The sequence below is a fragment of the Pseudomonas sp. AB39(2026) genome (assembly GCF_059831485.1).
On the sequence record NZ_CP195212.1, the window covers coordinates 3478127 to 3535797 of the forward strand.

A 57671-nucleotide genomic window follows, 5' to 3' on the forward strand; every position below is an offset into this window, starting at 1 on the left:
CCGCTCGGGGTCTGCCAGCAGCAGGCCTTTGCGTTCGGCCACAGCGCGGCCTTCGGCCAGGGCAGACAATGGCAAGCCGGTGCGTGCTGTGAACTGCGCGGCAGGCACGCCATCGGTCAGCCGCAAGGCATTCATCAGAAACTCGAACGGCAATTCGTCTGGCTCGAGTACCTTGTCGCCTGCCATGAAAGGTTTGGCCAGGTTCAGGTAGTCCTTGGGCAGGCGGGTTTTCCAGGTACGGCGTACGGTGCCGTCTGCTGCCGTAAGCTTGCCGTGGGCCCCAGCGCCGATGCCGATGAAATCCCCGAAGCTCCAGTAATTGAGGTTATGCCGTGCCGCACGGCCCGACCGGGCGTAGGCCGACACTTCGTACTGGGCAAAGCCTGCACTGGCCAGCAGGGCCTGCCCGGCCTCTTGGATATCCCAGAGAATGTCGTCTTCAGGCAACTGAGGCGGCTGGTTCCAGAACACCGTATTAGGTTCCAGGGTCAGTTGGTACCAGGACAGGTGCGTAGGGGCGAGCGCGATGGCTTGGCGCAGGTCGCCCAGTGCCTCGTCCTGGCTTTGGCCGGGCAAGCCGTGCATCAAGTCCAGGTTGAAGTTATCGAACCCCGCCCGCCGCGCCATTTCCGCAGCCCGCAGCGCTTCATCACCGCTGTGGATACGCCCCAGCGCTTTAAGCTTATCGGCCTGGAAGCTCTGCACGCCGATGGACAGCCGGTTGATGCCTAGCTGGCGGTAGGCTGTGAACTTGTTTTGCTCGAACGTGCCTGGGTTGGCCTCAAGGGTAATTTCCACGTCAGCGGCCATGGAAATGCGCGCGCGTAGCCCGTCCAGCAAACGGTCCAAGGCCGCTGCACTGAACAGGCTGGGCGTACCACCGCCAAAGAAGATGGACGTCAGCGGCCGGCCGAGTACGCCCGGCAGCTCTCGGTCGAAATCATCCAGCAACGCGCTTACATAGGCGTCTTCAGGAATGTCCGGCCCGGCTGCATGGGAGTTGAAGTCGCAATAAGGGCACTTTCGAACACACCACGGGATATGGATGTACAACGCCAATGGCGGCAAGTCAGGCATCGGCGTCACTCAACGCCCAGGCGCTGGCGCAACAGGGCCATCGCACGTGCCCGATGGCTGAGCTGGTTCTTTTCCACAGGGCTGAGTTCAGCACTGGAGCAGTTGCGCTCAGGTACCCAGAACAGTGGATCGTAGCCAAAGCCATTGGCACCGCTGGCCGCCTGCAGAATACGGCCCTGCCACAGGCCTTCACACAGGATGGGCAGCGGGTCGTCGGCGTGGCGTACCAGCGCCAGCACGCAGACGAACTGTGCGCCGCGCTCCGTTTCAGGCACGCCTTCAAGGGCGGCCAGCAGTTTGGCGTTGTTGGCTGCATCACCCTGCCCATCAGCGTACCGAGCAGAGTAGATGCCAGGCGCGCCGCCCAGATGGTCCACGGCCAGCCCTGAGTCATCTGCCAGTGCTGGCAGGCCCGACAGGCGTGAAGCATTGCGGGCCTTGAGAATGGCATTCTCGACAAAGGACAGGCCGGTTTCTTCCGGCTCAACCTGGCTGAACTCGCCCACCGAGCGCAGGTGCACCTGGTGGCCCAGCATGGCCTGGAGTTCTTTGAGCTTGCCGGCGTTATGGCTGGCGAGTACCAACTGAGTAAGCGTGATCATGGGGTAAAGGTTTCATCCGTATCGGCGGTAGCGCGCCGAAAAATAGCGGGCAGCATGCCCCTCGGCAGGCGCGGGGGCAAGCGCGGGGGCCAGACGGTCAAACGGCCATATGTTCAGGGCGTAGCTGGGGGCTGCTTAGCCGATAGATGCCAATCTCGCCCAGCAGGTTGGGCCAGGCCCGGCTGGCCCAACCATGGCGGTGCTGGTGATCGACCGCCAGGCGTTCCAGTACCTGTGCATTGCGCTCCCGGCACAGGGCTTCGAAATCTTCGAAGGTGCAGAAGTGGATGTTAGGCGTGTTGTACCAGGTGTAGGGCAGGAATTCTGACACCGGCATGCGCCCTTTGGTGGCCAGGTACCAGCGGCAGCGCCAGTGGCCGAAATTGGGGAAGGTGATGATGCATTGGCGGCCAACCCGTAGCATCTCCTCCAGAATACGGTCCGGGTACTCCATGGCCTGCAGGGCCTGAGTCATGACTACCACATCGAAACTGTTGCTGGCGAAATTGCCCAGCCCCTTGTCGACGTTTTGCTCAATCACGTTCACGCCTTTGCGCACGCATTCATTGATGTTGTCAGGGTCGATTTCCAGGCCGTAGCCGGTCACGCCTTTGTGGTCGCGCAACCACGCCAGGAGTTCGCCATTACCGCAGCCCAGGTCGAGTACCCGGCTACCGGCCGGTATCCATTCCTGGATGATTTCCAGATCGGCTCTCATGGGCACCTCAGATCGCAATACGGTTCATATAGCGGGCAAATGCCTGCAAATAGCGTGGAATGGGGATCAGGAAGGCATCGTGGCCCTGGGGCGCATCGATTTCCAGGTAGGACACACTTTTGCGTGCTGCCATCAGTGCATCGACGATTTCCCGTGACCGGGCCGGTGAGAAGCGCCAGTCGGTGGTAAAGGACATGATGCAGAAATCTGCCGTCACGCCGGAAAGCGTTTTGGCCAGGTCATCCCCATGGGCAGCCGCAGGGTCGAAATAGTCCAGCGCCTTGGTCATCAACAGGTAGGTGTTGGCGTCGAACCGCCCGGAAAACTCTTCACCCTGATACCGCAAGTAGCTTTCCACCTGGAACGCCACGCTGTGGAAGTCGTAGGCCAGTTGATCACTCTTGAGTTCGCGGCCGAATTTCTCGCCCATGGAGTCATCTGACAGGTACGTGATGTGGCCCACCATGCGTGCCAGCATCAGCCCGCGTTTGGGAATCACGCCTTCAGCCTGGAAGTCGCCGCCGTGGAATTCAGGGTCTGAGAGAATGGCTTGCCGCGCCACTTCGTTGAAGGCGATGTTCTGGGCCGACAGCTTGGGTGCCGAGGCGATGGCCACGCAATGGCGCAGCCGATCGGGGTAGCTGATCGCCCATTGCAGCGCTTGCATGCCGCCCAGGCTGCCGCCCACCACGGCCGCCCACTGTTTGATGCCCAGCCTGTCGGCCAAGCGGGCCTGGCTGTGCACCCAGTCTTCCACCGTAAGCACTGGAAAGGTTGCCCCAAACGGCTTGCCCGTGACAGGGTCGATACTCCCAGGCCCCGTGGAACCGTTGCACCCACCCAGGTTGTTCAGGGCAACCACAAAGAACCGGCGGGTATCGATGGGTTTGCCTGGGCCAATGGCACTGTCCCACCAGCCGGGCTTGCGATCGGCCTCGCTATGAAAGCCGGCTGCGTGGTGATGCCCTGAAAGCGCATGGCAGATCAGGACAGCGTTGCTGGCGGTGCTGTTGAGCTGGCCATAGGTCTCATAGACCAGTTCATAACTGGCCAGCGAGCGGCCACAGGCCAAGGGCAACGGTTCGCTGAACCGCGCCACCTGTGGCGTGACCAAACCAACCGAATCGTCGGGGAAGGCTGTAGGCATCGACCCTGCTCTCACTCAAATGAGGCGTAAGGATAAGGAGGGGGGGCGGAGGGGGCAAGGCTTTGCCCCTGTCAATCTTGCCCAGCATCACAAGCGTGGGCAAAGCCCGACGCCTGCGGAGGTTAGGCGTGCTCTGCCTACCGGTCAGATCAACGTGCGCAGGATCTGCGGCATGCCGGTCATGGCCGCCAGGTTGTTGATCACCAGCATGTCCAGCAGCTTGAGCACCATAAAGGCGAGAATCGGGGAGATATCCAGGCCGCCCAGGCTAGGCAGGAGGCGGCGGAAGGGCGCCAGTATGGGCTCGCAGATCTGGTTGACCAGTTCTGCGCCAGGGTTGTGGCTGGCCGGTGCGACCCACGACAGGATCACACTGATGATCATGGCGAAGAAGAAGATGTTCAGAAACAGCGCGGTGACACCGATGATCGACCAGATCAACAGCTGCACAGGGTTGCCTGTGGTGCCATAGGCCAGCAATAGCGTGAGCGCCATCACGATCAACTGAATGACGATGGCCAGCAGCAGCGAGGACATGTCCAGGCCGAACAGGCTGGGAATCACCCGGCGGATGGGGCGCAGCAGGGGTTGCGTGGCCCGCACCGCGAATTGGCTCAGGGGGTTGTAGAAGTCTGCCCTCACCAGTTGCAGCACAAAACGCAGCAGCACAATCAGCAGGTACAAGCTGCCGAGGGTTTGCAGCACGTAAATCAATGCGGTGTTAAGTCCAATCATCTAATGCTCCTTAGTTGGCCAGTTGTTCGGCCAGTTCTTTCGAACGGTGCGCCGCAGCGCCGAGGGCCTTTGCTACCAATGCTTCAAAACCATTCGCCTGGAAGGCCTTGATAGCGGCCTCCGTGGTACCGGCCGGTGAGGTCACCCGGCGGCGAAGCTCGGCGGCATCCACGTCACTGGTCGATGCCATCTGTGCGGCGCCCAGTGCGGTTTGCTCAGCCAATGCTTCAGCGGTGTCACGGGGCAGCCCCAGGTCCACACCGGCCTGGGTCATGGCTTCGATCATCAGGAAAAAGTAAGCCGGGCCGCTTCCGGAAACAGCAGTCACCGCGTGTAGCTGCGCTTCGGTGTCCAGCCACAAGGCAAGGCCTACAGCACCGAGCAACTGCTCGGTAACGGCCTTCTGTTCGTTTGTGACCTGTGCCGTAGCGTACAGCCCGCTGGCCCCCTGGCGAAGCAGTGACGGGGTATTAGGCATGCAACGTACCACCGGGCATTCGCCCAGCCAGGCTTGCAGGCTGGCGCACGTGATACCGGCGGCCACGGAGACGATCAACTGGCCAGGCTGCAAGGCGGGGCGCAAGGCCTCGCACACGCCCTTCATGACCTGCGGCTTGACGGACAGCACGATGACGTCCGCGCCTTTCACCGCTTCGGCATTGTCTGCAAAGGTGGCGATGTCGTAGGTGCTACCAATGCGCGCGCGGGTCTCCTCACTGCGGGCGCTGGCGGTTATATGGCTGCTGTCGATACCTTCAGCCCGTAGCCCTGCGATCAGGCTGGTAGCCATATTGCCGGCACCAATAAAGGCAATGCGTGGTGTGCTCATGGGAAATCCTTCGAATCGGTTCAAACGGGGGCGTTGGGCGTGCTGTAGTCGCGGGCGCCAAAGAGCGCAGTGCCTATTCGTACCCAGGTCGCGCCTTGGGCGATGGCGGCCTCCAGGTCGTCACTCATGCCCATGGACAGCGTGTCCAGGCCAAGGCTTAGCCCATCGCGCAGGGCAGTGACCCGAGCAAAGGTCGCGTTCTGCTCGGTAGCCTCCTTGCTGGGCTCAGGAATGGCCATCAAACCACGCAAGCGCAGGCGGGGCAGTGCCGCGACGGCACTGGCCAGGGCAGCCAGGTCTTGCGGCTCACAGCCGGCCTTGCTCGCCTCGCCGCTGATGTTCACCTGCAGGCAGATGTTCAGCGGTGGCAGGTGGGGTGGGCGTTGCTCGGACAGGCGCTGGGCAATTTTGAGCCGGTCAATCGAATGCACCCACGCGAAGTGCTCGGCGATGGCCTTGGTTTTATTGGACTGGATCGGGCCGATGAAATGCCAGGTCACGTCCAGGTCGGTAAGCTCGGCCTGTTTGGCCAAGGCTTCCTGCAGGTAGTTTTCACCGAAATGATGCTGGCCTGCAGTATGGGCTTCACGTATGGCCTGGGCCGGCTTGGTCTTGCTCACAGCCAGCAGGTTCACGCTGCTCGGCTCACGGCCTGCAGCCTGGGTTGCCGCGCCAATTCGCGCACTCACCGAAGAAAGGTTGTCTGCTATGGTGGACATTACTTGGCGCCAGCGGCTTTAGGGGTCTGCGGCATTCTACCTGCTTGTCTGTATTTGGGGAGTCTCATGGACATTACTGAGTTGTTGGCCTTCAGCGCGAAACAAGGCGCGTCGGACCTGCACCTTTCTGCCGGGTTGCCGCCCATGATCCGCGTAGACGGCGACGTACGCCGAATCAACCTGCCGCCACTGGACAACAAGGCGGTGCAGGGGCTGATCTACGACATCATGAATGACAAGCAGCGCCAGGACTTCGAAGAGTTCATGGAAACGGACTTTTCCTTTGAGGTGCCGGGCGTAGCGCGGTTCAGGGTCAACGCCTTCAATCAGAACCGGGGTGCGGGGGCCGTGTTCAGGACCATTCCCTCCAAGGTGCTGACCATGGACGACCTGGGCATGGGTGATGTGTTCAAGCGCATCACTGATGTTCCCCGCGGGCTGGTGCTGGTGACAGGGCCTACGGGGTCGGGCAAGTCCACCACCCTGGCGGCCATGATCGACTACCTCAACAGCAACAAGCACCACCATATCCTTACCATCGAAGACCCAATCGAGTTCGTTCACGAATCCAAGAAGTGCCTGGTGAACCAGCGCGAAGTGCACCGTGACACGCTGGGCTTCTCTCACGCCCTGCGCTCGGCCCTGCGAGAAGACCCGGATGTGATCCTGGTGGGGGAGCTGCGTGACCTGGAAACCATTCGCCTGGCCCTGACCGCTGCCGAGACGGGCCACTTGGTGTTTGGCACCTTGCACACCACTTCAGCGGCCAAGACCATCGACCGGGTGGTGGACGTGTTCCCGGCAGAGGAAAAAAGCATGGTGCGCTCGATGCTGAGCGAGTCACTGCAGGCGGTGATCTCGCAGACCCTATTGCGTAAGATCGGCGGGGGAAGGGTAGCAGCCCATGAAATCATGATTGGCACGCCGGCCATCCGCAATCTGATCCGGGAGGACAAAGTGGCACAGATGTATTCGGCGATTCAAACTGGAGGTTCGCTGGGTATGCAAACCCTGGATGCGTGCCTCAAGGAACTGCTGGCCAAAGGCATCATCGCGAAGGATGCAGCCCGGGAAAAGGCTAAAAGCCCGGACAGCCTGTAAACCTGACGCTTAACGTACGTCAGGTTCCCGGCCTCCGCCTTTGGCTGCGACCGGTCCCACAGCGCCAACACTGGCGCGGACTGTTTCCTGTGGGAGTTCGCGTAGCGGACGAACCTTGGTGGCCGTCACGGCATAGCGTTTTGAGATTCCCGGCCGCAGCCTTCGGCTGCAACCGGTCCCGCAGCGAGCCGCCACGCTGTGGTGACCTCAGCGTTGGGTGATGCGGAGGTTTGCCGTGGCTGGCTGCTTGGGCAATACCCGCTTGGCGACCACGTAATGCTGGTTCCAGTAAGGCTTGTTCAGGGTGTCGATGGACACAGCCTTGCCCCGACGAGGCGCATGAATGAACTTGCCTTCGCCCAGGTAGATGGCAACGTGGTTTACACGGCCACTCTTGATATTGAAGAAGATCAGGTCGCCAGGCTTGAGGTCGGCACGTGCAACCTTGACGCCGTGGCCGTCTGCCATGGCATTGGAGGTGCGAGGCAAGTTCACAGCCTTCACGTCGTTGAAGGCGTACTTGACCAGCCCGCTGCAATCAAAGCCTTTGCTAGGGCTGCTACCGCCCCATTTGTAAGGCGTTCCCAGCACATTGACTGCGCGGCTTAGCACCGCGTTGCTCTGGCTGTTCTGGCGAGCGGCCATTTGTGCAGCGGCGGCCTGGGCAGAATGAGGTACAGCCTTGCGTACCAAGTGGCGCGGCGCACGTGGCGCATGTTCGGCAGTACCTGCCTGGGCGGTGTAACCCGAGAAGCTGGGAGGAAGGGTTTGCTCACGGTTGGAGGCGTAAGCGGCCAGTGGACATAAAAGGCAAATGGTTAGCCATGTCTTGAATATTGGGTGCATTCGGCAGGGCTCAGTGTAGTGGCGCGAAACTTTATAACAGCTTTTTTGCCTGTTTTTGGGCCGCTGGTCGATCCAGAACCCGCCCATACCGAACCTCAGGCAGTGTTTTGTGTCTATGTAAACCAGCGAACCCCCGTAATAGCCCGGTTTGGGCACTCTCCCCAGGCAAAGACCGCTTGTCGGCTCGCCGTGCAAAAGTCACAATTCTTTCCAGAAATTTTAATTATCACCCCGCAAGGCATCCCCTATGAATACCTATCAGCCCGAACCGCGGCTGCACGATACCCATAGCCTGATCTTCGGTTATGCCCTCTGGATTTTCGGCTTTACCGGTGCTCACCGCTTTTATTACGGTAAGCCGGTCACGGGGACCCTATGGTTTCTCACTCTCGGACTGTTCGGCATTGGTTGGCTGATCGACCTGTTTCTGATCCCGGCAATGGATCGCCATGCAGACCTGCGGTTTCACAGTGGCCCACTGGACTACAACATCGCCTGGCTGCTGCTCACCTTTCTTGGCCTGTTTGGCATACACCGCTTGTACCAGCGCAAATGGATCACGGCGGTGATCTACTTCTTCACCGGCGGGTTATTTCTGGTAGGCGTGCTGTATGACTTCTGGACACTCAACGATCAAGTGTCCAAGGAAAACCGCGACGCGTATCGTGGCTGACAGGTGCCTTGGCTAGGCATTGTGCACGGCCCCAGGCGCATTGAGCGTGGGGCCATGCGCCTGCAGAGCGCACTAGTGCGGGTTGAGTGACTGTTCAGGCCTGATGGCTGACCTTGCCATCCACCAAGGTATAGCGCACAGCGCCGGGCAAGCAGTGGCTCATGAACGGGCTGTTCTGGCCGCGGGAATGCCAGTGCTCGCCGGCCAGGGTAGTGGCATTCAGGTCGAACAGCACCACGTCCGCTGGTGCCCCCACCCTCAGTTCACCTGCCGGCAACCGCAGGGCCTGCGCCGGGCCTGCCGTCAAGCGGGCCAACAGGGTGGGCAGGTCCACCACGCCTTCTTCCACCAAGGTCAAAGCCAATGGCAACAACAGCTCCACACTGCTGATCCCGGGTTCTGTCGCACCGAACGGTGCCTGCTTGGCATCACGCTCGTGGGGTTGGTGGTGGCTGGAAATGGCCTGAATGACGCCGGCCTTGACCGCAGCACGTAACCCATCGCGGTCCTTGGCAGTACGTAGCGGTGGCAGCACGTGATACAGGCTTGAGAAGCCGGTGAGTGCTTCGTCCGTGAGGATCAGCTGGTACAGCGCCACGTCTGCTGTCACTGGCAAGCCACGCGCCTGGGCCTGGGCGATCATTTCTGCGCCCCGGGCGGTGGTCAACTGGCTGAAGTGGGCACGAACACCGCTTTGCTCCACCAGCAGCAGGTCCCGGGCCAGCGCCACTGTTTCAGCGGTCTCAGGTACGCCCGCCAAGCCCAGGAAGCTGGCAATCGGGCCTTCGTGCGCCAGCCCACCGGCTGCCAGGTCGCGGTCCTGGGAATTGAACACCACGGTCAGGTCGAACGTGGCGGCATATTCCAGCGCCCTGCACAGGGTGCGCGTGTTATTGAAACTGTTCAGGCCATTGCCGAAAGCCACGCAGCCTACATCCCGTAAGGCTACCAGCTCAGCCAACTGCTCGCCTTCCAGCCCTTTGCTCAAGGCGCCAACAGGAAACACCTTGCAGTGGCCGGCTTCACGCGCACGGTCCAGGATCAGCTCGGCAACAGCCGAGGTGTCCAGGATAGGGCGCGTCAGCGGTGGGCAGCATAGCGACGTCACACCGCCGGCTGCGGCTGCGCGGGTTTCCGTGGCGATGGTGCCCTTGCGGCTGTAGCCTGGCTCGCGCAACGAAACGTTGAGGTCTACCAGGCCTGGGGCGGCGATGAGCCCTTGGGCGTCAATGTGCTGTGCAGCTGTGAAGCCGACTGGGGCAGCGCCAATGGCCAGTACCTTGCCGTTCTCCAGGTGCAGGTCGGTGAGCTGGTCCAGGCCCGAGGCAGGGTCGATCAGGCGGGCACCTATAATGCTTACAGTCACTGGAAACTCTCCTGCTCGATCTGCCGCTGTGCGGCCTGGCCGCTCATGGCCATGGACAGCACCGCCATGCGTACGGCAATGCCGTAGGTTACCTGGTTAAGAATTACCGATTGGGCGCCATCGGCCACGGCAGACTCGATCTCCACGCCACGGTTGATCGGCCCAGGGTGCATCACGATCGCATCAGGCTTGGCCAGGGCCAACCGTTGGGTAGTCAAGCCAAACAGCCGGTAGAACTCCCCCTCGCTGGGCAGCAAGCCGCCTTGCATGCGTTCACGCTGCAGGCGCAGCATGATCACCACGTCCACGTCCTTCAAACCCTTTGCCAGGTCGGTATACACCGTCACGCCATACTGCTCTACGCCAACGGGTAGCAAGGTCTTGGGGCCGATCACGCGAATGTCACGACAGCCCAGGGTCTTGAGCGCGATCATGTTGGAGCGCGCCACACGGGAGTGCAGAATATCCCCCACGATGGCCACGGACAGGTTTTCGAAGCCGCCCTTGTGCCGGCGGATGGTCAGCATGTCCAGCATGCCTTGGGTAGGGTGCGCGTGGCGGCCATCACCGCCATTGATCACGGCCACCTCTGGCGATACGTGCTCGGCAATGTAATGGGCAGCGCCAGAGTCGGCGTGGCGCACCACGAACATGTCAGCCGCCATGGCTTCCAGGTTGCGCAGCGTATCGAATAGCGTCTCGCCTTTGCTGGTGGAAGAGGTGGACACGTTGAGCGTGATCACGTCCGCCGACAGCCGTTGGGCGGCCAGCTCGAAGGTGGTACGGGTGCGCGTGGAGTTCTCGAAGAACACGTTGCAGACGGTTTTGCCGCGCAACAGAGGCACCTTCTTCACCGCCCGAGCACCTACTTCCAGAAATGAGTCAGCAGTGTCCAGAATTTCGGTAAGCAGCTCGCGAGGCAGCCCGTCCAAAGACAGGAAATGCCGCAACTGACCTTGGTCGTTCAGTTGCAGAGGGCGCTTTGGGTCAGTTGGCGTCATCGGGTGGACTCTTGAAGGCTGGCAGCAGCACCAATGGCCTGGCGCTCCAGGGTAAGCGGGGTAGGGCCGAGCAATTTTACCCGCTCGTCAGGCGCCAGGGACAACGTGGCGCCCACTACATCGGGGCGGATAGGCAGCTCGGCTGCGTCCAGGTCCAACAAGCTCACCAAGGTCACGCTGGCTGGTCGGCCGTAGTCGAACAGCTCGTTGAGTGCGGCGCGCACGGTGCGCCCACTCATTAGCACGTCATCAATAAGCACAAGGTGCTGGCCTTCGATCTCGAAGGGCAGGCTGGAGGGGCGTACCTGAGGGTGCAGGCCGTTCTGGCTGAAATCGTCACGGTAGAAGGACACATCCAGCGTGCCCAGCTCGGTGGCCTGCCCCAACTGCTCCAGCAGGGCCTGGGCAACCCACACACCGCCGGTACGTATGCCGATGAAGCGGGGGGTATCGATGCCTCGAGCCTGCAGCCTTGCCGTAAGGGCAGTTGCCATCTGGGCGATCAGGTCGGCGGGGTTGGGTAAGCTCATGCACACTCCAGAAAAGCGGCGCCCGGTGGCCGGGCAAGGTCAAGGTTCGGATAGGTTTGCGGCGTTGGCCTCCAGCCAGCCTTCAAGTACCAGCCGTGCGGCGATCGCGTCCACCGGGTTGTCCCGATAGCTGTGAGTCCGTTGCCCACGGGCCATGCGCTCGCCTTTGGCTTCAAAGGTGGTCAGGCGTTCGTCGTGGGTATGGACCGGCAGGTTGAAGCGCCCATTGAGCTGGCGGGCAAACTTTTCAGCGCGGGCGCTCATGTCGCTAGGCGTGCCGTCCATGTTCAAAGGCAGGCCTACTACCAGTGCATCGGGCTTCCACTCTTTAAGCAGGGCTTGGACTTTGAGCCAATCCGGCACGCCATTCTGGGCTTTGAGCACGCACAACTCGCGGGCTTGGCCGGTGATCACCTGGCCAACAGCCAGGCCAATCTGTTTGCTGCCGTAGTCAAAGCCGATTAGTAACCTAACTGCCATCAGGCGTGCCCCGCCTGGCTGGTGAGCAGGTTCAGGTTGATCCCGAGGCGCTTGGCGGCAGCCGTCAGCCGGGCTTCACTGGGTATATCGAACAGAATGGCAGGATCGAAAGAGCAGGTCAGCCAAGCGTTTTCGGCCATCTCGCTTTCCAGTTGCCCCGCTTCCCAACCGGCGTACCCCAAGGTGATCAAGCTTTGCTCGGGGCCGCTGCCGTCAGCGATGGCGAAGAGTACGTCCTGAGACGTGGACAGCGAAACGCCGCCCAGCTCGACCGTAGCATCGAACATCGGGCCACTGGTATGCAGCACGAAGCCGCGGTCCATTTGAACCGGCCCCCCGCCATACACTGGCACCAGTTGCGCCGACAACGGGGGCGTTACGTCTGGCCGGAGCTGTTCGAGAATGTCAGCCAAGTTCAGCTCCTGTGGCCGGTTCACTACCAGCCCCATGGCACCGCGCTCGGTGTGCTCGACGATATAGGTCAGCGTCTGGGCGAAATTGGGATCGGCCATGTGTGGCATGGCGATCAGGAACTGATGCTTGAGGTAGCTGGTTTCAAGGGTCTTCATAGGCGTAGTTTGGCGCTGCCTCTGGGGGCTTTCAAGCGGTGGGCGTTCAATGGCGCCCTAATTGCTGGACAACCGGTCACCTTTGGCAAACCGCCAGGTCCGAATGATTTCGAGCCGGTCGATGTCCGAAAGGTCCCCGGTAAACGGCGCAAAAGGCGCTGCAAGGCGCACGATGCGTTGGGCGGCTTCATCCAGCAAAGGCTGCCCGGAGGATTCGAGTACCAACACTTCGTACAGCGAACCATCCCGGTTGATCGACACCAGCATCCGCAAATTGCCGTAGATCTGCTGTTGGCGCGCCTGTTCGGGGTAGTTCAGGTTACCGATACGTTCCACCTTCTTGCGCCAGTCCTCCTTGTACCAGGCCCCCTTGTCGCGCATGGTCGAGGCCGCGCTCAAACGGTAGATGCGAGGACGCTTTGCGTACGCCTGCTGCTCGTTTGAAAGCTCGGCTTCAAGGCTGGCAATCTCGCTGGACAGCTGGGAACTGTCGAAGGCAGGTGTGGCCGGCTGAGGCTTCTCGTCCACAGGCTGTTTCTGCGGCCGGGCTTCGGTCTTGTGCACTTGGGTGGCAGTCGTGGCCACGGCCTTGGTTTTCTGCGGCGCGTCCTCGCGTACCGGGCGGGGCGCCGGTGGTGGGGTCACCTTGTTGATCTGCTCGCTCTGGAACGGCGCTACTTCCGTGGTTTTGGGCACGGCTTTATGTTCCAGCGTACCGCTGCCCTGTTGGTTGTCCTGGGCGAGAAAGTCGGCTTTCTCCGGCGCCTTGTCGCTTTTGAAAGTGGACAAGGTGATTTCAAGGGTTTTGCTGATTTGCGCAGGCGGCTCCAGGCTGAAGCTCACGCCAAGAATGACGGCCAGGTGCAACAGGGCAGCAACGAACAGCGCAAAACCCAAGCGGTCCGCAGGGCGGTCAGCCTTTGGCGCAAGCTTTGAAGAGAGCATGGTAAAACTGGTCATTAAGTACCCGGCCTGGCCCTGGGCGCGTAACAGCGAATGGCGGGGCATGATACTCCATATGCCCCGCTTCGCGTCGCCTGGGTGAGGTTAGCGTGCCTGAAGCTTGCGCTCGATGGCGTCCATCAGCAGGCCGCCAATGTCTGTGCCGTAGGCTGCATCGATTTCCCGGGCACATGTGGGGCTGGTGACGTTGATTTCGGTCAGGTACTCGCCAATCACGTCCAGGCCTACGAACAACAGCCCTTTCTCGCGCAGGCTGGGGCCTACCTGGGCCGCGATCCAGCGGTCACGGTCTGTCAGGGGGCGCGCCTCGCCACGGCCACCGGCTGCCAGGTTGCCACGGGTTTCACCTGCTGCCGGAATGCGTGCCAGGCAATAATCCACAGGTTCGCCGTCGATCATCAGAATGCGTTTGTCGCCTTCGGTAATAGCTGGGATGTATTTCTGCGCCATGGTCTGGTGGGTGCCGTGAACCGTCAGGGTTTCCAGAATGACAGACAGGTTGGGGTCACCTTGACGGTGGCGGAAAATCGATGCGCCACCCATTTCATCCAGCGGCTTGAGAATCACGTCGCCGTGTTCGGCCACGAAATCGCGAATGATGTCCTGGCGTCGGCTCACTAGCGTAGGTGGGTTGCACTGCGGAAACTGAGTGGCAAACAGTTTCTCGTTACAGTCGCGCAGGCTCTGCGGCTTGTTCACCACCAGTACACCCGCGCGCTCGGCTTGCTCCAGGAAGTAGGTGGCGTACACAAACTCGATGTTGAAGGGCGGGTCCTTGCGCATCAGGATCACATCCAGGTCCTGCAGCGCGATGTCCTGGGGTGCTTCCAGGGTGTACCACTGTTCCGGGTTGGCGAAAACTTTCAGCCCACAAGCTTTGGCGCGCGGTTGGCCATTGGCCTGGTACAGGTCCGGCAGCTCCATGTAGGTCAGTTCCCAACCGCGCGCCTGTGCGGCGAGCAACATCGCCAACGACGTGTCCTTCTTATAGTTGATGCGCGAAATAGGGTCCATGACGATGCCGACGCGGATGGGCATGGTGGTGTGTCTCCAGGCAGGATGAGCAGGTTTTGATGGCGCTCAGGGTGGCCCGCGCGAACCCGATGGTCAAGCGTATGCACAAAGGCACAACATAGAACCACGGCTGGGAGTGTGCTAAAAGGCTTCCAGCGTATGCCTATTGCTTGCCGGTGAGCAGGGCTGCAGGGTGCCATGGGCAGGCCCACATTCATCGGCCATTCACTCTCTTTCAATGAGCTCCTGATGGAACAGCATTCGCCAACCTTGAAAGTTTTGGTGGTGGACGACTCCAAAACCATTCGTCATACCGCAGAGACACTGTTGCAGCAGGTGGGGTGTGAGGTCATTGTTGCCGTGGACGGCTTCGAAGCACTGGGCCAACTGGTCGATCATCGGCCGGACGTAGTGTTCATTGACGTAATGATGCCCCGCCTAGACGGCTATCAAACCTGTCAGTTGATCAAACAGAACGCCCGTTTCGCAGGAACTTCAGTGATAATGCTGTCGTCGCGCGAAGGCTTGTTCGACCGGGCGCGGGCGCGGGCGGTTGGCGCAGATCAGTTTTTGACCAAGCCCTTCGACCGCGCTGCGCTGCTGGAGGCTATTCAGGCTCAGGTGCCTGGCTTCCAGCCGCTGCTACCCTGAAAGGTACAGCAGGTGCCGCGACGGCTTACTCTTAATCGAACGAGGAACAGCATGGCCCGAATCCTGATTATCGATGACTCGCCAACCGAGCTTCAAAAGCTGACCGGCATGCTCGAGCGCCTAGGCCATCAAGTACTCAAGGCGGCCAATGGGGGCGACGGCGTTGCGCTTGCCCGGCAGGAAAAACCCGATGCGGTGCTAATGGACATCGTGATGCCGGGAATGAACGGCTTCCAGGCCACGCGCCAGCTGACCAAGGACGAGTCCACGGCCACGATTCCCATCATCATCATTACCAGCAAGGACCAGGAAACCGACCGGGTGTGGGGTGCTCGCCAAGGCGCACGGGCCTACCTGACCAAACCGTTCGAAGAAAGCGCACTGGTAGCGGCGCTCCAGAACGTACTGGTGGGCTGACAGCACCGATGAACCCCTCGTATACCGCGTTCGAACTGTTGTTGGCCATTGACCAACGCTGCCGACTGCGCGCCGCCGGCCTTCCGCTGGAGCAGGAAGGCGAACCGCCCTGGAGTGGTATCAGCTTTCGCATGGGCAATGGCTGGTACGTGGCGCCCATGGCCGAAGTGGCCGAAGTGTTGCCCGAGCCACGCATGACCCGTATTCCTGGCGTGAAGCCCTGGATGCTGGGTGTGGCCAACGTGCGTGGTCGCCTGCTGCCAGTGATCAACCTGTCAGGCTACTTCGGTGCAGCGTTGTCCAGCCATCGACGGCAGCGCCGGGTACTGGTGATCGACCACGATGATGTGTTCACGGGGTTGCTGGTAGATGAAGCGCCCGGCCTTCAGCATTTTCCAGCGGCGGACCTGGCGCCGGTACGGCCAGAGAGCCTGGACGAAGCCCTGGCGCCTTTCGTGAAAGGCTATTTTCTCCATGAGCGTGAGTGGGCGGTGTTCAGCCCCTATGCGCTGGTGACGGCAACGGAGTTTCTGAATGTGGCGGCATGACACCTTGGCAAGGCGAGCGCGATGAGCAGTGCGGTCAAAGGCAACCCTTTGCAAGGCTCCAGAAGCACCGCCCAGATTGCAGGCCTGTTCGTGGCACTGGTGGTGCTCATCATGCTGTTGTTCGCCAACTTCGCTTACCTCAGCACCCAAGCCAACCACGACAAGCAGTACATCGGCCATGCGGGCGAGCTGCGCGTGGTGTCCCAGCGTATTGCCAAGAACGCCACCGAAGCGGCGGCAGGCAAGGCTGACGCCTTTCGCGAGTTGACCACGGCACGCAACGAGTTCGACCGTCGCTGGCACTACTTGACCGAAGGCGACACCCATACCGGCCTGCCCCCCGTGCCTCACACGGTGCATGAGCAAATGATCGCCGTGCAGCGCGATTGGGACCGGCTGCGCAAAAGTGCGGACACTATCCTGGCCAGCGAGCAGACAGTGCTCTCGTTGCATCAAGTGGCCGCTACACTCGCCGAAACCGTGCCTCAGCTGCAGCTCGAATCTGAGAAAGTGGTGGATAACCTGCTGCGCCGCGGTGCCCCTGCAGAGCAGGTGGCGGTCGCGCAACGGCAATCCCTGTTGGCCGAACGCATTCTGGGGTCGGTCAATATCGTATTGGCCGGTGATGAAAATGCGGCACGCGCTGCCGAGGCCTTTGGCCGCGATGCCAATCGTTTTGGCGTAGTGCTCAATGGGATGCTCAACGGCAGCAGTGCCCAAGGTATACGCCAGGTAGACGACCCCGTAGCCCGTGCGCGGCTGCAGGAGATTGCTGAACTGTTTGCGTTTGTATCCGGCTCGGTGGGCGAAATACTTGAGACCTCGCCCGAGCTATTCAGGGTCAGGGCGGCGTCAACCGAGATTTTCAACCTGTCCCAGACCCTGCTGGATGAAGCCTCACGCCTGGCCGAAGGGCTGGAGGACAGGGCCGGTGCACGCACACTGGACGTCGTGGGTGGCTACCTGCTGGGCCTGCTGGCCTTGGCCTGTATCATTCTGATGGCCACCATCATGGTGCGCGAGACCAATCGGCGCCTGCGTGAAACGGCTGAAAAGAACGAGCGCAGCCAGCACGCAATCATGCGGCTGCTGGATGAGATCGAAGGGTTGGCGGCGGGCGACCTGACAGTAGCCGCCTCGGTGACCGAAGACTTCACAGGCACCATTGCAGACTCTATCAACTACTCCATCGACCAGTTGCGGGACTTGGTAGCGACCATCAACCGTGCGGCCGAGCGTGTATCGGCTGCTGTGCAGGATACTCAGGGTACGGCGCGGCAGCTGGCGAAGGCGTCCGAGCATCAGGCCCAGCAGATCAGCGAAGCGTCAAGAGCCATCAGCGACATGGCGCAGTCCATCGACCATGTGAGCAGCAATGCCTACGAATCGGCCAAAGTGGCCGAGCGCTCGGTAAACATTGCCAACAAAGGTAGCGAAGTGGTGCACAACACCATTCAGGGCATGGACGTGATCCGTTTCCAGATCCAGGACACCTCCAAGCGCATCAAGCGGTTAGGTGAGTCGTCCCAGGAAATCGGCGACATTGTTGGCCTGATCGATGACATCGCAGAGCAAACTAATATTCTCGCGCTCAATGCGGCTATTCAGGCGTCCATGGCCGGTGAGGCCGGTCGTGGTTTTGCGGTAGTCGCTGATGAGGTCCAGCGCTTGGCAGAACGTTCCTCGGCCGCCACCCGGCAGATCGAGATGCTGGTGCGGGCCATCCAGGCCGATACCAATGAGGCAGTGATGTCCATGGAGCAGACGACCTACGAAGTGGTGCGCGGTGCGAGGCTGGCACAGGATGCAGGTGTGGCCTTGGAGGAAATCGAAAACGTTTCCCAAGACCTGGCCGCCCTTATCCAGCGCATTTCCAATGCGGCCCAGCAGCAAACCTCGTCGGCTGGGCAGATTTCCCACACCATGGGCGTGATTCAGGAAATCACGACGCAAACTTCTTCGGACTCCACCGCTGCGGCCGAAAGCATGAGCAACCTGGCCCAGATGGCGGGTGAAATGCGGCGTTCCGTATCCGGCTTTACCTTGCCAACGCCTACCAAGCGATGAGGAGAGGGCAATGAACCTGGACCGGGAAGGGCGTGCCGATGTGGTTGGCCTGCAGTGGCTCAGGCCGGAACTGGCGGCAACCTTGGCCGAGGCCCGGCAGGCCCTGGAAGTAACAGGGGGCGGGCAGGGCCTGGAAGCGTGTGCCAAAGCCCTGCACGGTGTGGTGGCTGCCTTGGGGTTCGTAAACTTTCCAGGAGCTACGCGGCTTGCCTATGACCTGGAGCGGCTGGCGAGCCTGCCGCACCCGTCGGCCGCCTCGATTGACGCCTTGCGCCACCTCATCGACCGCTTGCCAGGCTACCTGGACAGGGTGGCTACTGCGCGCCACGACCTGCCACTGTTGCTGCAGCCCTGGCTCAATGAAGTGCGCGGCACCTTGGGTGAGCCGCCACTGTCTAGCGACGACCTTACACGCCTTATGGGGTTGCCTGCGCCCCATGAGCCGGCTCGAAGCATGCCCACCGTTACTCCGGACCGCGCGGGGCTCGGGCCGCTGATCGCGGCATTGTGCGAGGAACTGTCAAGAAACAAGGCTCGGCTGGACCAGTACCTCCAGGGGTCGCCACGCGATGGCAGCGCACTTGCCGCCATCGCGCCGTCTTTGCGACGTATTGCCGATGCGTTGGCAGTGTTGGGATTCCAGCAGCCCCGCCGTGCGATCCTGGACCAGATGGGGACAATCCACAGCCTTGCGAACAGTGAACAGCCGGCCGACACGTCAGCCGTCATGGACGTTGGCGGGGCGCTGCTTTATGTAGAAAGTACCCTGGCCGGTATGGTGGGCCCTGAAGACCTGGTGCCTGGCGCGGCGCAAATCCCGCCCACAGAGCTTGAGCGTATTCATCACCTGGCTATTGAGGAAGCCCTGACGGCGCTGGAGCGTATCGAGCAGTCCATCAGCGAGTGCGTGGACAGTGGGTGGGCAGCAGAGCGGCTGGACGCTATTCCTTCGCAACTGCTGGAGCTGCGTGGCGCGCTGGCCATGGTACGCCCTGAAGCGCTGTTGACGCTGATCGGTGCGCTTGAAAGCTACGTGCACGAGCACCTGCTGCCTGCGGTTCAACCCCCGCCCCATGGCGTACTCGAAACACTGGCCGATGCGCTGTGCGCGATCGAGTGGATGCTGCGCCGCTGGATGGTAGATCCACGCGAGGCCGAAGAAGCGTTGCTGGCCAGTGCCCGCCATGCCCTGGACGGGCTTGCTGCCAATCAGCCCCTGCACATGGCCGATAGCGCCGCGCCTGGCACGGCGTTGCTCGAAGACGCGCCGCTGGATACACAGCTGCTGGACATCTTCTACCATGAGGCGCGCACCTACCTGGAGATTCTCCGGGGGTTTCTGCGCAAGGCCACCGCTCCGGCAGTGGTGACCGACGCCTTGCAGCGTGCACTGCATACGCTCAAGGGCAGCGCGTTCATGGCAGGCGTAGTGCGCATGGGCGAGATGGTGGCACCAGTGTACCGCCTGTGCAAAGAGTTTCACGCCCGGCGCCGTGCCTTCGGCCAGGCAGAGCTGGACGTGCTGCGCAGTGCGCTGGCCCTGCTGGAGCAAAGCCTTGAGCAGGTAGGCCGTCATACGCCTGAGTGCATTACGAAGACGTCCACATTGGCTGAGCAGGTCGATACGCTATTGTCACAGACGCCTGCAAACCTGCAGGTAGCCGACCTTGGCGCCGAGGCACAGGACCTACGCCGCCAACTGCTGATCGAAGGTATCGAGCATTTGGACGAGGCGCAGGCGCACTTGACGGCCTGGCGGCAAAAGCCAGGCCCCTACACCGGCCTTTCAGCATTGCTGGGCACACTTGATAGCCTGGCAGAACAGGTACACGGAGCAGCACTTCCGGCCATGGACAGGCTATGTGAGGCGTTGCTTGACCTTTATGGTGCTATCGAAGAGGCCAGCCTCGCCGCCTCGCCGGCAGTGCTCAGTGATGCCGAGCAGGCGCACCAGGCACTCTATGACATGTTCGACGAACTGGCCGCCGGCCAGGACGTGCACGCGCGGCCCGAGGCGGTGGCTTGCTTGCAGCACTGGCTGGAGCGTGCGCTCGATCCCTCGGCGCTGGGTGCTGTAGGCGCCTCGGCTGTGGACCCGCTCGTCGGGCAGGCTTTGCCTGCCCCAACAGCCGGCAAGGCTACCGAAGAGGCGCTTTACGCCTTTTTTCTTGAAGAAGCCGCCGACCTTCTCGAAAGCGCAGACGAAGCGCTGCGAGTGTGGTTGCAGGATCCTCAGCGGGAGAGCGCGCTTGTAGCCCTTGAGCGAGACTTGCGCACGCTGGCAGGCGGCGCTCGGCTGGCAGGCCTTTCTGCGCTAGCTGGCTATGCAGACGCTTTAGGGGCGTTCTACGGGGTGCTGCACGCCAATGGTGGTAAAGATGAAGAGGCACGTGCGCGCCAGGCACACCTGCGGCTGCACCAATGGTTGGCCCACTTGGCAGGCGAACGTCCTGAAGCAATGCCCTTGGACGCTTGGTTAAGCGAGCTGACCGCGCCTTTGCCCCTACCGAACGAGGACACGCTGACATCAGGCGAGGAAGCAGTACGCGCCAGCGAGCGTGAGCTGCTGGAGGTGTTTCTAGACGAGGGCGCTGACTTGATCGAAAGCGCGGGCGCCGCCCTGGTTCGCTGGCAAGCGGAGCCTGGCAACGCCCTGGAAGTGGAAAACCTGCTGCGTGACCTGCATACGCTCAAGGGGGGCGCGCGCATGGCCGAGGTGGGGCCTGTCGGCGATTTGGCCCACGAGCTGGAAACCCTTTACGAGCGAGTATCGGCGGGTGAGCTGCAACCTGCGCCCGCACTGTTCAAATTGTTGCACAAGGGGCACGACCGCCTTGCGCTGATGCTTGATACCGTGCGCTCCGGCGAACCTGCACCGGTAGACTTCACCCTGCTTGATGCCGTGCAAGGCTATGGCAGCCGGATTCTGCCACCGCTGCGTGAACCATCGCGCCCTGCTGTAGCCGACCTGACAGCGCTGTCGGAGCGGGGTGGCACTGACCAGATAAAAGTGGCAGCTCAAACCTTGGAAGACTTGGCTAACCTGGCCGGGGAGGCGTCCATTACCCGGGGCCGTGTGGAGCAGCAGGTAAACGATGGTCAGGCCGCCATGCTGGAGATGGAGACCACCCTCACCCGTATGCGTGACCAGTTGATCCGGCTGGACAGCGAAACGCTGCAACCGCCTGCCGGGCGCCAGGCCTTGTCGGGTGCTGAGGATGCCTTCGATCCTCTGGCGCTTGAACGCCAGACCCACCTGCGCGAGCTCAGCCGAGCGCTGCTCGAAGCGGTATCGGACCTGTCCGACCTGAAGGAAACCCTCGCCGCGCGCAACCACGAAGCCCAGGCGCTACTGGCCCAGCAGGCGCGTATTTGCTCAGGGCTGCAAGAAGGGCTGATGCGTACACGCATGGTGCCCTTCTCTCGCGTGCTTCCGCGCTTGCAGCGCATTGTGCGCCAAGTGGCCGAGGAGCTGGGTAAGGACGTGCAGTTCGAATCTACCGACACCGAAGTGGAAATGGACCGTACCGTATTGGAGCGGATGATTGCGCCTTTGGAGCACATGCTGCGCAACGCCATCGACCACGGCCTTGAAAGTGAGCAAAGGCGGCTTGCCGCCGGCAAGCCAGCGCGGGGGCTGATTGCCTTGCGCGTCGCCCATGAAGGCGGCGAGATTGTGATCGAGATGAGCGATGACGGTGCCGGTATTCCACTGGAGGCCGTCCGTGAAAAAGCCATCAAGCGGGGTTTGCTCAACCCGGACAGCGACCTGCGCGACCATGACGTGCTTCAGTTCATTCTCCAGCCAGGGTTTTCCACCGCGCAGAAGATCACGCAGATTTCAGGCCGTGGCCTGGGTATGGACGTGGTGCATGAAGAGGTAAAGCAGTTGGGTGGAAGCATGAGCATCGATAGCCAAGCCGGCAGCGGTGCACGCTTTGTGATTCATCTGCCGTTCAGTGTGTCCATCAACCGCGCGCTGATGGTGCAATGTGGCGAGCAACTGTTCGCGGTTCCCCTCAACAGCATCGAAGGCATTGTGCGGGTAGCCACGGAGGAGCTGGAAGCGGCTTATCACAGGGCTCAGCCGCGCTACCGCTATGCACAGCTGTCGTATGACCTGCGCTACCTCGGCGACGTGCTAGGCCTTACGCCCCGTCCTTCGCCACTGGAAGGGGGTATTCCACAGCCTCTGCTGCTGGTGCGTGCGCCGGATCACCAAGTCGCTTTGCACGTGGATGCCTTGGTGGGGTCCCGGGAAATTGTAGTGAAAAGTTTGGGCCCGCAGTTCGCAGCAGTGCCAGGGCTCACGGGTGCCACCATTCTGGGCGACGGGCGCGTGGTGCTGATTCTGGACCCACTCGCGCAGATTCGAGCGTCGCACCTGCGCCCCTGCGCTGCCGCCGCCCCGGCAAGCCGGTACGTTTCGCCCCCCACAAAACCCTTGTTGGCCATGGTGGTGGACGATTCTGTGACGGTGCGCAAAGTTACCAGCCGCTTGCTTGAGCGCCATGGCATGCGTGTCATCACTGCACGCGACGGCGTGGAAGCCTTGCAGGTGCTAGTTGACCACTTGCCCGATGTGCTGCTGGTGGACATTGAAATGCCGCGCATGGACGGTTTTGAGTTGGTCAGCAAGCTGCGTGCCGATTCACGGCTGGCCAGTGTCCCCGTCATCATGATCACCTCACGCACAGGCGAGAGGCACCGCCAGCGCGCCATGGCCCTGGGGGTAAGCGAGTTTCTCGGCAAGCCCTACCAGGAGTCACAGTTGCTGCACCTGATTCGCTTCTGGAGCAGCAAGCATGCCTGAACGCGCGTTTTCCCGTCGTGACGCCTTGAGCACGCTGCTGTTGCCCCTGGCCGATCGGCAGTTGATTGTGCCCGATGTGGCGGTCGCTGAACTGATCGGCTATCGCCCGGGTGTGCCTGCCGGTGCAGTAGCCCCTTGGGACCTGGGCGATGTACCTTGGCGCGGGCGTGAATTGCCTTTGGTGAGTTTCGAAGCTGCATGTGGACAAACCCTGCCCTGGGGGGAGCGGGTGCGCATCGCTGTCATGCACGGCGTAGGTGACACCTTGCCTTTCTATGCACTGCTGATGCAGGGCATACCCCGTACGCTGCGCGTGGACAGCCAGCTGAGCTACATCGACGTACCGCTAGCGTCGCTGGAGCTGGCCGCCGTGGTGGCTGGCAATGAGGTTGCCCGCGTGCCAGACCTGGATGCCCTGGCCGACATCATCCTGCGCGGGCGCTTCAGTTCGGGTTGAAATCACCCCATAGTTGCTGCGCCAGTGCCAGCGCTACCACCGGCGCGGTTTCAGTACGTAACACCCGTGGGCCCAGCCGGGCAGGGTGAAAGCCTGCGCCCTGTGCCTGGTGCACTTCCGCGTCGTTGAGGCCGCCTTCGGGGCCGATCAGAAAGGCCAGGGAGCCTGGCGCCGGGTGGCTGCCCCAAGGCGCAGAGACCGGGTGCAGGACCAGTTTCAGGTCGGCCTTGCACTGAGCCAGCCATTCAGTAAGTGGCAGAGGTGCGTGAATCACGGGGACGGTTGATCGCCCGCTTTGCTCGCAGGCACTGATTGCAACCTGCCGCCAGTGGGCTAGGCGCTTGTCTGCCCGCTCGTCCTTGAGCCGGACCTCGCAGCGCTCACTGACAATAGGGGTCAGCTCATTCACGCCTAGCTCAGTCGCTTTCTGAATGGCCCAATCCATGCGTTCACCTCGGCTTAGGCCTTGGCCCAGGTGAATATGCAAGGGCGACTCCGGCAAACCGGGTAACACCTCATCCACCTGCACGCTCACCGTTTTCTTGCCAACCTGCATTAGGGTAGCCAGGTACTCCTGCCCCTCGCCATTGAACAACTGCACGCGATCCCCTTCGGCCAGGCGCAATACGCGGCCGATGTAATGAGCCTGGGCCTCGGGAAGATGGTGTTCACCCATCGCCAGTGGCAGGTCGACAAAGAAGCGGGAAAGTCTCATGGGCTAGATCGTCCAACACAAATAGTAAAGAAGGCGAGTGTTTCACTGGCCCTGTGGTTAGCCAGGGTCCCGGAAATTCGGGTGCAGGCCCTGCGCTACACTCACCGGCGCCCGCTCGCGTGTGGCCAGGTCAATGCCTTCAGCGGCGACTTCGGCCAGGAAATCGATCTGCTCGGGCGTAATGATGTAGGGCGGCAGGAAATACACCACGCTGCCCAGCGGGCGCAACAGGGCACCCCGTGTCAGAGCATGCTCGAATACTTGAAGGCCGCGTCGCTCTTGCCAGGGGTACGCCTGGCGAGTGGCCTTGTCTTTCACCATCTCGATAGCCAGCACCATGCCGGTCTGGCGCACTTCTGCCACATGGGGATGGCTTGCCAGGTGGGCCGTTGCGTCACCCATGCGCTGCGCCAGGGCCTGGTTGCGCTCGATCACGTTGTCCTGCTCGAAAATGTCCAAGGTGGCCAGCGCCGCTGCACAGGCTAGCGGGTTGCCGGTGTAACTGTGGGAATGCAGGAAAGCGCGCAGGGTGGAGTAGTCGTCGTAGAACGCCTGGTACACATCTTCTGTGGTAAGGCAGGCTGCCAATGGCAGGTAGCCGCCCGTCAGGGCCTTGGACAGGCAGAGAAAGTCTGGGCGGATACCCGCCTGCTCGCACGCAAACAGAGTGCCGGTGCGGCCGAAGCCTACGGCAATCTCGTCGTGAATCAGGTGCACACCGTAGCGGTCACAGGCTTCGCGCAGCAGCTTGAGGTACACCGGGTGATACATGCGCATGCCACCGGCGCCTTGAATCAGCGGCTCGATGATCACAGCGGCAATGGTGGCGTGGTGTTCGGCCAGGGTGCGTTCCATGGCCTGGAACATCGTGCGCGAATGCGCTTCCCAGCTGACGCCCTCAGGCCGCAGGTAGCAGTCCGGGCTCGGGACCTTAAGGGTATCGAGCAGCAGGGCCTTGTAGGTCTCAGTGAACAGCGGCACGTCACCTACGGACATGGCGGCAATGGTTTCGCCATGGTAACTGTTGGTCAGGGTCACGAAGCGCTTCTTGCCGGGCTGGCCGCGGTTGAGCCAGTAGTGAAAGCTCATCTTGAGCGCGACTTCGATGCAGGACGAGCCATTGTCCGCGTAGAACACGCGGTCCAGCCCCTGGGGCGTGATATTGACCAGGCGTTCGGACAGCTCGATCACCGGCGCATGGCTGAAGCCGGCCAGAATCACATGTTCAAGCTGGTCTACCTGGTCTTTGATGCGTTGGTTGATGCGCGGGTTGGCATGGCCAAACACGTTTACCCACCACGAGCTGACAGCGTCGATGTAACGCTTGCCGTCGAAGTCTTCAAGCCATACGCCTTCACCCCGCTTGATCGGGATCAATGGCAAGCGCTCATGGTCTTTCATTTGCGTACAGGGATGCCATAGTACGGCCAGGTCTCTGTCCATCCACTGCTGGTTCAGGCTCATGCTGCCGACTCCACGCCGCCGCGAACGGGGCTTATAAAAAATGATGCGCAAGCCTATGCAATGCCTGCCCATGGGGCAACTGCCAATGCCACGCGGCAGGGCTAAGCCCGATTAACTTTGCCTTAACGCCACAGCCGGATAATTCCTATCGCCGGCTTCGATAGTTCAAAGCGAAAAAATTCGCTTTTTTTCGATAGGTAAGCGGTTAATCTTCTCTTACGTTTTCTGAGGGCGCTGCCATGCAGCTTCGCAATTCACCTTCACGTTATGGCGCAGTTAGCATGTTTTTGCACTGGGGCGTGGCATTGGCCGTGTTCGGTATGTTTGCCTTGGGCTTGTGGATGGTAGGGCTGGGTTACTACGACCCCTGGCGCAAGGCCGGCCCGGAACTCCACAAGAGCATTGGCCTGGTGCTGTTCTTCTTTATGGTGCTGCGTGTGATATGGCGTGTTGCAAGCCCACCGCCGCCGCCAACAGCCAACCAAGGCAAGCCTACCCGGATCGCTGCCGTCGCTGTTCACGCGTTCCTGTACCTGGACATCTTTCTGGTAATGCTGACGGGCTACCTGATTTCTACCGCAGACGGGGTAGGCATTTCAGTATTCGGGCTGTTTCAGGTGCCTGCCGTGTTCAGCGGTATCGAAAACCAGGCCGAGCGGGCAGGGGACATCCACCTCTACCTGGCCTGGGCCTTGGTAACGTTCGCCGTGCTGCATGGGCTAGCCGCTCTCAAACACCATTTCATCGACAAAGATGCCACCTTGGTGCGCATGCTAGGTCGTCGCGCTTGACTACCCTGTACCGTACTTACTGCAAAGGAACTGAAAAAATGCTGAAACACACGCTGGCCGCGCTGGCCCTTGCAACCGCAGGTTTGACCGCTGGCCAGGCTATGGCTGCTGACTATCACATCGACAAGGAAGGCCAGCACGCCTTCGTCAACTTCAAGATCAGCCACCTGGGCTACAGCTTCATCACCGGTACGTTCAAGGACTTCGACGGCAACTTCAGCTTCGACGCCGCCAAGCCGGAAGACAGCAAGATCGACGTGACCCTGAAGACGGCCAGCGTGTTCACCAACCATGCTGAGCGTGACAAGCACATCAGCAGCAAGGACTTCCTGGACGTTGCTAAATACCCGGAAGCGACCTTCAAATCCACCAGCGTAAAAACCACTGGTAAGAATGCCGATGGCAAGGTGACTGCTGACGTGACAGGCGACCTGACGTTGCAGGGCGTAACCAAGCCTGTCGTGATCAAGGCGACCTTCCTGGGTGAAGGCAAGGACCCATGGGGCGGCTACCGCGCAGGTTTCGAAGGCACCACCAGTATCAACCGCAAGGACTTTGCACCCAAGACCATGGACCTGGGCCCGCAGTCCGATACTGTTGACCTGTACTTCGTGTTCGAAGGTGTACAGAAGAAGTAAGGTGTTTGTGTCATAAAAAACGCCGCGTTCCTTCTAGGGAGCGCGGCGTTTTTTTATTGCCTAACAGGCAACCCGTTAGGCTTCGCTGCGGCGCGTCAGCAGCGCAGGCTTTTCACCCGTCTTGGCCCGGTTCTGCAAGTCATCGAGTTGCTCGGCCGTAAGCGTGCGGTCTAGCTTGGACTCTTTCATGATGATCTTGGGTTTAGGGGCTTCACGCCGTGCTTCGGTTACCGCCGGTGTAGTTCCTTCATCCCGTGGGCGGCGGTTGCGCGAGTTGTCGCGGCGGTTCTGGCCAGCGCCTGCACCCTGCGCACCGTTACTACGTGGGCCGTTGCGCTTTGCGCCATCGCCCTGAGTGCGCGGTGTAGATGAAGCATTGCGCCGAGGCGCCTGCCCGGTTGGTGCCGTTGTTGCTGACTGGCTTGTAGCAGCACCTGGACGGCGATTACGGCCCTGGCCCTTGCCCTGATACGGGCTTACGTAATCTGCACGGTTACCGAAGTTATCGACATCGTCGTCCAGGAAGGTTTCCGGGTCGCGGTTGCCCAGTTCGGCCACTGCTGCGCCAGCGGATACAGGGCGTTGAGGCTGGCGGCCACGCGCAGGGCGGTTGCCTGGCTCACGAGGGGTAGATGCACGCGGCTCACCACGGCTCTCACTGCGCTCACCCGCCGTTTTTTCCCGTGGTTTGCTGGTGCCCTTGTCCTTGCCTTTATCCCGGCGCCCACCGTTGGCAGGCTTGTCACCGCGTGCTTCTCGCCCACCACGTGGCTTATTGGCCGGCTGCCGTTCCCGAGTCTCAGGCTTTTCGGCTTCGATGGTGCTTGCATCAAAGCCCATCAGGTCACCGTCGGCGATCTTCTGCCGGGTCATACGCTCGATGCTCTTGAGCAGCTTCTCTTCGTCGGGCGCAACCAGCGAGATGGCCTCGCCGCTACGCCCAGCGCGGCCTGTACGGCCAATACGGTGAACGTAGTCTTCCTCGACGTTGGGGAGTTCGAAGTTCACCACGTGGGGCAACTGGTCGATGTCCAGGCCGCGGGCGGCGATGTCGGTAGCGACCAGTACGCGCACGGTACTGGCCTTGAAGTCTGCCAGGGCCTTGGTACGGGCATTCTGGCTTTTGTTGCCATGGATGGCAGCGGCGGTAAGGCCGTGCTTTTCCAGGTACTCGGCGAGGCGGTTAGCGCCATGCTTGGTGCGGGTGAATACCAGCACCTGTTCCCAGGCACCCTGGGTGATCAGGTGCGCCAACAGCGCACGCTTATGGCTGGCGCCAATGCGATAGATGCGCTGTTCGATGCGCTCCACCGTGGTGTTGGGCGGGGTAACCTCAATGCGCTCGGGGTTGTGCAGCAGCTTTTCTGCAAGGTCGGTGATGTCCTTGGAGAAGGTAGCCGAGAACAGCAGGTTCTGGCGTTTTTCCGGCAGGCGAGCCAGCACTTTCTTCACGTCATGGATAAAGCCCATGTCGAGCATGCGGTCTGCTTCGTCCAATACCAGGATTTCAACGTGGTTCAGGTCCACGCTGCCTTGGCCGGCCAGGTCCAGCAGGCGGCCGGGGCAGGCCACCAGCACATCAACGCCTTTGGCCAGGGCCTGTACTTGGGGGTTTACACCTACGCCGCCGAACACGCAGGCGCTGACGAACTTCAGATCGCGTGCATAGAGGCGGAAGCTGTCATGGACCTGTGCGGCTAGTTCGCGTGTGGGGGTAAGCACCAGTACGCGAGGTTGGCGAGGGCCATGACGCTGGGATTTGTCCGGATGGCCGGCAGGGAACAGGCGTTCCAGAATAGGCAGCGCAAAGCCGCCGGTTTTGCCAGTACCCGTCTGGGCGGCAACCATCAGGTCGCGGCCCTGCAACACGGCGGGAATAGCCCGCTGTTGCACGGGGGTAGGCTGCGTGTAGCCAGCGGCCTCGATGGCGCGGACTAGAGCCTCGGAGAGACCGAGGGAAGCAAAGGACATGGGCAATCCTGTTCATAATGGGGGCTAGAGCCCAGGGAACGTTTGCCTGGCGCGGGGCGGAGATCGACGCAACCGCGTCCGGTACTGCTGGCGCTCGCAAGGTGTCGCAGCGAGCTGCCGGGGCAAGAGCCAAGGCACGGGCATGCGAAGAGGGAGTGCGAGGTCCGGCGTCCGGGCGTAAGCCTGGCGGGAACGCCGGAGTATAACAGAGCCTTGACGCTGCGCTGTGATTTGCCTGCCAGAAGGTAAGGTTTTTCTAGGAAGCGCACGGGCTTGTGACTGTAGAAGCGGGGGCCGGCCTTCCGGCATAGCCCGCGAACAGGGGAAACGCTTACCGCGACAACCCCAGGTTCTGCCATACCGCCAAGCTGGCTTGCGCTTGGTTCAAGGTATAGAAATGCAGGCCCGGCGCGCCGCCTTTGAGCAATTGCTCGCACATGCGGGTAATGACTTCTTCGCCAAATGCTTGAATGCTTGCCGCGTCGTCGTGGTAGGCCTCCAGCTGTTTGCGAATCCACCGAGGAATCTCGGCGCCGCAGGCTTCGGAAAAGCGCGCCAGCTTGCTGTAGTTGGTGATAGGCATGATGCCCGGCACGATCGGGATATCCACGCCCAGCTTCTGCACGCGCTCTACAAAGTAGAAATAGCTCTCGGCATTGAAGAAGTACTGGGTGATTGCACTGTCGGCACCGGCTTTGGCCTTGCGGGCAAAGTTGGCCAAGTCTTCTTCGAAGTTGCGCGCCTGCGGGTGCATCTCCGGGTAGGCAGCCACTTCGATATGGAAGTGGTCACCGGTTTCAGCGCGAATGAACTCTACCAAGTCATTAGCGTGCCGCAACTCACTGGACGCCATGCCCATGCCCGACGGCAGGTCGCCACGCAGAGCAACGATGCGCTTGATCCCTGCATTGCGGTAGGTAGTCAGCAAATCACGCAGTTCGGCTTTGCTATCGCCCACGCACGACAAGTGCGGTGCAGCAGGAACGTGTACCTCGCGCTCCAACTGCAACACGGTATCCAGCGTACGATCACGGGTAGACCCGCCAGCGCCATAGGTACAAGAGAAAAATGCAGGGTTATGCGCCGCCAGTTGGCGTGCTACCTGAAGGAGTTTTTCATGCCCCGCATCGGTCTTCGTGGGGAAGAACTCGAAGCTGAAGGCTTTATCGATGGAAAGCATAGGGGCAGCTCTTCTGGAAAAGGCCGCAAACGGCAGGTTGCAAGGGGCTGCCCGGAGTTACCCAGGCGGCCGCCTGCTGCCGCTTGCCGCTTATCAGTAACGGTAGGCGTCTGGCTTGAACGGACCTTCAACGGTCACGCCAATGTACTCGGCCTGCTTGGGCGTCAGTTGAGTGACCACGCCGCCGAAACCGCGGACCATTTCCAGTGCCACTTCTTCGTCCAGCTTTTTAGGCAGCACTTCAACCGTAAGGCGTTTGGCTTTGTCGGCTGGCGACAAGTCTGCAAACTTTTGTGCGAAGAGGTGAATCTGCGCCAGCACCTGGTTGGCAAACGAACCGTCCATGATCCGGCTTGGGTGGCCCGTGGCGTTACCCAGGTTCACCAGGCGGCCTTCGGCCAGCAGAATCAGGTAATCGTCATTCTGCGCGTCGAAGCTGCCGGCACCGGTACGGTGGATCTTGTGCACCTGTGGCTTGACCTCTTCCCACGCCCAGTTCTTGCGCATGAAGGCCGTATCGATTTCATTGTCGAAGTGGCCGATGTTGCATACCACCGCACGCTTCTTCAGGGCGCGCAGCATGTTGGCATCGCACACGTTCACGTTACCAGTGGTGGTCACCAGCAGGTCGATACGGCCCAGCAGGTCTGCATTGACCGACGCCTGGGTGCCATCGTTGATCCCGTTGTTGAACGGCGAAACCACTTCATAGCCGTCCATGCAAGCTTGCATGGCGCAGATCGGGTCCACTTCGCTGACCCGTACGATCATGCCTTCCTGACGCAGGGACTGCGCCGAGCCCTTGCCCACGTCGCCATAGCCGATCACCAAGGCCTGCTTGCCGGACAGCAAGTGGTCGGTGCCGCGCTTGATGGCGTCGTTCAGGCTGTGACGGCAGCCGTACTTGTTGTCGTTCTTGCTCTTGGTGACCGAGTCATTCACGTTGATGGCCGGCACCTTCAGGGTGCCTTTGGCCAGCATGTCCAGCAGACGATGGACACCTGTAGTGGTTTCTTCGGTCACGCCATGAATGCGCTCAAGCACCGCAGGGTATTTGTTGTGCAGGATTTCGGTGAGGTCACCGCCGTCGTCCAACACCATATTGGCGTCCCAAGGCTGGCCGTCCTTGAGGATGGTCTGCTCGATGCACCATTCGTATTCAGCTTCGGTTTCCCCCTTCCAGGCGAACACAGGGATGCCAGCGGCAGCAATGGCAGCGGCGGCCTGGTCCTGGGTAGAGAAGATGTTGCAAGACGACCAGCGCACTTCGGCACCCAGGGCTACCAAGGTTTCGATCAGCACGGCGGTCTGGATGGTCATGTGGATGCAGCCCAGGATTTTAGCGCCCTTGAGCGGCAGCTCGCCCGCGTATTTGCGGCGAATGCCCATGAGTGCGGGCATTTCGGATTCGGCGATGATGACTTCGCGACGGCCCCAGGCAGCAAGGGACATGTCGGCGACTTTGTAATCGGAAAAATCTGCAGGCGTCAGTACAGCACTCATTGATGAGTCTCCATTCGTAGTAGTCGAATGGGCGCCGTTGTGCGTTCGGGCAGGTGCCCGGGGCCGAACCTTCGCCGGCCATGCTAACGCCCCAACCGAGCCTGACAGGAAAACCTGCTGCAGCGCCCCTCGGGTGGGTGGCGGGACGCCCGCAAGCAGCGGGCGATCAAACGTTAAGCAGTATATAGGGTGGTGGGGTGGGTGTCGAACCCGTCTGCCATGCTAATGTTCGAGCCATTCCTGGCCAGCGGAGGCACCTATGAATTTCCACACTCGCAAATGGGTCAAGCCCGAGGATCTCAACCCCAACGGTACCCTGTTCGGTGGCAGCCTGCTGCGCTGGATCGATGAGGAAGCGGCCATCTATGCCATTGTGCAGTTGGGCAACCAGCGCGTGGTCACCAAATACATTTCGGAAATCAATTTCGTCAGCGCATCTCGACAGGGTGACATCATCGAGCTGGGCATTACGGCAACCGAATTCGGGCGCACGTCCATCACGCTAACGTGTGAAGTACGCAACAAGATCACCCGCAAGAGCATTCTTACCGTGGACAAGCTGGTATTCGTCAACCTGGGTGAAGACGGCCTGCCTGCACCCCATGGCCGTACCGCAATTCGCTACATCAAGGACCAGTTTGGGGAAGAGGGGCTAGGTGGCTGACACTGCTTCAGGAACCGTCCTACGCTGTAATAGGAAATAGCCGGGTTTCGGCTGGAAATGGTTCGGGAACACTAGCGTCTTTCCGTGCCGAGACTGTCTGCCATGCTCAAACTACTACTTCCTTTGCTACTGGTCGCGGGTTGTACCCCTGGGCTGACCAACAGCGATTTCGAGGGGAAATCAGGCTCTGTGAGAAAAGCGCCACTCATCGATTGCAAAGCCGCTCCCTTGCAGGCGAGATGCGTACATGAATACCCAGGGGCCAGCGCAGATCGCTATTGAACACGCCGGGCTTGTACCTTTGACGGCATCAGGTTAAGGCATACTGGCTGTACCTTTCAGCCTAAGAACCCACGTCGAGGCCACAATGACCCTTGCTTACTGGTGTGTACTGATTGTCATCCTGTTGCCGTACGTGTGCACGGGGATAGCCAAGATAGTGGGTGACCGTTACGGGCCTTCGGCCAACCGCGATCCCCGCGCCTGGCTGGACCAGCAGCAAGGCATGGCCCGGCGTGCCAACGCGGCGCAACTCAACGGTTTCGAAGCCGCACCTGCCTTTGCTGCGGCGGTAATCATCGCCCACTTGGCTGGAGGCGCTCAGCAGGGCACGCTCGATACCCTGGCGATGGTGTACGTAGCCAGCCGGGTGGCCTATATCCTGTGCTACCTGGCCGACCTTGCGCGGTTGCGCTCTGCCGTATGGTTTGTGGGAGTAGGTATTATTGTCGCGTTGTTCTGCGTGGCTGCCTGACGAGCTGTCACTACTTGTCCAGCTCGTCTACCGCTTCCTGCAATTCCTTGCGGGACTCGGCCAGCTTGTCCTTGCGCTTGTTGATCTTGTCCGAGTCGCCTTTGCTCATGGCCTTGTCAAGGTCAGCTTGGCGCTGGCTCACTTCACGCTTGGCATCGAGCACTTTTTTCTCGCGCGCCTTTTGCAGGCTCTCATCGTTGCAGTTGGCCTGCAGCTCGCCCAAGGCGATTTGTAGCCCTTCCAGCTGGTTGGTATTACCAGCCGCACGAGCGCGGTCGATCTGCTCGGTCACCTGCTGTTCCTTGGCAGCACACCCTTTGAGTTCAGTGTCGTCGTCTGGGGTAGCGGCAAGCACCGGCTGGGCCATGGCGCCGAACGCGATGGCCAGGGTAAGCAGAACTTTCATGAGGTCTCCGGAGAAATGGGGCGGAATTCGCGCCCATTGGAACGGATGTTAGGGTGAAGTTCAAATCCTTCCACAAACCCAGCGACCCCTAGCTGGTGCAATGCAGCCGCCATTTCCCGTGCGGGTGGATGATGGAAAAATGCCACTAACCTGGCAGCTCGGATGCTGCCGATGCCGGTTTCCTTGACCCAATGTGCCGCATCACGGTCTACCAGTGCCGCCCAGCTACCAACGGTAGCCGCGCGTCCCATAGGGGGCACGCCCATCGCTTTAAGCCAGTGTCCGAAAGGTTTTTTCCGGGCGTTTGCAAAACTGTCGGCAATTCGCTGGGCAGAACGGGGGCCGATACCGTCCACTGCCGCCAGGGCGGCTACATCCAACGTAAGCCAGCTGTGCAGCGTAGGCAGCAGCCCTGCATCCAGAAGGCGCGCCCAAGTGCCTTTGCCCATATGGGCAAGGCCCAGCGCCTCGGGGTGGCTGAGCCATTGAAGGCGAGCCAGGTATTGGCTACGGCAGCCTTCGACAGGTTGCCAGCACGAGAGGGCGTTGTAGCGGCCCGGGTCCGGAGCTTGCACCGGTGTACGCAATGGGTTGCGCCACACCACTTCGCCCAGCCGGGGAATGGTCAACCCGGCCAGCTCCAGCGAGACCTGATCGCCAGGTTGCACATCCAAGGCTTGCCAGCGCCGTAATGAGCCCAGGCTGGTACGTTTGACCACGCGGTCGTCCAGGCGAACCGGGTGCAGTTCCAATACGGGGGTGACTCGCCCGGTTCTGCCTACCTCGAACGTGATGTTCCGCACCTCCGCCAAGGCGCTGCGCACAGGGTATTTCCAGGCCGCGATCCAGTAAGGTGCTTGTGCTTTCCAGCGGTGTGCTGCCGGGCGGTGGCTGTCGCGCAGGATAATGCCGTCCGTGGCGAAGGGCAGAGGGCTGTTGTACCAGCGGTCACGCCAGTGGCTGGCGTCTTCGACGCTATGTACTCGGTGGCTATAGGCGTGCGGGTCTGGAAAACCGAGCCTGGACAGGTCAGCAAGCCGCTCGGCCTGAGTGCCAGGGCCTTTGGGCCAGTCCCAGGGGAAGAAACCCAACTGGCTGGCGTCGCTTTCAGCCAATTCGCGGCGCGCCAGCAGCCCAGCCGCCTGGCTGCGTGCATTTCGGCTGCCTGCCTGAGCCTGCACATGGTTATCAAGGCGCACGTAGACCTCGCCCTGCAGTTCCAGGTCGCGAGGCTGAGGTAATGTGGCCGGCAAGCCGGGAATATGCCGAGCATTGGCGGTCCAGTCATGGCCGTGCGTGCCATCGCCACGGCTGATGACTTGAGTAAGCTGCCCGCGCTTGTAGATCACAGTGACTGCCACGCCGTCTAATTTAGGCTGCACCCACACCTCCTCGCGCGCCGCCAGCCAGGCTTTGGCATCGCCTGCGTCTATGAGTTTGGCAACACCGGTATGAGGGGTAGGGTGGGGGATGGGGCCGGTGGCGCTGGCCGTTGCGTTCAATGCGGGCGCCCTGCTGTGTGGGAAGCATGCTTGCCATACGCCAAGCTGCTCAAGCGCTTGGTCATATAGCTCATCGGCTATGACCGAGACGCCGTCACGATGGTACGCCAGGTTCCACTCATCCACCTGGCGTTGAAGGGTTTGAATGCGCGTTGCTGCCTGGTCTGGTAGCCAGTCGGGGCATCCCCAGGCAGAGGAAACAACCAGCAGTGCCAGGGTGCCGAGCCACGAAGGAGAAAACCGCATAGTGAGCATCCTTGCTCAAACGAGGAGTCACGTAGCCTAGAACGAAAAAGGCCTCCCGCGGTGGGGAGGCCTTTTCCAGGTGTTTCCAGCTCGGTGTTTACAACCCCGCCGCCGCCTTCAACGCCTCGGCACGGTCTGTCTGCTCCCAGGTGAACGCGGTGAAGGTGTCATCACCTACGGTCATTTCATACGGGTTGCGGCCAAAGTGGCCATAGGCGGCAGTGGCCTGGTACATGGGGTGCAGCAGGTCCAGCATGCGGGTGATGGCATACGGGCGAAGGTCGAAGTGCTCGCGCACCAGCTGAATGATCTTCTCGTCCGCCAGCTTGCCGGTACCAAAGGTGTTCAGCGAGATGGAGGTAGGCTGAGCCACGCCGATGGCGTAGGACACTTGAATCTCGCAGCGATCGGCCAGCCCGGCGGCAACGATGTTCTTGGCCACATAACGGCCAGCGTAGGCGGCTGAGCGGTCGACCTTGGACGGGTCCTTGCCGGAGAACGCACCACCACCATGGCGAGCCATGCCGCCGTAGGTGTCGACGATGATCTTGCGGCCGGTGAGGCCACAGTCGCCCACAGGGCCACCAATGATGAAATTGCCGGTGGGGTTGATGTGGTATTGGGTGTCCTTGTGCAGCAGTTCGGCAGGCAGGCTGTGCTTGACGATCAGCTCCATCACGGCTTCGCGCAGGTCACTGTATTTGACCTCTGGGTTGTGCTGGGTAGACAGCACGATGGCGTCGATACCTGTTACGCGACCGTTTTCGTAGCGGCAGGTGACCTGGGACTTGGCGTCCGGGCGCAGCCATGGCAGCAGGCCGGATTTGCGGGCCTCGGCCTGGCGCTCCACCAAGGCGTGAGAGAAGCGGATGGGCGCTGGCATCAGTACGTCGGTTTCGTTGCTGGCATAGCCAAACATCAGGCCCTGGTCGCCGGCGCCTTGGTCTTCAGGCTTGCTGCGGTCAACACCTTGGGCGATGTCTACCGACTGCTTGCCGATGATGTTCATCACGGCGCAGGTAGCGCCGTCAAAGCCCACATCGGAGCTGTTGTAGCCAATGTCGATGATGACCTTTCGCACGATCTCTTCCAGGTCGACCCAGGCCGAGGTGCTGACTTCGCCAGCAATGATCGCCACGCCGGTCTTGACCAGGGTTTCGCACGCCACCCGGGCGTGTTTGTCTTCTGCGATGATGGCGTCCAGCACCGCATCGGAAATCTGGTCGGCGATCTTGTCCGGGTGCCCTTCAGACACAGACTCGGAGGTGAAAATGGAGTATTCGCTCATGTCGACGGCTTCCTGAAAAAATTACCGATGAAGAGTGTCGCCAGCCGGCCGCCGGAAGTGGCGAACCTGTATCTGGAAACCGTTACGTAGGCCCACATAGAGCCCATCCCCGGGGTGAAGTCCCGCAGCGGTGGCCCAGCGGGCCAGTTCTTCCTGTTCAAAACCTAACCAGAGATCTCCGCAGGCCGTCCTGGCCCAATCCTGGTCATGGCTACACAATTCGGTGACCAGCAGGCTACCGCCTGGTTTCACCCGCGCCGCCAGTTGCCTTACGGCCTGGGCAGGGTCAACGAAATGGTGCAGCACCATGTTCACGACTACGCAGTCGGCGCTCAGTACCGTGCCGCCCAAGGCATCGTCCAGCCGCAGGTCGACGTTGCCTATACCTTCCCGCAGGCACAGCTGGCGCGCCAGCTCCAGCATCTCCGGGCTGTTATCCATAGCGGTCACCTGGCTGAAGCGGCGGGAGAGGTCTGGTAGAAACCCTCCGTCACCCGGCCCCACTTCCAGCGCCGTGGCATCAAAGGCCACCACCAGTGTGTCAAGCAATGCCAGCAGGCTTTCCCGGTACTGGGGCAGCCCGGCAATCAGATCCTGCTGGGCGCGGAAACGGTCGGCAACGCGTGAGAAAAAGACTTGGCTGGCGGTGGCACGCTGGCGTTCGACCTCGGCCATGCGCTGTTGAGCATCAACCGGTAGCGCCAGGCCGTCTGCTTCTTCAAGCAATGCGCCGTGCAATCGCCGCCCGGTGCGGTGGTCCGCGGGCAGGCTGCGGCGGTAGAAAATGGCGTTGCCTTCACGGCGCGTGGCCACCAGCCCAGCCTGCGCTAGCACTTTGAGGTGGTGGCTCATACCGGATTGGCCGATGTCGAAGATTTGCGCAAGCTCCAGTACACCAAACGAATCGTTAGCCAATGCTCGCAGTACATTCAGGCGCAACGGATCGCCCCCGGCTTTGCACAGGCTGGCCAGGTCATCGGCAGGTTCATGGCGAATGGACGGTACGCGAAGGCTCATAGGGAGCGGAGTCTAGTTCGGCCCTGAGCGGCTCGCAAGGTGAATATCAAAAAGTTTTGATATTGTCAGCTGAAGCGTTTAAGGGCGAAAAACTCAAGTGGCCGCCCATCTTCGATTGCGAGCGCACCGACCATGGGCGAAAATGCCGCCTTTGCAGTTTCATTTTCAATGGAGATCAGCGATGCCCAGCCGTCGTGAGCGTGCCAACGCCATTCGTGCCCTTAGCATGGATGCTGTGCAGAAAGCCAACAGCGGCCATCCCGGCGCCCCCATGGGAATGGCCGACATAGCCGAAGTGCTATGGCGCGACGTACTCAAGCACAACCCGGCCAACCCTGCCTTCCTGGACCGTGACCGTTTTGTAATGTCCAACGGCCATGGCTCGATGCTGGTGTATTCGTTGCTGCACCTGACCGGCTACGACCTGTCCATCGATGATCTCAAGAACTTCCGCCAGCTGCACAGCCGTACCCCTGGCCACCCGGAATACGGTTACACGCCAGGCGTGGAAACCACCACCGGCCCGTTGGGCCAGGGCCTTGCCAACGCGGTAGGTTTCGCCATTGCCGAAAAGGCATTGGCGGCCCAGTTCAACCGCCCCGGCCACAACATCGTCGATCACAACACCTATGTGTTCATGGGCGACGGCTGCATGATGGAAGGCATTTCCCACGAAGTGTGCTCGTTGGCCGGTACCCTGGGCCTAGGCAAGCTGATTGCGTTCTACGACGATAACGGCATTTCCATCGATGGCGAAGTGGAAGGCTGGTTCAGTGACGACACGCCCAAGCGCTTCGAGGCCTATGGCTGGCAGGTTATTCGCAATGTAGACGGCCACGATTCGGACGAAATCAAGACGGCCATCGACACTGCCCGCAAAAGCGAGCAGCCCACGCTGATCTGCTGCAAGACCACCATTGGCTTCGGCTCGCCCAACAAGCAGGGCAAGGAAGAGTGCCACGGCGCGCCATTGGGTGCGGACGAGATCGCGCTTACCCGTGCCAACCTGAAGTGGAACCACGCGCCGTTCGAGATCCCAGAGGACATCTATAGCGAGTGGAACTGCCGCGAGAAGGGCATGGCTGCAGAGGCCGAGTGGGACCAGCGTTTCGCGGCGTATTCGGCCGAGCACCCGGACCTGGCCAACGAACTGATCCGCCGCGCGAGTGGTGAGCTGCCCGCTGATTTCGCCAAGCAGGCCGATGCCTACATCGAGCAACTGGCGGCCAAGGGTGAAACCATTGCCAGCCGCAAGGCCAGCCAGAACACCCTTAACGCCTTCGGCCCGTTGCTGCCCGAACTGCTGGGCGGCAGTGCCGACCTGGCCGGCTCCAACCTCACACTGTGGAAAGGCTGCAAGGGCATCAGCGCCGAGGACGCCGCAGGCAACTACCTGTACTACGGCGTTCGCGAATTCGGCATGAGCGCCATCATGAACGGCATTGCCTTGCATGGCGGCTTCGTGCCGTACGGTGCTACTTTCCTGATCTTCATGGAGTACGCCCGTAACGCTGTGCGCATGTCTGCACTCATGAAGAAGCGCGTGCTTTATGTGTTCACCCACGACTCCATCGGCCTGGGCGAAGATGGCCCTACACACCAGCCTATCGAGCAGCTCGCCAGCCTGCGTTGCACACCGAACCTGGATACTTGGCGCCCAGCGGATGCCGTAGAGTCTGCCATTGCCTGGAAGCACGCCCTTGAACGCAACGACGGCCCTTCTGCGCTGATCTTCTCTCGTCAGAACCTTACCCATCAGCCCCGTAACGCCGAGCAACTGGCCAATGTGGCCAAGGGCGGTTATGTACTGAAGGACTGTGCCGGCGAACCAGAGTTGATCCTGATCGCGACCGGTTCGGAAGTGGGCCTGGCCGTACTGGCTGCCGATGCGTTGACAGCTGAAGGGCGCAAGGTGCGCGTGGTGTCCATGCCAAGCACCAGTGTGTTCGACGCACAGGACGCCGGCTACAAGCAAGCGGTGCTGCCGCTGGAAGTGACCGCGCGGATCGCCATCGAAGCTGCCCACGCCGACTTCTGGTACAAGTACGTGGGCCTGGAAGGGCGCATCGTAGGCATGACCACCTTTGGTGAGTCTGCCCCTGCTCCTCTGCTGTTCGAGGAATTCGGCTTTACCGTGGACAATATCGTAGGCATCGCCAACGAGCTCCTGGAAGACTGACCCACCTTACCGCCGCGGCCTGCCCGGTACGGGCGGCACCGCGGCGGTGCTGCCTGCCAAGGTGTAAACCGCGCCATGCCCTTATCTCGCCCTTACCGGGTTGCCCTCAATGGTTACGGCCGTATTGGCCGTTGCGTGCTGAGGGCGCTTTACGAACGCCGTGATCGTGCTGGCATCGAAGTGGTCGTGCTCAATGACCTGGCCGACCTGCCCAGCCTGGAATACCTGACTCGTTTCGATTCTACCCATGGCCGTTTTCCAGGTGACGTAGGCATTGATGACGATTGCTTGCGCATCAATGGTGACCGGCTGCGTGTATTGCGCAGTGCCACGCCCGAAGGTGTGGACTGGGCTGCGCTGAACCTGGACCTGGTCATGGAATGCTCCGGGGCCTGGCACACTCGGGCCGACGGTGAGCGTTTCCTGGCCGCAGGGGCCCCTCGTGTGCTGTTTTCGCAGCCCATGGCCAGTGAAACGGCCGTGGATGCCACAGTGGTATACGGCATCAACCAGCATCACCTCACCGGTGCCGAGCGGTTGCTGTCCAACGCCTCCTGCACTACCAACTGTGCAGTGCCGCTGCTGCGGCTCTTGGATGCCGCGTTCGGGATCGAATATGCCTCCATCACTACCATACACTCGGCCATGAATGACCAGCCGGTGATCGATGCCTACCACCATGAAGACCTGCGCCGTACGCGTTCGGCGTTTCAGTCGGTGATCCCTGTGTCGACAGGGCTGGCACGCGGTATCGAGCGCCTGCTTCCGGAACTTGCGGGCCGAATTCAGGCCAAAGCAGTGCGCGTGCCTACTGTCAACGTGTCGTGCCTGGATATCACCTTGCAAACGGCGCGTGATACCACCGCGCACGAAGTCAACCGGCTATTGCGCGAGGCCGCCACAGGCGGGCCCTTGCGAGGCTTGCTGGCCTATACCGAGCTGCCGCATGCCAGTTGTGATTTCAACCATGACCCACATTCGGCCATTGTCGATGCCAGCCAGACCCGTGTGTCTGGCCCTCGACTGGTCAACTTGCTGGCCTGGTTCGACAACGAATGGGGTTTTGCCAATCGAATGCTGGATGTCGCAGGCCACTTCCTCGGCATCGCTACTACAAAAAATGAACACGCCTAAGGACTGACACCATGACCGTGTTGAAAATGAGCGACCTGGACCTCCAGGGCAAGCGCGTATTGATTCGCGAAGACCTGAACGTTCCGATCAAGGATGGCGTGGTAGCCAGCGACGCACGTATTGTCGCCTCGCTGCCAACCATCAAGCTGGCGCTGGAAAAAGGCGCTGCCGTGATGGTGTGCTCGCACCTGGGCCGCCCCACCGAAGGCGAGTTCTCGGCAGAGAACAGCCTCAAGCCTGTGGCGGATTACCTGGGCAAAGCCCTGGGCCGCGACGTGGCGTTGGTCTCGGACTACCTCGATGGCGTGTCGGTGGAGCCGGGCACTGTGGTGCTGTTCGAAAACGTGCGCTTCAATAAGGGCGAGAAAAAGAACGCAGACGAGTTGGCGCAGAAATACGCCGCACTGTGCGACGTGTTTGTGATGGACGCCTTTGGCACCGCCCACCGCGCCGAAGGCTCGACCCATGGCGTAGCAAAGTTTGCCAAGGTAGCGGCCGCAGGCCCACTGCTGGCTGCCGAGCTGGACGCATTGGGCAAGGCCTTGAAGGCGCCAGCCAAGCCGATGGCGGCCATCGTGGCGGGCTCGAAGGTCTCGACCAAGCTCGATGTGCTCAATAGCCTGAGCACGGTATGTGACCAGTTGATCGTAGGAGGGGGCATTGCCAATACCTTCCTGGCAGCGGCAGGCCATAAGGTCGGCAAATCCCTGTATGAGCCTGACCTGCTGGAGACCGCTCGTGCCATTGCTGCCAAGGTCAGCGTACCGCTACCGGTTGACGTGGTAGTGGCCAAGGAATTCGCCGAATCAGCACAGGCCACAGTGAAAGACATCGCTGACGTTGCCGATGACGACATGATTCTGGACATCGGACCAAAAACGGCCGACCAGTTTGCAGCGTTGCTGAAAAACGCGAAGACCATCCTGTGGAACGGCCCGGTGGGTGTTTTCGAATTCGATCAGTTCGGCAACGGCACCAAGGTGCTGGCCAAAGGCATCGCTGAAAGCCCAGCGTTTTCCATTGCAGGGGGGGGCGATACCCTGGCCGCGATTGACAAATATGGCATTGCAGACCAGATCTCCTACATCTCAACGGGCGGCGGCGCCTTCCTTGAGTTTGTGGAAGGGAAAGTGTTGCCAGCGGTTGAAATGCTCGAACAGCGTGCAAAAGGCTAATTGGCCATGGCGCGCAGCGCTCTGCTACTGATGCTGCTAGGTGCGCTTGCGGCCTGTAGCCATGATGCCAGCCCAGGCCTTGGAGGGAAGGGTGAGGGTGCCGAACCTGTCGCCAAATGCACTGAGCAGAATTGGCGCATCCGTTGGGTGGAAGAAACCGCACCCGTGATCAACAAACGGCAGGGGCAAGAGGCGCTCGACAGCTACGATGCCGAGGCCGAAGAGGGCACCAAACCCTGCACTTGAGCAACGAACGGGTCACAGAAGGGTCTTTTTAAGACCGTCCTGGTGAATGAAGGAAAACGATCATGAAAGCTGTTCTGGCTTTGGCCTGTACGTTGCTCGTGTTGTCCGGTTGCTCAATGTTCGGTGGCGAGCGCAGTGCTTGTGAGGTCTTCAGCCCCGCGCCTGTGAATGTCCCCAGTAATCAGAATGACCAGCGTGTACAAACCAATGCGACCGGTGATCCGACTGGAGGTCGCAACAACCTGCAAGATTGCGGGTCGCAGTAACCTGGCCGGCCTCTTGCTTACAGAGGCCGTTGCCGTTGGCTGTTATCAGAATCAGATTGGCCAGGGCTTGAAAAGGGCCCTGTGTATACCCCCGGGCTGAAAGATGGCCCGTGGCTAGCCTGTAGGGCGGCTGCCTCCGGCAACCGCGCTTGCACCTTAAATGACCCTGGACCGGGAGAACTACAAACCATGGCACTGATTAGCTTGCGCCAGTTGCTGGACCACGCTGCCGAATTCGGCTACGGCGTTCCAGCCTTCAACGTGAACAACCTTGAACAGATGCGCGCGATCATGGAAGCGGCCGACAAGACCGATTCGCCTGTTATCGTGCAAGCGTCGGCGGGTGCGCGCAAGTACGCGGGTGCCCCCTTCCTGCGGCATCTGATCCTCGCAGCAGTCGAAGAGTTTCCACACATTCCGGTGGTGATGCACCAGGACCATGGCACTAGCCCGGACATTTGCCAGCGCTCCATCCAGCTGGGCTTCAGCTCGGTCATGATGGACGGTTCGCTCAAGGAAGACGGCAAAACTCCGTCCGACTATGAGTACAACGTGCGCGTGACCAAGCAGACCGTTGCCTTTGCTCACGCCTGCGGTGTATCTGTAGAAGGTGAGTTGGGCTGCCTGGGTTCATTGGAAACTGGCCAGGCTGGCGAAGAAGACGGCGTTGGTGCCGAAGGCACGCTGGACCACAGCCAGATGCTGACGGATCCGGAAGAAGCGGCTGACTTTGTAAAGCAGACCCAAGTGGATGCCTTGGCGATCGCCATCGGTACCAGCCATGGCGCCTACAAGTTCACCAAGCCGCCTACCGGCGACGTGCTTGCTATCGACCGCATCAAGGAAATTCACAAGCGTATTCCGAACACCCACCTGGTGATGCACGGTTCGTCTTCAGTGCCTCAGGATTGGCTGGCGATCATCAACGAGTACGGTGGTGACATCAAGGAAACCTACGGCGTACCTGTTGAGGAAATCGTCGAAGGTATCAAGTATGGTGTACGCAAGGTAAACATCGATACCGACCTGCGCTTGGCGTCCACGGGGGCAATCCGCCGCTTCATGGCGCAGAATCCGAGCGAGTTCGACCCACGCAAATACCTGGGCCATACCGTAACGGCCATGCGCGATGTGTGTATTGATCGTTACGAAGCGTTTGGTACGGCTGGTATGGCTTCGAAGATCAAGGCGCTGTCCCTTGAAGTCATGTTCCAACGTTACGCCAAGGGTGAGCTGGCCGCCAAGGTCAATTAAGCCGCTATAAGCGAAGCGCAACTAAACAAAGCGGCCGATGAAGTCTTTTCATCGGCCGCTTTGTTTTTACATGCAAGCTGTGGGGCTGCCTGTGAAAGGGCTATTTTTTTGCCATTGCATCATGGCTTATTGATAGCTTTGTGAAGGTCACCTGTCCCCCTTCGGTGGCATACCCCGTATTGTCCTGCACATACACACCTGCTTTAAAGTACAGGTCTTTTGTTTTCCAGGTGTCGTCAAGTTTGGTCGACCAGTGATAGTTGGCCGCATCCACGCTAAGCAGCCCGGTCGTATCCAAGTGAATGGTGTAGTCAAACTTTTCATTCATCTTCACGCCAGTACCGATCTGGATCACGGTGGGCTCGTCCTGGGATGGTGAAGCGCGCAATTTGGCTACGATATTGCCGGTTTTACTGCTGGTCTTGTACTGATACTCCAGCTTGATCAGTGGCTCGTTGCTACCGTTCTGATGGATCTGGCCAATCACGATCTTGCCGCTTGAAGGTACTTTGGCCACGGTAATGCTTGCACGCAAGTAGTTGTCGGCAGCTGGGTACTTCCAGTTATGCACAGAACCATCTACATTGGTTTCCCGCAATTCGCTACGTGGGTACTTCGCACTTTTAGTAACTGAACCGGTTACGGGCGCCCAGAAGAAAAGCGTACCGGTGTCGGCATGGAAGTAAGAGTCTTTGTAACCTTTCATCAATACTGGCGTATCGATAGTAGTCGCTGGAGTTCCGACAGGGACGCTGAGGTTCCAAGTGGAGAGGTCGATCATGATTATTTACCTACACTACTAATGCTGGAAGTTGATGGCCAAATAATTCCACAGCGTGACGCCGGAATAATCCGGGTATATGAAAGGTGGCCTGCCTTTGTATGTAAAAAAATGTACACTGTTTTTATTTAGGCGCCATCCTGTTGGCGTCATCCGTTTGTCGGCAGTGCATAACCCTTTGATTCAGGGCGATTCAGCAAATCACCATTCGTCGGCTTCACGAGGTTTTTGAAGTTTTACCGTTGCGTCAAGCGACAAAAGCGAGGCTAGAGTGTCTTCTACCCAGGCCCAGCAAATGCTGGCTTGTGGCCACCTTGTAGATGAGAAGTAGCATGGATCGCGCCCTTACCAAACCCACTGAAGACCGGTCAACCGTGCTTGTGGTGGACGATTACCCAGAAAACCTGTTGAGCATGCGGGCCTTGCTGGAGCGCCAGGACTGGCAGGTCATGACCGCGCCTTCAGGCGTAGAAGCCTTGGGTTTGCTGCTGCAGCATGAAGTGGATCTGGTGTTGCTCGACGTTCAAATGCCCGGCATGGATGGCTTTGAAGTAGCCCGGCTGATGAAGGGCAGCCAGCGAACGCGGCTTACCCCCATCATTTTTCTCACGGCTAACGAGCAGTCGGATGCAGCGGTACTCAAGGGCTACGCCAATGGCGCCGTGGATTACCTGTTCAAGCCCATTGACCCGGACATTCTCAAACCCAAGGTCCAGGCCATTCTCGAACAGCAACGCAGCCGGCGTGAGCTGCAACGCCTGACCAAGGACCTTGAAACGGCACGTGCTTTCAATGCCTCGGTATTGGAAAACGCCGCTGAAGGCATCTTGGTCATCGACGAAATCGGCAACATCCGTTTCGCCAACCCGGCCATTTCCCGCTTGTTAGGCGCAACGATCGACGAGTTGCAAAGCGCGCGCTTGCTGGACTTTATCGAAAAGCCAAGTGTGGTGAGTTGGCACGAATCAGAGTTCTTCCGTGCTTATACGCTGCGCGATATTCACCGGGTGCACGATGCCGTTTTGCGTACTTACTCGGGTCAATCGTTGCCCGTGTCCCTGTCGTGCGCGCCGCTTACGTCTGAAAAGGCCATGGTACTGACTGTCCAGGACATGTCAGTGGTGCGCAACCTGCACCAGCAATTGGAGTTTCAAGCGGTTACCGACCCACTGACCGGGTTGCTGAACCGTCGCGGCTTCTACCAGACCGTAGAAAGCGCCTTGGTACGCAATGAGCGGCCTGAGAAGAGCCAGGCTTTGCTTTACCTGGACATGGACGGGTTCAAGCGTATCAACGATACCCATGGCCACGATGCAGGCGACCGTGTGCTGCGCTGGGTGGCAGCGCAATTAAAAGCATTGCTACGCCCTTACGACATTATTGGCCGCATTGGCGGCGACGAATTTACCGTGCTGCTCGATACCCTGGACTACCCTGAGCAGGCTGCCAAAGTCGCGGAAAAGATTCTGGAACGCATGCGCAGTTGCACTCAAGTCGACGGCCTTGAAGTAAGCCTGGGTGTGAGCATCGGTATCGCCACCTACCCTGAATGCGGTGTGAGCCTTGAGCATTTGCTGCGCGCAGCAGACATTGCCATGTATGCCGCCAAACAGGCTGGCAAGCAGCAATATCGGTATTACGACCAAGACCTGAACGTGCGCGCCCGCTCGCGCTTGCTGTTGGAGGAAAGCGTATCGGCGGCCATCGAGCAAAAAGAGTTTTCTCTGGTGTACCAGCCCCAGGTACGCCTGGCGGATGGCCGCTTGCGAGGCTTTGAAGCCTTGTTGCGCTGGCAGCATCCAAGTGTAGGGGATGTGCCGCCTGGGCTGTTCATTCCATTGCTCGAAGAAGCACGCCTGATCAGCCGGCTTACATCGTGGATCTACCAGGAAGGCGCGTCACAACGCAGGCAATGGCGAGAGCGCTTCGAGGATGATTTGGTCCTGAGCATCAGCCTGAGCAATGCTCAGTTCAGCATGCCCAATTTGGTAGCTGACCTGCAGCATGCTATTTCCACTAACAACCTTATGCCCCACCAGTTGGAAATCGAGGTCGTGGAGCCCTCGTTATTGCACAATCCCGAGGAAACGCGTCGGCAATTGTCCTTGCTGCGGGGGTTGGGCGTACGCGTAGCATTAGATGATTTCGGGGCAGAACATTGCTCGTTGAAGATCCTGCGAGACCTACCTATCGACACGCTCAAGCTGGACCGGCAATTGATCGGGAACCTGCCAGGGTCTCCGCGGGATGCCGCTATTGCACGCGCTATCATTGAGCTTTGCCGCGAGTTTTCCATCACCGTGATTGCCGAAGGTGTAGAAACCGCCGAGCAATACCGCTGGCTGGTAGACAACGGTTGCGAATACATCCAAGGGTTCAAGGTGGCCCACCCCCTTATAGCCGCGGACGCCACAGAATTTCCGTTAAACATCTCACCTGACGCATAGCTACAGCTTTTACAAGGCGGGGGCCGGCGTGGTGGTGGACTTGGGCTGCGCCAGGTGCGAAGCCATGGTGCGCAAAGGCGCCAGCTGCCGACCGATCAGTGCCAGTTGGCCCTGAACCAGGCGCTGGTTTTCATCCAGCTCTTCAGGCATTTGCTCCAGGCGCTCAGCCAGCGCCTGCTCCTCTTCATTGTGTACGACCACCGGGCTGTGTTCAGCGAGCCCTGTGGCAATCTGGTCCAGGCTCGACGCCAGTTGCTCGCCTACGCCTATGATCAACTCGTCCCGCACAGGCTCAGGCAGGTCTGTGCCGCGGTGGGCACCCAGGCCGGACAGGTAGCTGAGCAAGGTATGGGATAGCACAAGGAAGCGGAACCCGGCGTCTGCTTCTTTGCGGAAGTGCCCAGGCTCCAGCAGCATATTGGCCAAGGTGGTAGAAAGCGCTGCATCGGCATTGTGTGCATTGCGACGCGCCAGGCGGTAGGCAAGGTCATCGTGCTTGCCCTCGGCGTATTGGCGCAATATCTGGCGCAGGTAGGCGCTGCTGCAGCTCAGTGTATTGGCCAGCACTTTGTTTAACCGGCGGCCTTGCCAGTCCGGCAGGAACAGGAACACCAACAGGCCCGCAATCAGGCTGCCTAGCAGGGTGTCCAGCAGCCGTGGCAGGAACAGCCCGTACCCATTGCCCGTCTGGTTGAAGCAGAACAGCACCATGAGGGTAATGGCCGCTGTTGCCAGGGTATACCGCGTGGTGCGGTTGACGAAGAACACGAGCCCTGCCGCGACAGCAAAGAACGACTGTATAAGAGGGCTGGGGAAGAGGTCGAACAATGCCCAGCCCACGGTCAGGCCAATGGCAGTGCCTATGATCCGCTGCCCCAGTTTGCGCCGTGTCGCGCCGTAGCTGGGCTGGCAGACGAATAGCGTAGTAAGGATGATCCAGTAACCTTGGCTAGGGTGGATCAGGTGCACCATGGCATAGCCAATGGTCAGGGCCAGCGGCAGCCGCAGCGCATGACGGAACAGCAAAGACGTTGGCGTAAGGTTTTGGCGAAGGCGTTTCCACACATCGGTCAGGTTGCGCGGTGAGCGGTCCAGCAGGCTGCTATCGGTTGCCTCGGCCAGAATATCCGGGTTGCTGGCGTCACTGAGCAACCGGTCCAAGGTGCCCAGGTTTGTCGCCAGTGCCCTGAGAGACCTGAGCAGCCCTTTCCAGGCTGGGTTGCTTTGAATGCGCAAGTGCTCCAGCGAGGCATGAAGGTCGCTCAAGGCTTCGGCAAAGGTGTCGTCATATACGAACGGCTGGCGCAATTGCAGGGTTTCGGACAACCGCTCGCAGGCACTGCCTTGCTGGCGTAACAGGCGCTGACAGCGGAACAGTACGTCGCTATGGAAGAAGGCCTCAGCCAGGGCGTTATAGGGGTAATGGGTGGAACTGGCGCGTTCGTGAATGTCCTGGGCCAGGAAATACAGTTTCAGGTAGCGGCTCACCTTCGAGCCTGGGCGTGAACTGCCAACCCGGTTGAAGATGATTTCCTTGGACGTGTTCAAGGCGGCGACCACGCGCCCGTTCTGCCGTGCCAGCTCAAGGCGTCGGCCCTCAACGTCCAGCCCCCGGATGGGCTCGAACAGTGACGATTTCATTTTCAGGTATAGGCCCAACTCCCGGAAGACACGGGCCAGCCCCTGCTGTACCGGTTGGTTCGAGAACAGGGCCTGCCAGAGCACAGACAACACGCCATACCAGGCAGCACCGGCCACCAGCAGTGCAGGCTCGTGCCAATAACTGGCCAGTTCACCGCCGCGCTGGTCCACTCCGATCATGGTGTACACCGACAAGATCAAGGTGGCGTAGGCAATGGCGCCGTAGCGTTCCCCCAACGCACCCAGCATGGTGAGCGCAAAGCTGGCCACGGCCATGGAGGCCACGAAAAACAGAGGGTAGGGGAAAAGCAGTTCTACCGAGAACGCCGCGATACTGAAACACACTAGGGTGACCAGCAAGGCGTTGAGGCGGCCTTGCCAGTTATCGTCGGTCTCTGCCAGGGCACTGGCGATGATGCCGAGAAACAGAGGGATCAGCATATGCAGATCATTGCGCGACCAGCACAGCACCATGCTGCCGGTGAGGGCAATGAATACCCGTACGCTATAGCTGAACTTGTCTCGCGCCCAGAGGCGGCGCAGCGTATTGCCGAACGATCTCGAAGCCATGGAGAAAGAGGCCTGGTTCTAATGCCGCGATCATACAGGATTGATGGCGGCTTCAAGCGAAGGCATACCTAGGAAGAGCAGCTGATTTCCAAATGCTTGCCCCAGTCTGGGGGGCGCATGGCATAGGCTTCCATACCTGGCTGCGCGTCGAATGGGTGGGCCAGCACCTGGTGCAACCGCCGCACTTCCGTATAGTCGCCCGCTTCGGCCTCTTCGATGGCTTTCTGCGCCAGGTAGTTGCGCAACACGTACAGCGGGTTCACGGCATTCATCCGTTGGCTGCGTACCTCTGAGCTTTCAGAAGGCTGGCGAGCGAGGCGGGCGAGGTACAGCGCGGCCCACTCGTCAAACACGGCCAGGTCTATGAAGTCATCGCGTACCACGTTCAGGGCCGCCTCAGGTGCCTGCTCACCCAGGCGCCGAAAGAACAGGTTGTAATCCACAACGCCGGTCTGCATCAGTTGCAGCAAGCGTTCCAGCAGGCCTTGGTCCTCATCTTCGGCCGTGGTAAAGCCAAGGCGACGGCGCATCAGGTCCAGGTAGTTGGCCTGGAACAGTGGCAGGAACAGCCCCAGCGCTTCGCGTAGTGCCTCCACGTCGATCAGTGGCGTAAGCGCCTGTGCCAGAGCGCTCAGGTTCCAGTGTGCGATAGGCACTTGGTTGCTGTAGGCATAGCGACCTTGGTCATCTGAGTGGTTGCAGACGAAGCGAGCGTCGAAGTCATCGAGAAACGCAAATGGGCCGAAATCGAATGTGAGGCCCAGGATGGACATGTTGTCCGTGTTCATGACCCCGTGGCAGAAACCATACGCCTGCCATTTGGCGATCATTTCGGCGTTGCGTTCTACTACCGTACGGAACATGGCCAGGTAGGGCTGTTCGGCAGCTTGGCATTCCGGGAAATGGGCGGCCAGCACATAGTCGGCCAGCTGCTTGTGCTGCTCAGGCTGGCGGGTGTAATAGAAGTATTCGAAGTGGCCGAAGCGCACATGGCTGGGCGACAGGCGCAGCAGCATGGCGGCGCGTTCCTGGCGCTCGCGCCATACCGGAGTGTCCGAGGCTGTTACGCACAGTGCGCGGGTGGTGGGAATGCCTAAGGCGTGAAGGGCCTCGGAGGCCAGGAACTCGCGGATTGAAGAGCGCAGTACCGCCCGCCCGTCGCCCATGCGCGACCACGGGGTTTGCCCAGCGCCTTTGAGGTGCAGGTCCCAGTGTTCGCCCGCCTCGTTGACTACCTCACCCAGCAGTAACCCGCGGCCATCACCCAATTGCGGGTTGTAGTGGCCGAACTGGTGACCGGAATACACCATGGCGCGGGGCTCGGCGTCTTCCCACAGTTTGTGGCCACTGAATACCTGCGCGAAGAGTGGGTTCTGTGCTTCTAAGGGTGCCAGGTCCAGCAGCGCCAGGGCGGCCTCGCTGGCCACCACCACGCGTGGCCTCTCGATGGGTTCGGGCAACACATGGGCGGAAAAGGCATCGCCCAAACACGCAAAACGGTTATCGAACTCAAGTTCGTCCAGCGTTTTCATTATCACGTCCTGGAAAGGTCCATAGGGGGTGGACCCTCCTCAAGCGGGATCAGTTTGATCGGGATCGACACGGCGCATCACCAGTTGCTCCTCAAGCACTTGAGGGTTTTTGAGGTGAACCTCCAGTTGGCGGAAGGAAATGGCCACGCCATGTTTTTTGAATTCGGTGTTGATCAGCCGGTTGATCTCGTCGAGCACAGGGTTACGGTCACCCAGGTCCCGCACATGCATGCGCAGTTCATGGTCCAGGCTGCTCTCGCCAAAGGCCAGGAAGTATACGATAGGTGCCGGCTCCTTCAATACGCGCGGGTTTTCGTCGGCGGCCTGTAGCAGCAGCTTGCGCACCACCTCCAGGTCCGAGCCGTAGTCCACACCAATTTTCAGGGTGACCCGGGTAATGGTGTCGGTCAGCGACCAGTTGATCAGTTGCCCGGTGATGAAGGTCTTGTTAGGGACAATGATGTCCTTGCGGTCAAAGTCCGTAATGGTAGTGGCGCGAATGCGGATTTTGCTGACCGTCCCGGAAAGGGCACCGATGGTGATGGTGTCGCCAATGCGAACCGGGCGCTCGAACAGGATCATGATGCCGGAAATGAAGTTGGCAAAGATTTCCTGCATGCCGAAACCAAGGCCCACGGACAGCGCGGCTACCAGCCACTGCAGCTTGTCCCAGCTTACCCCCAACGTGGAGAGCGTGGTGACAAAACCCACCCCCGCAATGGTGTAGGACATCAGCGTAGTGGTGGCATAGGCACTGCCCTGGGCCAGGTTCAGCTTGGACAGTACGAATACCTCCAGCAGGCCCGGCAGGTTGCCTGCCAGCACGAACGTGATACAGATGATTACCAGCGCACCCAGCAGGTCCCCTAGGCTGATGGGCACCATGCTCATGTTGGCACCGGTGCCGCTGGTGTATTCGTATAGGGTGATGTTGTCCAGGTAAGCGAACACGCTGATCAGGTCCGACCATACCCAGTACAGCGCGCCCAGGAACGTGCCCAGCAGCAGGAGGCGAATCAGGCGCAGTGACTGCTGGTTTACCTGCTCGATGTCCAGCGTAGGCTCTTCGATCAGGGTCTCCGGGTCGCCCCCGATGTCCCGTGTGGCCTGGCGCTTGGCCAAGGCTCGGTTGTAGGCCAACCGGCGCGCGGCTACGCTCAGGCCCCGCACAAAGGCGGCCTCGATCACCAACCAAAGCATCATCAGGTAGAGCGTGGCAATCAATCGGTCGGTGAGCTTCAAGGCGGTGTAGTAGTAGCCGAAGCACACACCGAGGAACAAGCCTACTGGCAGCAGTGTAAACAGCAGGGCGATCAGTTTGCGGAACAGTGACGCGTTCTGATGGGTAGGGCTTGCCAGCAGCAAGCGGCTAAGCAACCAGGCCATCAGGGCGAAGCAGGTGAGTACCACCAGAATACCCAGTGTGTCTTCAGCCAGCCCTGACGGCTGCAGCTCAGCCACAGCCACTACGGCGACCAGGGCTATCACCACGATGCCTAGGCGCCTCACCCAGCCTTGAAGAAAGGCCACCTGTGCCTTTTCCCAGCGGAAATGAAGCTCGGCCACCCCACGCGGGGCCAGTATCCGGTACGCCGTGTAGAACATCAGCCAGGCCTTGGCCATTTGCAGCAGGGCCGAACCCAGGCTCAGGTTCTGCCCCCGAGCGTCAATTTGCAGGGCAATGCCGCACACTGCCAATGCCAGGGCAACAGGCATGGCCAGCAACACGTTGACCAGGATGGCCAGCGGTGTATTCCACTGGCTGTCTCTGCGGAAGTGCCCGACATTGCGGTGAACCTGGTTGAGTTTGCCGTACAGGTACTTGCGCCGCCACAGCAACGCCCCGATGGCCAGCAGCAGGGGCAGGAACAACAGGGGCCGTTGCGCAAGGCCGTCGCTCAGCTCATGGACGCTGGAGGCCCACGGCAGCGTGGTCACCTGCTTGGCCAGGCGCCGAGGCAGGTTGCTGAACCATTCAAGGTCCAATGGCTTGTTGCTGGGTATCCAGAACATCTGCTCGTCAAGGGTGGCGCGCAAGCCCTGGGCCATGTCCAGCAATTGCTTCTGGTTGAGCTGCAAGGTAATGGATTCGTTGAGCAGGGCGCTCAGCTCACGGTTCAGCCGCTCCAGCAGGTCCGCCCGGGTTACGGCTATGTCCAGCAAGGATTTGCGCAGCGCAGGGGTGACCGTTTCGGCTGGCTGGCTGGCAATCAATGTGTCCACATAGGCCGTAGGATTGTTCAACGCTTCGCGCTGCTGGTTGATTTCGAACTGGTACAAGCGGATATCGGCGATTTTGTCTGCCAGGTTCCGATCCACTTTCAGCGTTGGCAGGGCCTGCTTCTGGGTGTAGAGGATCTTGGAAAGCAGCAGGCTCCCTTTGAGCACGCTGATTTGCTCATCCAAGGCCTGGTCGGCCTGGCCCAGCGTGTCCAGTTGCTGCTTGGTGTGAAGGTTGCGCTGGGTGAGCTCGTTCAGTTCGTCCGTGCTGCGCAACAGGTAGTCCGACAGTTTCACGTTAGTGGCACTTTCGGTAGCCAGCACGCTGCTGTTGCCAGCCTTTTGTGCTTCAAGCGACTGTTGAGTGACTGTTTCCTGGGATTGTGCGAGCCGCTTCTGGTTGATCAGCGATTGCAGGTCCTGGGATTCTTGAGCCAGGCGGCCGATTTTCTCGATCAGCAAGTCGTGCTGGCTATTGCCCAGATCCTGCAGGAGGCTGTTACCTGCCAGCTCCTGGCGGCGCAGGGCGATGAGCGCATTGAGCGCGGCTTGCTCGGCCAGGTACTGGTTGCGCAGGTCACTGCTGAGGAGCTTGCCGCTGTCCTTGCCGCTTTTGAGCACAAGGTTGGTCTGCTGGATACGCGTCTGCGCATCGGCAATCTCGGTTTGGGCGCGTTCCGGCCGGGTCTGTGCCGTAATGGCCAGGGTATTGGCCTCGCCCAGTGCCTTTTGCAACTCGGTCTGCTGGGCGCTGCGGTCTGTAAGCAGCTGCTCCAGTTGCGGCACGGTAGCGGTGGCATAGCGCTGTGTGACAGGCAGCACTTTGGAAGCCTTGAGCCTGTCCAGGTCGTGCTGGTTTTCGCTGGTCTGGCGAGGTGCATCGGTGATCTGCTGCTTGACGCTGGTCAGCTGCTTTTCACGGTCCGCCTTGGTCGACAGAAAGGTGAGCGTCTGTTCGAGTACCTGCTCCAAAGCTTTCTGGTCTGCATCTGGCAGCTTTCGGTCAGCGATGTGGTCCAGGCTTTGCTGGACCGATTCTGTGGTAGGGGCGTCCGCGGCGAAGGCGGCGCATGTGAACAACCCAAGCAGGGCAGTGCACAACAGGGCGCGCAAAATAGGCATGTTCAAGGCAGGGGCAGAGGGCTGAGCGCAGTATTTTACGGGCTATGGCGGGGTTGTGGCAGTGCTATGTGCACAAACCCCACCTAGCTTTTGTTTCACGCTACAGAAACAGCCCTGGGCCGGGCTTGCTGCCTTCCGGGAAGCGTACGCCTACCTTGGCAATACGGTTGGCGTCCATGGCGGCTACGGTCCAGAGGGTGCTGTTCCATTCCACTTGGTCCCCGACGACCGGTGCACCACCCACGCGGCTGTTGATAAATCGCCCCAGAGAGGTCTGCGGGTCCTCGCCCTCAAGCTTCAGGCCATACAGGGCCGCTACGGCGCCCAGCTCTGCATCGCCTTCGAGAACGAAATCGCCGAAGAAGCGTAGATCCAGGCCACGCTGTGGCGCCTGGCTGAACAGCTTGCCCAAGGCAGGAAGGTCGTGCTCATGGCCGATGACGCACAGAATGTCCCCCACTTCCAGCACGGTACTACCGGAAGGGTGAAGCAGTTGCTCATTGCGGAACAACGCAGCAATACGTGTGCCCTGAGGCATCTTCAGCTCGCGCAGTGCCGCGCCGATGCACCATTTTTCCGCGCCTAGACGATACACGAACAGCTCCCACTCGCTGGTGTGGTGCACTTCCAGCGCTGAGCGGGAAATGGGTGCTGGGTCTGGCGGCACGGTGACTTTCAGCCACTTGGCCATCCAGGGCAGGCTGGTGCCTTGAAGCAGCAGCGATATCAGCACAATGAAGAAGGCCAGGTTGAAATACAGCTGGGCCTGGGGGAGCCCGGCCATGAGCGGGAACACGGCCAGAATGATCGGCACTGCCCCGCGCAAGCCTACCCAGCTGATAAAGCCTTTTTCCTTGCCATGGAACGCTTTGAACGGCAGCAGGCCCACAAATACCGACAGTGGCCTTGCCACAAGGATCATCCACAGCGCCAGGCCCAGTGCTGGCAGGGCAATAGGCAAGAGGTCGTGAGGGGTTACCAGTAGCCCTAGGACCAGGAACATACCGATCTGTGCGAGCCAGGCCATGCCATCGAGCATGTGCAGAATGCTATGGCGGCTACGGATGGGCCGGTTGCCCAGCACCAGGCCACACAGGTACACCGCCAGGAAGCCACTGCCATGCAGGGCGTTGGTGAGTGCAAACACGACCAGCCCGCCAGCGATAACCAGAATCGGATACAGCGCCTGGGCGAGGTTGATGCGGTTTACCAACTGCAGCAGCACCCAGCCACCGGCCAGGCCCATGATCGCACCAATGCCGAACTCGCGCAGCAGGTGAACCAGCAGGCTCCAGTGCAGGCCGGTTTGGTGAGTGGCAAGCATGTCGATCAGTGTGACCGTCAGGAATACGGCCATGGGGTCGTTACTGCCCGATTCGATCTCAAGCGTAGCCGTAACCCGCTCGTTCAGGCCTTTGCCGCCTAGCAGCGAAAAGACAGCTGCTGCATCAGTGCTGCCGACGATGGCCCCGATCAGCAGGCCTTGGGTGATGCTCAGCCCAAATAGCCAGGCAGCCAGCATGCCCGTAAGGCCAGTAGTGATCATCACGCCTACGGTGGCAAGTGACAGGGCCGGCCATAAGGCTACGCGGAAGCTGGCCACCCGGGTGCGCAGCCCGCCGTCCAGCAGGATTACGGCCAGGGCCAGGTTCCCCACCAGGTAAGCCTGGGGGAAGTTATCGAAAACGATGCCTGCGCCGTCGACGCCGGCGGCCATGCCGACTCCCAGGATGATGACCAGGATCGGAATGCCCAGGCGCGAAGACAGTGAGCTAACCAGGATACTGGCACCTACCAGCAGCGCCCCGATAAGGAACAGGCTGTTGATGGCGGTAGCGGTCAAAAGGCAATACTCCAAATTAGAAAAGCATGGATCGTGCCAAGGGATTCTAACCTGTGTATTGCCTTGTCTGTCAAAGTTGCAAGCCAGGATCGCGATATATACCGCCGGTGACTATGGGGAGTACAGTGGGCCAGCCATCAGCTCCCTACGCTTCACCCAATCGATGCTGCGCCGTTTCAGCGCTGTGGCCCAAGACGCTATCAAAGGCCCCATTGCGTGGCGGGAAACAGTCGCTCTGTCAAACCTGGGTGTTTTACTTGAGCCGCCCAAGCCGCTCGATCAAAGGGCGTGCCTGTACGCAGGTCGAACACGCGACGGCCATCTGCTTTATCGGTCTCACGCAGCTTTACCAGCATGAACCGGTATCGTTGTGTATGAACTTCCTTGATGGATTCGATCAGGAAGCATCGCCCTGGCGTAAAGACAGTTTCTGCCTCCTGATCGACCATGGACAACGGGCCTATCGGTGTGCCGCTCTGGTAATCACCAGCAGGCAGCTGGTAGATCACTGAGCTTTCATCAAATTGATGAATAACGTCTTCCGGGCCCACTACGTGCTTGGGCGCCACGAAACTCTTGAGCGCGTAAGGGTTTTCGGTGAAGGACGTAATGTCCGTAGTTACCAATACGTCACCTGCCGTGACAGTGCCACTGCGTAACCAGGCCCCTGACGTGTTCCGCCCGGCATTTCCACCCCGCCATAGAGGCGCGGCATTGCTTTTAGGCAGGCGCTCCAATGCGTTGAATAGCGTTTCGAGGTAGGCCGGTAAGTCGCCGTCCCCGGCTTCAAAGGCATGACTGACACCAAAGCGGAACAGGTGATTGGGAAAGTGGGACTCGCTCGTATAGATACGCACCAAGTCGTTCACATACTGCCCATTCTGCCGCCAGGTATAGAAGCGCTCATCATTGACCTTGATATACCCGTAACCATGCTCGTCGACTAAAAAGGCTTCCCCAGGTGGAAGTTCAGGTAATGCTGCTTTGGCCAGCACCTCTCTTTGCCGAGCAATGGCAAGTGTCGCCACCTGCGCACTTTCGAGTGGGGTATCACCAAGGTATACGTCCCAAAAAGGCGTTTCCACTGGAGGGGTGCCGCCTTCCAGGCCCGGAGCGTCCAGCCATTCCCATTGACCTTGCTCGCCCAAGCGAACGGGCCGCAAAGGGGCGAAGGCAAAAGGAGCCGTTGGCCGGACCACAAGCCAGGTATGCAACTGCCCGCTATAACGTACCCTGTAGGCTCGCCCACCTAAGGTGATCCAGGTTTGCCCACGAGGTGTGAGGCTGACGCCTTCCATGACATTGCCAAGGGCCGATGGGGCGGGCAAGCTAGGTGGGTTCTGGGTTTGAAGCTCGCTCAGTTCGCTTTCTGCCAGCGCTGCTGGTTGCCAGGTATCCAGAGAAACCAAACGTTCATGAGGTGGAGGATCGAATCGCAATCCTCTTACACCAAGCCCGAGGTCAGCCAGCGAGAACAAGGTAGCAATGGCGTCGAATACACCGCTAACCACCGCTTGCTTTCGCCGTTCTGGCGAACTGGTATTCAGCGCTGCGTCGATATCCAGCCCTAGTCGGCTGGCACCGGCAATAAGCACGCCCAGGCTTAACGGCCAAGCTACCAAGGCAAAAGGCGTAAACACCTGTAGAAAAGCCCCCAGGTAGCCGCGCCACAGTGCCTTGCGTAGCGCATGGTTGCTGATCAATGCGTTCTGATGGGTATGCAGGTCATTTCGCGCTAGCGTTTCCAGAAGGGTGAACAGGCTATGCGGATACGCCTCGCCGTTGCCAAAGGGCCAATG

General features: G+C 60.3%; 49 protein-coding genes and 1 riboswitch (2 of these 50 running past the window's edge). Of the genes, 19 read left to right on the top strand and 30 right to left on the bottom strand.

The window, feature by feature from the left end:
- The 7 genes from hemW to ACSAMW_RS16135 form a co-directional block, all read right to left on the bottom strand.
- A protein-coding gene (gene hemW / locus ACSAMW_RS16105) for a radical SAM family heme chaperone HemW (RefSeq protein WP_500591138.1) crosses the window boundary here: on the bottom strand, nt 1-1077 show its 5' portion. It extends 63 nt beyond the left edge of the window; only the first 1077 of its 1140 coding nucleotides appear in the window; the start codon lies at nt 1075-1077; the stop codon falls past the left edge of the window.
- A 5-nt stretch (nt 1078-1082) separates the two neighbouring features.
- Nucleotides 1083-1679, bottom strand: coding sequence for an RdgB/HAM1 family non-canonical purine NTP pyrophosphatase (rdgB, locus tag ACSAMW_RS16110; protein WP_500591139.1), 597 nt, complete (start codon nt 1677-1679; stop codon nt 1083-1085).
- Between the two features lie 97 nt (nt 1680-1776).
- Complete coding sequence (metW, locus tag ACSAMW_RS16115; protein WP_168085043.1) at nt 1777-2397, bottom strand: methionine biosynthesis protein MetW; 621 nt, start codon at nt 2395-2397, stop codon at nt 1777-1779.
- A gap of 7 nt (nt 2398-2404) precedes the next feature.
- Nucleotides 2405-3544: a homoserine O-succinyltransferase MetX gene (gene metX / locus ACSAMW_RS16120; RefSeq protein WP_500591140.1), complete on the bottom strand. Its 1140-nt coding sequence runs from the start codon at nt 3542-3544 to the stop codon at nt 2405-2407.
- 144 nt (nt 3545-3688) lie between these two features.
- The gene (locus tag ACSAMW_RS16125) at nt 3689-4279 is read right to left on the bottom strand and encodes a YggT family protein (RefSeq protein ID WP_500591141.1); all 591 of its coding nucleotides are present in this window, start codon (nt 4277-4279) and stop codon (nt 3689-3691) included.
- A gap of 10 nt (nt 4280-4289) precedes the next feature.
- Nucleotides 4290-5108, bottom strand: coding sequence for a pyrroline-5-carboxylate reductase (gene proC, locus ACSAMW_RS16130; protein ID WP_500591142.1), 819 nt, complete (start codon nt 5106-5108; stop codon nt 4290-4292).
- A gap of 20 nt (nt 5109-5128) precedes the next feature.
- Nucleotides 5129-5827 (bottom strand): YggS family pyridoxal phosphate-dependent enzyme, encoded by a 699-nt coding sequence (locus ACSAMW_RS16135; RefSeq protein WP_500591143.1) that lies wholly within the window; start codon nt 5825-5827, stop codon nt 5129-5131.
- Between the two features lie 66 nt (nt 5828-5893).
- Here ACSAMW_RS16135 and ACSAMW_RS16140 point away from each other — a divergent pair, with 66 nt between their 5' ends.
- On the top strand, nt 5894-6928 hold the full coding sequence (locus ACSAMW_RS16140) for a type IV pilus twitching motility protein PilT (protein ID WP_500591144.1): 1035 nt from the start codon (nt 5894-5896) through the stop codon (nt 6926-6928).
- A gap of 207 nt (nt 6929-7135) precedes the next feature.
- Here the strand turns inward: ACSAMW_RS16140 and ACSAMW_RS16145 are convergent, their stop codons facing one another.
- On the bottom strand, nt 7136-7774 hold the full coding sequence (locus ACSAMW_RS16145) for a C40 family peptidase (protein WP_168085037.1): 639 nt from the start codon (nt 7772-7774) through the stop codon (nt 7136-7138).
- A gap of 247 nt (nt 7775-8021) precedes the next feature.
- Here ACSAMW_RS16145 and ACSAMW_RS16150 point away from each other — a divergent pair, with 247 nt between their 5' ends.
- On the top strand, nt 8022-8447 hold the full coding sequence (locus tag ACSAMW_RS16150; protein ID WP_500591145.1) for a TM2 domain-containing protein: 426 nt from the start codon (nt 8022-8024) through the stop codon (nt 8445-8447).
- A 94-nt stretch (nt 8448-8541) separates the two neighbouring features.
- Here the strand turns inward: ACSAMW_RS16150 and ACSAMW_RS16155 are convergent, their stop codons facing one another.
- The 7 genes from ACSAMW_RS16155 to gshB all read right to left on the bottom strand — a co-directional run bounded on the left by ACSAMW_RS16155 (nt 8542) and on the right by gshB (nt 14394).
- Nucleotides 8542-9813: a dihydroorotase gene (locus ACSAMW_RS16155; protein ID WP_500591146.1), complete on the bottom strand. Its 1272-nt coding sequence runs from the start codon at nt 9811-9813 to the stop codon at nt 8542-8544.
- Nucleotides 9810-10814, bottom strand: a complete 1005-nt coding sequence (locus ACSAMW_RS16160; protein WP_500591147.1) for an aspartate carbamoyltransferase catalytic subunit — start codon at nt 10812-10814, stop codon at nt 9810-9812. The genes ACSAMW_RS16155 and ACSAMW_RS16160 overlap by 4 nt, the downstream gene beginning before the upstream one ends.
- The gene (pyrR, locus tag ACSAMW_RS16165) at nt 10811-11344 is read right to left on the bottom strand and encodes a bifunctional pyr operon transcriptional regulator/uracil phosphoribosyltransferase PyrR (RefSeq protein WP_500591148.1); all 534 of its coding nucleotides are present in this window, start codon (nt 11342-11344) and stop codon (nt 10811-10813) included. Before pyrR ends, ACSAMW_RS16160 begins: the two co-directional genes overlap by 4 nt.
- A gap of 39 nt (nt 11345-11383) precedes the next feature.
- Nucleotides 11384-11824 (bottom strand): Holliday junction resolvase RuvX, encoded by a 441-nt coding sequence (gene ruvX / locus ACSAMW_RS16170; protein ID WP_500591149.1) that lies wholly within the window; start codon nt 11822-11824, stop codon nt 11384-11386.
- Complete coding sequence (locus ACSAMW_RS16175) at nt 11824-12393, bottom strand: YqgE/AlgH family protein (RefSeq protein ID WP_500591150.1); 570 nt, start codon at nt 12391-12393, stop codon at nt 11824-11826. The genes ruvX and ACSAMW_RS16175 overlap by 1 nt, the downstream gene beginning before the upstream one ends.
- 57 nt (nt 12394-12450) lie before the next feature.
- Entirely contained in the window at nt 12451-13353 is a 903-nt protein-coding gene (locus ACSAMW_RS16180) for a TonB family protein (RefSeq protein WP_500594060.1), read from the bottom strand.
- 87 nt (nt 13354-13440) lie between these two features.
- Nucleotides 13441-14394 (bottom strand): glutathione synthase, encoded by a 954-nt coding sequence (gene gshB, locus ACSAMW_RS16185; RefSeq protein ID WP_500591151.1) that lies wholly within the window; start codon nt 14392-14394, stop codon nt 13441-13443.
- Nucleotides 14395-14619: 225 nt separating this feature from the next.
- Between gshB and ACSAMW_RS16190 the strand changes: the two genes are divergently transcribed.
- Genes ACSAMW_RS16190 through ACSAMW_RS16215 form a run of 6 tightly spaced genes read left to right on the top strand, consistent with a single transcriptional unit; the run spans nt 14620 to nt 23323 of the window.
- The gene (locus ACSAMW_RS16190; RefSeq protein WP_500591152.1) at nt 14620-15021 is read left to right on the top strand and encodes a response regulator; all 402 of its coding nucleotides are present in this window, start codon (nt 14620-14622) and stop codon (nt 15019-15021) included.
- A 51-nt stretch (nt 15022-15072) separates the two neighbouring features.
- On the top strand, nt 15073-15438 hold the full coding sequence (gene pilH, locus ACSAMW_RS16195) for a twitching motility response regulator PilH (protein ID WP_500591153.1): 366 nt from the start codon (nt 15073-15075) through the stop codon (nt 15436-15438).
- 8 nt (nt 15439-15446) lie between these two features.
- Complete coding sequence (locus tag ACSAMW_RS16200) at nt 15447-15986, top strand: chemotaxis protein CheW (RefSeq protein WP_500591154.1); 540 nt, start codon at nt 15447-15449, stop codon at nt 15984-15986.
- 21 nt (nt 15987-16007) lie between these two features.
- Nucleotides 16008-18053 carry a methyl-accepting chemotaxis protein gene (locus tag ACSAMW_RS16205; protein WP_500591155.1) on the top strand — a complete coding sequence of 682 codons (2046 nt, stop codon included), beginning with the start codon at nt 16008-16010 and terminating at the stop codon, nt 18051-18053.
- Between the two features lie 10 nt (nt 18054-18063).
- A complete protein-coding gene (locus ACSAMW_RS16210; protein WP_500591156.1) occupies nt 18064-22866 on the top strand; it encodes a hybrid sensor histidine kinase/response regulator in 4803 nt (1600 codons plus the stop codon).
- Nucleotides 22859-23323 (top strand): chemotaxis protein CheW, encoded by a 465-nt coding sequence (locus ACSAMW_RS16215; protein WP_500591157.1) that lies wholly within the window; start codon nt 22859-22861, stop codon nt 23321-23323. The genes ACSAMW_RS16210 and ACSAMW_RS16215 overlap by 8 nt, the downstream gene beginning before the upstream one ends.
- Here ACSAMW_RS16215 and ACSAMW_RS16220 read toward each other — a convergent pair.
- Both ACSAMW_RS16220 and ACSAMW_RS16225 read right to left on the bottom strand, forming a co-directional pair.
- On the bottom strand, nt 23310-24038 hold the full coding sequence (locus ACSAMW_RS16220; RefSeq protein WP_500591158.1) for a 16S rRNA (uracil(1498)-N(3))-methyltransferase: 729 nt from the start codon (nt 24036-24038) through the stop codon (nt 23310-23312). The genes ACSAMW_RS16215 and ACSAMW_RS16220 overlap by 14 nt on opposite strands.
- Nucleotides 24039-24095: 57 nt before the next feature.
- Nucleotides 24096-25502 (bottom strand): adenosylmethionine--8-amino-7-oxononanoate transaminase, encoded by a 1407-nt coding sequence (locus ACSAMW_RS16225; protein ID WP_500591159.1) that lies wholly within the window; start codon nt 25500-25502, stop codon nt 24096-24098.
- Nucleotides 25503-25741: 239 nt separating this feature from the next.
- On the opposite strand from ACSAMW_RS16225, the gene ACSAMW_RS16230 reads away from it, so the two are divergent.
- Nucleotides 25742-26293 carry a cytochrome b gene (locus tag ACSAMW_RS16230; RefSeq protein WP_500591160.1) on the top strand — a complete coding sequence of 184 codons (552 nt, stop codon included), beginning with the start codon at nt 25742-25744 and terminating at the stop codon, nt 26291-26293.
- 38 nt (nt 26294-26331) lie between these two features.
- Nucleotides 26332-26931, top strand: a complete 600-nt coding sequence (locus ACSAMW_RS16235) for a YceI family protein (protein ID WP_500591161.1) — start codon at nt 26332-26334, stop codon at nt 26929-26931.
- Nucleotides 26932-27006: 75 nt separating this feature from the next.
- On the opposite strand, the gene rhlE2 is transcribed toward ACSAMW_RS16235, so the two are convergent.
- From rhlE2 to ahcY, 3 genes are all read right to left on the bottom strand, one after another.
- Entirely contained in the window at nt 27007-28902 is a 1896-nt protein-coding gene (gene rhlE2 / locus ACSAMW_RS16240) for an RNA helicase RhlE2 (protein WP_500591162.1), read from the bottom strand.
- 331 nt (nt 28903-29233) lie between these two features.
- Entirely contained in the window at nt 29234-30082 is an 849-nt protein-coding gene (gene metF / locus ACSAMW_RS16245) for a methylenetetrahydrofolate reductase [NAD(P)H] (protein WP_500591163.1), read from the bottom strand.
- Between the two features lie 93 nt (nt 30083-30175).
- Nucleotides 30176-31585 (bottom strand): adenosylhomocysteinase, encoded by a 1410-nt coding sequence (ahcY, locus tag ACSAMW_RS16250; RefSeq protein ID WP_168085017.1) that lies wholly within the window; start codon nt 31583-31585, stop codon nt 30176-30178.
- A gap of 22 nt (nt 31586-31607) precedes the next feature.
- Nucleotides 31608-31722: riboswitch (S-adenosyl-L-homocysteine riboswitch) on the bottom strand.
- A 122-nt stretch (nt 31723-31844) separates the two neighbouring features.
- On the opposite strand from ahcY, the gene ACSAMW_RS16255 reads away from it, so the two are divergent.
- Nucleotides 31845-32249 (top strand): acyl-CoA thioesterase, encoded by a 405-nt coding sequence (locus ACSAMW_RS16255; RefSeq protein WP_168085016.1) that lies wholly within the window; start codon nt 31845-31847, stop codon nt 32247-32249.
- A gap of 367 nt (nt 32250-32616) precedes the next feature.
- On the top strand, nt 32617-33003 hold the full coding sequence (locus ACSAMW_RS16260; protein ID WP_500591164.1) for an MAPEG family protein: 387 nt from the start codon (nt 32617-32619) through the stop codon (nt 33001-33003).
- Between the two features lie 10 nt (nt 33004-33013).
- Here ACSAMW_RS16260 and ACSAMW_RS16265 read toward each other — a convergent pair whose 3' ends face one another.
- The 4 genes from ACSAMW_RS16265 to ACSAMW_RS16280 form a co-directional block, all read right to left on the bottom strand.
- Nucleotides 33014-33409: a DUF1090 domain-containing protein gene (locus tag ACSAMW_RS16265; protein WP_500591165.1), complete on the bottom strand. Its 396-nt coding sequence runs from the start codon at nt 33407-33409 to the stop codon at nt 33014-33016.
- Nucleotides 33406-35157, bottom strand: coding sequence for an NAD-dependent DNA ligase LigB (gene ligB / locus ACSAMW_RS16270; RefSeq protein WP_500591166.1), 1752 nt, complete (start codon nt 35155-35157; stop codon nt 33406-33408). The genes ACSAMW_RS16265 and ligB overlap by 4 nt, the downstream gene beginning before the upstream one ends.
- 97 nt (nt 35158-35254) lie before the next feature.
- Nucleotides 35255-36445 (bottom strand): methionine adenosyltransferase, encoded by a 1191-nt coding sequence (gene metK, locus ACSAMW_RS16275; RefSeq protein ID WP_500591167.1) that lies wholly within the window; start codon nt 36443-36445, stop codon nt 35255-35257.
- Nucleotides 36446-36466: 21 nt separating this feature from the next.
- Entirely contained in the window at nt 36467-37462 is a 996-nt protein-coding gene (locus ACSAMW_RS16280) for an ArsR/SmtB family transcription factor (protein WP_500591168.1), read from the bottom strand.
- Nucleotides 37463-37643: 181 nt separating this feature from the next.
- Here ACSAMW_RS16280 and tkt point away from each other — a divergent pair, with 181 nt between their 5' ends.
- The 6 genes from tkt (at nt 37644) to fba (ending at nt 43716) form a co-directional block, all read left to right on the top strand.
- Nucleotides 37644-39641 (top strand): transketolase, encoded by a 1998-nt coding sequence (tkt, locus tag ACSAMW_RS16285; protein WP_500591169.1) that lies wholly within the window; start codon nt 37644-37646, stop codon nt 39639-39641.
- A 75-nt stretch (nt 39642-39716) separates the two neighbouring features.
- Nucleotides 39717-40775, top strand: coding sequence for an erythrose-4-phosphate dehydrogenase (gene epd, locus ACSAMW_RS16290; protein ID WP_500591170.1), 1059 nt, complete (start codon nt 39717-39719; stop codon nt 40773-40775).
- A gap of 11 nt (nt 40776-40786) precedes the next feature.
- Nucleotides 40787-41950: a phosphoglycerate kinase gene (locus ACSAMW_RS16295; RefSeq protein WP_500591171.1), complete on the top strand. Its 1164-nt coding sequence runs from the start codon at nt 40787-40789 to the stop codon at nt 41948-41950.
- Nucleotides 41951-41956: 6 nt separating this feature from the next.
- Nucleotides 41957-42196 (top strand): hypothetical protein, encoded by a 240-nt coding sequence (locus ACSAMW_RS16300; RefSeq protein ID WP_500591172.1) that lies wholly within the window; start codon nt 41957-41959, stop codon nt 42194-42196.
- 62 nt (nt 42197-42258) lie between these two features.
- The gene (locus tag ACSAMW_RS16305) at nt 42259-42462 is read left to right on the top strand and encodes a hypothetical protein (RefSeq protein ID WP_500591173.1); all 204 of its coding nucleotides are present in this window, start codon (nt 42259-42261) and stop codon (nt 42460-42462) included.
- A 189-nt stretch (nt 42463-42651) separates the two neighbouring features.
- Nucleotides 42652-43716: a class II fructose-bisphosphate aldolase gene (gene fba / locus ACSAMW_RS16310; protein WP_168085005.1), complete on the top strand. Its 1065-nt coding sequence runs from the start codon at nt 42652-42654 to the stop codon at nt 43714-43716.
- A 100-nt stretch (nt 43717-43816) separates the two neighbouring features.
- Here the strand turns inward: fba and ACSAMW_RS16315 are convergent, their stop codons facing one another.
- Complete coding sequence (locus tag ACSAMW_RS16315) at nt 43817-44497, bottom strand: polysaccharide lyase family 7 protein (protein WP_500591174.1); 681 nt, start codon at nt 44495-44497, stop codon at nt 43817-43819.
- 332 nt (nt 44498-44829) lie between these two features.
- Between ACSAMW_RS16315 and ACSAMW_RS16320 the strand changes: the two genes are divergently transcribed.
- Complete coding sequence (locus ACSAMW_RS16320; RefSeq protein WP_500591175.1) at nt 44830-46944, top strand: putative bifunctional diguanylate cyclase/phosphodiesterase; 2115 nt, start codon at nt 44830-44832, stop codon at nt 46942-46944.
- A 9-nt stretch (nt 46945-46953) separates the two neighbouring features.
- Here ACSAMW_RS16320 and yccS read toward each other — a convergent pair whose 3' ends face one another.
- The 5 genes from yccS to ACSAMW_RS16345 all read right to left on the bottom strand — a co-directional run.
- Nucleotides 46954-49155 carry a YccS family putative transporter gene (gene yccS / locus ACSAMW_RS16325; RefSeq protein ID WP_500591176.1) on the bottom strand — a complete coding sequence of 734 codons (2202 nt, stop codon included), beginning with the start codon at nt 49153-49155 and terminating at the stop codon, nt 46954-46956.
- A gap of 68 nt (nt 49156-49223) precedes the next feature.
- The gene (selO, locus tag ACSAMW_RS16330) at nt 49224-50687 is read right to left on the bottom strand and encodes a protein adenylyltransferase SelO (RefSeq protein ID WP_500591177.1); all 1464 of its coding nucleotides are present in this window, start codon (nt 50685-50687) and stop codon (nt 49224-49226) included.
- A gap of 39 nt (nt 50688-50726) precedes the next feature.
- Nucleotides 50727-54029, bottom strand: coding sequence for a mechanosensitive channel MscK (gene mscK / locus ACSAMW_RS16335; protein WP_500591178.1), 3303 nt, complete (start codon nt 54027-54029; stop codon nt 50727-50729).
- A gap of 100 nt (nt 54030-54129) precedes the next feature.
- Nucleotides 54130-55872, bottom strand: coding sequence for a potassium/proton antiporter (locus ACSAMW_RS16340; protein WP_168084999.1), 1743 nt, complete (start codon nt 55870-55872; stop codon nt 54130-54132).
- A gap of 200 nt (nt 55873-56072) precedes the next feature.
- On the bottom strand, nt 56073-57671 hold the 3' portion of the coding sequence (locus ACSAMW_RS16345) for a dermonecrotic toxin domain-containing protein (protein WP_500591179.1). The gene runs 921 nt beyond the window's last position; 1599 of the gene's 2520 nt are visible here — the last part of the coding sequence; the start codon falls outside the window, past its right edge; its stop codon occupies nt 56073-56075.

Coding starts and splice junctions, on each gene's coding strand:
- ruvX (WP_500591149.1), bottom strand. CDS start 11,824: ATGGCAGTTAGGTTACTAATCGGCTTTGACTACGGCAGCAAACAGATT.
- ACSAMW_RS16210 (WP_500591156.1), top strand. CDS start 18,064: ATGAACCTGGACCGGGAAGGGCGTGCCGATGTGGTTGGCCTGCAGTGG.
- ACSAMW_RS16150 (WP_500591145.1), top strand. CDS start 8,022: ATGAATACCTATCAGCCCGAACCGCGGCTGCACGATACCCATAGCCTG.
- pilH (WP_500591153.1), top strand. CDS start 15,073: ATGGCCCGAATCCTGATTATCGATGACTCGCCAACCGAGCTTCAAAAG.
- ACSAMW_RS16235 (WP_500591161.1), top strand. CDS start 26,332: ATGCTGAAACACACGCTGGCCGCGCTGGCCCTTGCAACCGCAGGTTTG.
- ACSAMW_RS16320 (WP_500591175.1), top strand. CDS start 44,830: ATGGATCGCGCCCTTACCAAACCCACTGAAGACCGGTCAACCGTGCTT.
- ACSAMW_RS16295 (WP_500591171.1), top strand. CDS start 40,787: ATGACCGTGTTGAAAATGAGCGACCTGGACCTCCAGGGCAAGCGCGTA.
- ACSAMW_RS16265 (WP_500591165.1), bottom strand. CDS start 33,409: ATGAAAGTTCTGCTTACCCTGGCCATCGCGTTCGGCGCCATGGCCCAG.
- ACSAMW_RS16280 (WP_500591168.1), bottom strand. CDS start 37,462: ATGAGCCTTCGCGTACCGTCCATTCGCCATGAACCTGCCGATGACCTG.
- ACSAMW_RS16225 (WP_500591159.1), bottom strand. CDS start 25,502: ATGAGCCTGAACCAGCAGTGGATGGACAGAGACCTGGCCGTACTATGG.
- ACSAMW_RS16125 (WP_500591141.1), bottom strand. CDS start 4,279: ATGATTGGACTTAACACCGCATTGATTTACGTGCTGCAAACCCTCGGC.
- metX (WP_500591140.1), bottom strand. CDS start 3,544: ATGCCTACAGCCTTCCCCGACGATTCGGTTGGTTTGGTCACGCCACAG.
- ACSAMW_RS16200 (WP_500591154.1), top strand. CDS start 15,447: ATGAACCCCTCGTATACCGCGTTCGAACTGTTGTTGGCCATTGACCAA.
- mscK (WP_500591178.1), bottom strand. CDS start 54,029: ATGCCTATTTTGCGCGCCCTGTTGTGCACTGCCCTGCTTGGGTTGTTC.
- proC (WP_500591142.1), bottom strand. CDS start 5,108: ATGAGCACACCACGCATTGCCTTTATTGGTGCCGGCAATATGGCTACC.
- ACSAMW_RS16220 (WP_500591158.1), bottom strand. CDS start 24,038: ATGAGACTTTCCCGCTTCTTTGTCGACCTGCCACTGGCGATGGGTGAA.
- pyrR (WP_500591148.1), bottom strand. CDS start 11,344: ATGAGCTTACCCAACCCCGCCGACCTGATCGCCCAGATGGCAACTGCC.
- metK (WP_500591167.1), bottom strand. CDS start 36,445: ATGAGCGAATACTCCATTTTCACCTCCGAGTCTGTGTCTGAAGGGCAC.
- tkt (WP_500591169.1), top strand. CDS start 37,644: ATGCCCAGCCGTCGTGAGCGTGCCAACGCCATTCGTGCCCTTAGCATG.
- ACSAMW_RS16300 (WP_500591172.1), top strand. CDS start 41,957: ATGGCGCGCAGCGCTCTGCTACTGATGCTGCTAGGTGCGCTTGCGGCC.
- gshB (WP_500591151.1), bottom strand. CDS start 14,394: ATGCCCATCCGCGTCGGCATCGTCATGGACCCTATTTCGCGCATCAAC.
- ACSAMW_RS16315 (WP_500591174.1), bottom strand. CDS start 44,497: ATGATCGACCTCTCCACTTGGAACCTCAGCGTCCCTGTCGGAACTCCA.
- rhlE2 (WP_500591162.1), bottom strand. CDS start 28,902: ATGTCCTTTGCTTCCCTCGGTCTCTCCGAGGCTCTAGTCCGCGCCATC.
- ahcY (WP_168085017.1), bottom strand. CDS start 31,585: ATGAGTGCTGTACTGACGCCTGCAGATTTTTCCGATTACAAAGTCGCC.
- ACSAMW_RS16180 (WP_500594060.1), bottom strand. CDS start 13,353: ATGACCAGTTTTACCATGCTCTCTTCAAAGCTTGCGCCAAAGGCTGAC.
- ACSAMW_RS16145 (WP_168085037.1), bottom strand. CDS start 7,774: ATGCACCCAATATTCAAGACATGGCTAACCATTTGCCTTTTATGTCCA.
- ACSAMW_RS16255 (WP_168085016.1), top strand. CDS start 31,845: ATGAATTTCCACACTCGCAAATGGGTCAAGCCCGAGGATCTCAACCCC.
- selO (WP_500591177.1), bottom strand. CDS start 50,687: ATGAAAACGCTGGACGAACTTGAGTTCGATAACCGTTTTGCGTGTTTG.
- ACSAMW_RS16140 (WP_500591144.1), top strand. CDS start 5,894: ATGGACATTACTGAGTTGTTGGCCTTCAGCGCGAAACAAGGCGCGTCG.
- ACSAMW_RS16260 (WP_500591164.1), top strand. CDS start 32,617: ATGACCCTTGCTTACTGGTGTGTACTGATTGTCATCCTGTTGCCGTAC.
- ACSAMW_RS16135 (WP_500591143.1), bottom strand. CDS start 5,827: ATGTCCACCATAGCAGACAACCTTTCTTCGGTGAGTGCGCGAATTGGC.
- metF (WP_500591163.1), bottom strand. CDS start 30,082: ATGCTTTCCATCGATAAAGCCTTCAGCTTCGAGTTCTTCCCCACGAAG.
- ACSAMW_RS16215 (WP_500591157.1), top strand. CDS start 22,859: ATGCCTGAACGCGCGTTTTCCCGTCGTGACGCCTTGAGCACGCTGCTG.
- epd (WP_500591170.1), top strand. CDS start 39,717: ATGCCCTTATCTCGCCCTTACCGGGTTGCCCTCAATGGTTACGGCCGT.
- ACSAMW_RS16160 (WP_500591147.1), bottom strand. CDS start 10,814: ATGACGCCAACTGACCCAAAGCGCCCTCTGCAACTGAACGACCAAGGT.
- ACSAMW_RS16205 (WP_500591155.1), top strand. CDS start 16,008: ATGAGCAGTGCGGTCAAAGGCAACCCTTTGCAAGGCTCCAGAAGCACC.
- ACSAMW_RS16190 (WP_500591152.1), top strand. CDS start 14,620: ATGGAACAGCATTCGCCAACCTTGAAAGTTTTGGTGGTGGACGACTCC.
- yccS (WP_500591176.1), bottom strand. CDS start 49,155: ATGGCTTCGAGATCGTTCGGCAATACGCTGCGCCGCCTCTGGGCGCGA.
- ACSAMW_RS16175 (WP_500591150.1), bottom strand. CDS start 12,393: ATGAAGACCCTTGAAACCAGCTACCTCAAGCATCAGTTCCTGATCGCC.
- ACSAMW_RS16230 (WP_500591160.1), top strand. CDS start 25,742: ATGCAGCTTCGCAATTCACCTTCACGTTATGGCGCAGTTAGCATGTTT.
- fba (WP_168085005.1), top strand. CDS start 42,652: ATGGCACTGATTAGCTTGCGCCAGTTGCTGGACCACGCTGCCGAATTC.
- ligB (WP_500591166.1), bottom strand. CDS start 35,157: ATGCGGTTTTCTCCTTCGTGGCTCGGCACCCTGGCACTGCTGGTTGTT.
- rdgB (WP_500591139.1), bottom strand. CDS start 1,679: ATGATCACGCTTACTCAGTTGGTACTCGCCAGCCATAACGCCGGCAAG.
- ACSAMW_RS16305 (WP_500591173.1), top strand. CDS start 42,259: ATGAAAGCTGTTCTGGCTTTGGCCTGTACGTTGCTCGTGTTGTCCGGT.
- metW (WP_168085043.1), bottom strand. CDS start 2,397: ATGAGAGCCGATCTGGAAATCATCCAGGAATGGATACCGGCCGGTAGC.